Origin of the sequence: Campylobacter sp. CNRCH_2014_2452, assembly GCF_025772865.1 — a bacterium.
GTDB classification, from domain to species: Bacteria; Campylobacterota; Campylobacteria; order Campylobacterales; family Campylobacteraceae; genus Campylobacter_D; species Campylobacter_D lari_D.
Genome location: NZ_JAKMSX010000002.1, coordinates 115,344 through 173,014, shown reverse-complemented (window position 1 = coordinate 173,014; position 57,671 = coordinate 115,344). Strand labels below are relative to the sequence as shown.

Here is a 57,671-nt window from a genome sequence, read left to right as displayed (position 1 = left end):
TGAAACAACAAGATGAAGCAAATTCAAGCGAAAAAAGTGAGATAGGTTGGGGTCATCAAATCCGCTCTTATGTGCTTTTTCCTTATCAACAGGTCAAAGACGCGCGCTCAAATGAAGCTTTTTCACAGGTTGATAATATCTTAGATGGGGATATTAAAAAAATAATAGAAGGTGTTTTAATAGCGCAAAAAGCACAAGATTAATACTACAAAAGGATATTAAATGGAAAAAATTCTAGTTTGTGTAGATGTTTTAGAGCCTTGTAGGGAAAGTTTGCATTATGGGGTGTATTTAGCTAAAAAGCTAGATTTACCTTTAATGTTTTTATATACTATAGAACCAAATTTTACTAATGCTGAATTAGCTTGTAGTTTTGGCATAGGTGCTAGTGGATGTGTGATTGAAGATTTAGTAGAAGAGCAAAGCCAAAAAAATGAAAATCTTTGCAAAAAAGGGCAAAGAATTTTAGAAGAATTTTGTGCTTATGCAAAAGAACAAGGCGTAAAAGAATGCTTTAGTGTGCAAAGAGATGGAGACTTAGAAGAGGTTTTAAAAGAATATAATGATCAAATAAGATTAGCCATAGCAGGTTTAAAAGGCGGGGGTAAGAAAAATAAAATAGGTATTCATACAGAAGAATTAGTAAGAGCTTTAAATGTGCCTATTTTGCTTGTAAATTCTGCTTTTAAAGAGATTAAAAGTGTAATGATGGCTTATGATGGGAGTAATTTAGCTAAAAAGGCCATAGAGCAAGCCATTAAAAGACCTATTTTTAAAGAAGCAAAGCGTTATATAGTAAATGTTTCTAAAGATGAAAAAGCTTCTTGTGAGTTATTAGCTCAAGTAGGTCAAATTTTTAAAGAAGCAAATTTAAATGTACAAACTCAATATTTAAATGGAGAGATTACTCAAGCTTTATTTGATTTTGGTGAGCAAAATGATATAGATTTATTGATCATGGGAGCTTACTCACATCATTGGGTAAAAAGTATTTTATTTGGTAGTTTGACAAATGATATTTTAACTAAGGCTAAAAAACCTTTATTGCTGATTCGCTAACATTAATTTATTTTGATTAAAGATTATAAAATAAATACATGAAGAATTTTCATGTATTTATAAATTTAATAATAAAATAAAACTAATTGATATAAAGATTAACCATATAAAAAGAAAAAATGCCATTAAAAATGGTTTAAAACCCGCATTTTTTAAAACATTTTTATGGATATTTACTCCTAAAGCTACCATAGCCATAGAAAGCAAAAGTGTGTCTATAGTTTGTATGCTTGGTTTTATATAGTTAAGCGCAAAATCTGTATTTAATATTTCAAGTGAGCTAATACCGCATGCAAATAAAAACCACAAAGCAAAATAAGGAATATTTGCTTTAATGGAGATTTTTTCATTATTTTTACTTAGAAATTTCAATGAAAAAAGACTTAAGAAAATCAAAAAAGGCACTAGCATTAAAACACGCATCATTTTTTCTATGACAGCACCATCTCCTGCTTTTACAGCTTCACCTGCTGCAACAGCATGTGCAACTTCATGCAAGCTTGCTCCCATGAAATACCCTATTTGCTTTAAATTAAAAAAATCAAACCAACCTAAATTCCAAGCCAAAGGATATAAAAACATCCCTAAAGTTCCAAACACAACCACAGTGCAAACTGCTACGCCAACTTTAGCAGAGCCACCTTTAACAATGCTTTCGCTAGCCATCACAGCAGCTGCTCCACAAATGCTTGAGCCACTACTTATAAGTATGCTTTCTTTAAGATCAAGTTTGAATAATTTTCCTAACAAAAGCCCTATAAAAAAGGTAGAAAATACCACTAAAAATGCTAGCAAAATCCCATTTAATCCAACTTTTTCTAAATCATTAAAAGTAATTCTAAAACCATAAAGTATAATTCCAAGTCTTAAAATTTCTTTTGTTGCTATGCTTAAAACTCCTGATTTTTTAAGTAAATTTGCATTTTGATGTGCTAAATTTCCTATTAAAGCTCCCAAAATCACGGCTATGATTAAAGCTGAAATTCCAAGATTTTTAAAAAAATTAAGCTCAGAAATAGCAAAAGCACAAAAAGCAAGAGTAAAAAGTAGTAAAAAAGCTTCAAATTTTCTATTTTTATATATATTTTTATGCATGAATTTTTCCTTTTTTTTGTTTTTTGTAATCTTAATGATTTTTTTATGATAAGTAAAATTAATTTTATTTGATATAATGATTAAAAATATTTATCAAAAGAGTGCTTATGACTTTTAAACAAATAAAATATTTTCAAGCCTTGTGTAGAAATTTAAATTTAAGAGTTTGTGCTAAAGAATTAAATATAACTCAATCTGCTTTGTCTTTAGCTATATTTGAACTTGAAAAAAGTTTAAACACCAAGCTTTTTGATAGAAATGCTAAATTTTTAAGCTTAAATGAAAAAGGAAAGGTTTTTTTAAAACAAATTACTCCTTTGATTTTAGAATTTGAACGCATAGAAAAAGCAATGCAAGATGATCAAAGCTATGAAATAAGTATGAAAGTTAGTCAAAATGTAGGCACTTATTTACTAGGAACTTTTTTAGATCAAAAGGCGGAAAATATCAAGTTAAATTTGTCTTTGGATAATAGTCAAAATATCATCAAAGATATTTTAGATAAAGAAATCGATATAGGTTTAATTGAAGGTATTTGCAAAGATAAGGATATAAAAAAGATTAAAATTTGTGATGATGAGCTTATTGTGGTGAGTAAAAATGACTTCAAAAAAGAATTTTTCATAGATGAATTAAAGGATTTTAAATGGCTAAGTCGTGAGCAAGGTTCAGGTGCAAAAGAAGTGTTTTTAAATGCTTTGCCTAAAGATGTAAAGCTTAATTTAGCTTATGAGCTAAACTCAACTGCTATGATAAAAGAGTTGGCTAAAAAAGGTAAATTTTTAGCAGTTTTACCTAAATTTAGTGTTAAAGAAGAGCTTGAAGCTAAAAGTTTATTTGAAGTAAGATTAAAAAATTTTAAAATTTCAAGAGAGCTTTGCTTGATTTATCATAAAAATAAAGAACCAAGCAATAAATTTATAAATTTATGTGAGTTTTTAAAATTTTGCATTCAAAAAGATTTAGCTTAATTCTTGAATACATTTTTTAAAAAGCTCTCCTCTTTCTTCATAAGACTTAAACTGATCTAAGCTTGCACAAGCAGGGCTTAGTAGGGCTACTTCATCATTAGTTAAGTTTTGATTGATTTTTTCTATCGCTTTAGGTAAAAACTCACAAAAATGTGCTTTTAAATTAGCATTTTTAGCATAATCAAGTATTTTATTGGTGCTTTTTCCTATGGCATAAAGCTCTATATCAAGCTCTTTCATAAAAGCAAATAAAGCACTTAAATTCACTCCCTTATCATCCCCACCTATGATAAGATGAATTTTTTTATCCTTATAGCGTTTAAGAGCAGCTAAACTTGCATCCAGATTAGTCGCTTTAGTATCATTTACCCAAAGTCTATTTTTATGATCAAATATTTCTTCAAGTTTATTTTTTTCTATTTTAAACTCATTTAAAAGCTCATAAGAGCAACGATCTAGTATGATTTTTTCTATACTTAAGGCAATAAGAGCATCAAGCAAAAAAGGGGTTTTAAAATGAATTTTTTCTAAATCAATTTGCATTTTTTTAGCTAAATCTTGCTCATCTTCATAGCTTATAACATAAGCATGGGTTGGATAAGCCTCATACTTTTTAGGTAAAATTACCACATCATTTTCATTCATTCTTTCAAGCACGCTAAGCTTTGCTTGCTCGTAGTTTTCAAAGCTTTTATGCCAAGAAAGATGATCAGGTGTGATAGGTAAAAGTGCATAAATTTCAGGTTTAGCTACTTTGGTGTAAAAAAGCGAAAAAGATGAACTTTCCAAAATCCATAATTTAGCACTAATATCCATTTGTGCTAAAGGAGTTCCTATGTTTGCTCCCATTTGTGCATTGATATGTTTTAAAAGATGATGTGTCATTTGGGTGGTGGTGGTTTTGCCATTTGTTCCGCTTATCCAAACACTTTTTGGCATGCCATCATAAAAAAAATCATACTCACTGCTTAAATTTTTTGCTTGCCGTATGAGAGAATGATCATTTGGAAAGCCAGGACTTGGAATTTCTAAGTCACTTTTTAAAGGATCAAATTCACAAGGCGGTAAAAGTGTATTGTTAAATTCATCTTTACTTATACTTGCAAAATGATCATCATAAATATCGCAATTTCCAAAACGCTGTGCAAAAGCTTTAGTTGTTTTTCCGTATCCAAAAAGTGAAATTTTCATTATCTTAACTTTATACTAATTAATGCAATAATATTTGCAAGTAAGGCTATCATCCAAAAACGCACAATGATTTTATTTTCCACCCAACCTATTTTTTCAAAATGATGATGAATAGGTGCCATTTTAAATACTCTTTTGTTAAAGATTTTAAAACTTCCTACTTGTAAAATTACTGAAATAGTTTCTAAAACAAATACAAAACCTATAAGCAAAAGCAAAATTTCATTTTTACTTACTATACCAAGATAGCCTAAAAACGCCCCTATACTTAAACTCCCACTATCTCCCATAAAAACTTGTGCAGGATAGCAGTTATACCACAAAAATCCCATAAGCGCACCAACTAAAGCCGCACTTATTACCACAAGTTCTCCTAGACCTTGAATTTTAGGTAAGAATAAATAAGAACTATAAATAGCATTTCCACTTAAATACAAAAAAGCTCCAAGGCTTAAAAGAGAAAATATAGAAGGCACGGTTGCAAGACCATCAAGTCCATCGGTTAAATTTACAGCATTAGAGCTTGATACAATAACTAAAATCCATAAAAACAACATAAACATACCGCCATCAAAAATAGCATGTTTGTAAAAAGGTAAATAAAATTCAGTATTTATATCAAATAAATATAATAATCCAACACAAATAAAAGCAGCGCTAAATTGCCCTAGTAGTTTCATTTTTGGGCTTAATCCTGCGTGATTGTCTTTTTTTAAAATTTTCCCCAAATCATCAACTAAGCCTATAGTACAAAATAGTACTAAACATAATAATCCAACGATTACAAAACTATTATTTAAATCAGCGCTTAAAACACTTGCTATGATAGTAGCAAAGATAAAAACAAGGCCACCCATAGTAGGGGTATGAGATTTAGCTTGGTGTGATTGTGGAGCGTATTCATAAATAGGTTGATTTGCTTTTTTATTTTGAGCCCATTTAATAAATTTTGGCATTAAATACAAACTCAAAAACAAAGCGATAAAAAATGCAAAACCAGCACGCACGCTAATATAAGAAAAAAACATATAATTTGTATATTCTGTAAGATAAAGCAAAATTTTAACCTTGTATTTGTTTTTTAAAAGCATAATTTTAGTAAAATCACATAAATAAATTATAAAAAAGAGTAAAAAATGAGTCAAAAATGTATTTTGATAATCACAGATGGTATAGGACATAATACAAATTCAAACTATAATGCTTTTTTTCATGCTAAAAAGCCAACTTATGATAAGCTTTTTGAAAATACCCCTAATGTTTTGATAAAAACAAGTGGTTTGGCAGTTGGCCTACCTGAAGGTCAAATGGGTAATAGCGAAGTAGGGCATATGTGTATAGGTAGCGGACGCATAATCTATCAAAATTTAGTCAAGATAAATAAAGCCATAGAAAATGACACTTTAAAAGACAATAAGGCTTTAAAAGATTTATTGCAAAAATGCAAAAGAGTGCATATTATAGGGCTTTATAGTGATGGCGGGGTGCATTCTATGCATACACATTTTAATGCACTTTTAAAAATTTGTAGGCAAGAAAATAAAGAAGTTTTTGCGCATGCAATTAGTGATGGTAGGGATTGTCCTCCAAATTCAGGTTTAGAATTTATAAAATCTTTACAGGAATTTTGCGAAAAAGAAGGGGTTAATTTTGCTTCTTTATCGGGAAGATTTTATGCTATGGATAGAGATAAGCGCTATGATAGGGTTAAGTCTTATTATGATGCTTTATTTGCTAAGGCACCAAAGTGTGATGATTTTATGCAATTTATACAAAAAAACTATGATGAAAATATCACAGATGAGTTTTTAAGCCCAGTTATTAGTCAAAACTTTGATGGAATTAAGGCTGAAGATGGTGTGATTTTTATCAATTTTAGAAATGATAGAATGCGTCAATTAGTCGCTTCTTTAACCCAAGAAAGTTTTAATGAATTTCCAAAAGAAGTGCTTATAAAAAATGCCATTACTATGAGTTTGTATGATGAGAGTTTTAAACTACCTGTGATGTTTGAAAAAGAAGAGTTAAATAATACTTTAGCTTCTGTGATAGCTAATGCAAATTTAAGCCAACTTCACACAGCTGAAACAGAAAAATACGCTCATGTAACCTTTTTCTTTAATGGGGGAAAAGAAGAATTAGAATGCAATGAAACAAGAATTTTAATTCCAAGTCCTAAAGTAAAAACATACGATGAAAAACCTCAAATGAGTGCTAAAGAAGTCACAGATGAGGTGCTTAAGGGTATAGAAAGTGGTATGGATTTTATCGTAGTAAATTTTGCAAATGGTGATATGGTAGGACATACGGGTGATTTTGAAGCTGCGATTAGTGCGGTTGAATGTGTAGATGAGTGTTTAGGTAGGGTTATTGCTAAAGCAAGAGAGCATGATTATGCTTTTATTATTACTTCAGATCATGGAAACTGTGAAGCGATGAGGGATGAAAAAGAAAATATGCTCACTAATCACACAACCTTTGATGTTTTTGCTTTTGTCGAAGCTAAAGGAGTAGATAAGCTTAAAGAAGGCATGGGGCTTAGTAATATAGCACCAAGCGTGCTTAAAATTTTAAACTTACCTATCCCAAAAGAAATGGATGAGGCTTTATTTTAATTTAAAGGAGAACAATGAAATTTAGTGGAAAAAATGTTTTAATAACAGGTGCAAGTAAAGGTATAGGTGCAGCAATAGCCAAAGAATTAGCAAGTTATGGCTTAAAAGTTTGGATTAATTATAGAAGTAAGCCTGAACTTGCTGATGCACTAAAAGAAGAGATAGAAAAAAGTGGTGGTTGTGCGGCTGTGATTAAATTTGATGCAAGTGTTGAAGAAGAATTTACAAGCGCTATTGCAACTATAGTAGAAAGTGATGGTAAGCTTAGTTATTTAGTTAATAATGCAGGTATTACTAATGATAAATTAGCACTTAGAATGAGTATGGATGATTTTTCTTCAGTGATTAATGCTAATTTAAATTCAAGCTTTTTAGGTTGTAGAGAGGCATTAAAAACTATGAGTAAAAAGCGTTTTGGCGCGGTTGTAAATATCGCTTCTATAGTTGGAGAAATGGGAAATGCAGGCCAAACTAATTATAGTGCTAGTAAAGGCGGTATGATAGCTCTAACAAAATCTTTTGCTAAAGAAGGTGCAGCAAGAAATATAAGATATAACTGCATTACCCCGGGTTTTATAAAAAGTGATATGACTGAAGTTTTAAGTGATGAAATAAAACAAAATTATATTAATAATATCCCTTTGAAGCGTTTTGCAGATACAAGTGAGGTAGCTCAAGCTGTGGCGTTTTTATTAAGTGATCATTCTTCTTATATCACAGGAGAAATTTTAAAAGTCAATGGCGGGCTTTATATGTAAGCAAGGTTTTAACCTTGCTTAGTTTCTATAGCTACTACTGCTATAGCAAAACCCCCATCATGCGCTACGCTTACACTTGCTGATTTAATTTTGAATTCTTGCATGACTTTTTGAGAAAAACTAATGTGTGGAGCATTTTTGTCATCTTTAGAGATGGTGATGTCAAAAAAAGAACATTCTTTAGAAATTCCAACCCCCAAAGCCTTAGAGGCAGCTTCTTTAATAGCCCAAAATCCGGCTAGAGTGTTGGTATTTTTTATATAACTTTGCTCTTTCTTGGACAAAAATTTATCCAAGAAAAGTGTTTTATGTCTTTCATAAATTTTTTCTATGCGAGAGCATACGACTATGTCACAGCCTATCATTAAGATACTACAAAGTCGGTAAAATAAATATTTTTGATAAAACCATCAGTTAAAACTTCATTGATCTTACCGGTTAATTCATCTTTTAATCTTTCTTTACCCTTTGTAGTGCTTACTTCTTCAAAGGTTTTTGATGTTAAAGTTCTAATGATAATATCTCTAATAATAGCAACTTTTTTATCAAGTTCAGGAGTTAAGGTTTCAACATTTTGTTCAAGTTGAATGGTGCATTTTACATATCTTGATCCACCATCACTTAATAAATTTAGCGTAAAAGGTGCTAAAGGATACATCACGCCAATATTTGCATAATCACTCCCTCTAGCTGCTACTGCATTTGTTTTTTTAGGAGCTTGTGCAACTTGTGCGCTTTCTTCAGTTTGCGGGGTAGGATTTTCTTCAGAGCCGCCACTAAACATTAGATAAGCAATTGCTCCTACAATAACAAGTAAAAATACAAATAAAAATACAACGATAATGATTACTAAAGTATTCCCGCCTTTTTTCTTTGATTCGCCTTGTTCATCCATCATATCATCAGCCATATTTTTCCTTTTATAAAATTTTAAAATGTTATTGTATCAAAAATTATATTTTTTTTAAATTATGATTATTTAATCTTTTGTAAATGTCTATAAACACTAGGTTCTGAAATATTTAAAAGCTCCGCAACTTTAGGAATAACACCTTTTACATTAAATACGCCTTTTTCATATAAACTAGCTATCATTTTTTGTTTTTCCTTCGGTTTTAAACTTTTATTTTTAAAACTTTCAATATCTATCCCCGTAATATCTTCAACGATTTCTTCTAAATCAAGTTTTATGTATTCTTTATTTTCTTGTTCAGGACTTTCATAAGAATTATCATAAATATTTCCAAGATTTAAAATTTCATCAGAGATTTTTTTAAATGCTGAAGTATCATGATTAATACAAAGCAAACCTTCAAGTTTTTCATCTTTTTTAATAAAAAAAGTAGAGCCTGACATTACTTGTGAGCTTTTAGCTGAAGTTTTATAATGTGTTATATAATCACGCTCTAAATAGATTTTGTTTTTAATCATTTCAATAGCAAAGCCTGTTAGAGGTGAATTTATAGTTCTTTTGCTAATATGATTATTAGCTATTTCTGCTATATTAGTACCATCTTCACTTACATCATGCAAAACTATTTCATAATTTCTTCCCAAAGCATCAGCAAGAAATTTCACTAATTTAATATAGTAAGTTCTTGTTTCTTTATCCATTAAACTCTCCTTGTTTTATTAATTTTGTAGTAAAAATATTTAAAATAAGAGCACTTATTCTTATTTTTCAACAATTTTAATACAAAATAAAAATAATTATGCTTAAAAAAAGATTATTTTTTCAAAAATAATAATTTTTATTGTTTAATTTTATTTTAATAATATAGGGATATAATTTATCAAATAATAAAAATTATTATTTATAAAAAGGAGAAAAGATGAAAAAACTAACCAATGATTTCGGAAATATCATAGCCGATAATCAAAATTCATTAAGCGCAGGTGCTAAGGGTCCACTTTTAATGCAAGATTATATTTTGTTAGAAAAACTTGCCCATCAAAATAGAGAAAGAATTCCAGAAAGAACTGTTCATGCAAAAGGGAGCGGTGCTTATGGGGAGCTTAAAATCACTAAAGATATTTCTCAATACACCAAGGCAAAAGTTTTACAGCTTGGAGAAAATACACCTTTATTTATAAGATTTTCAACCGTTGCAGGCGAAGCAGGTGCAGCTGATGCAGAAAGAGATGTAAGAGGTTTTGCTATTAAATTTTATACTAAAGAAGGAAATTGGGATTTAGTAGGTAATAATACTCCGACATTTTTTATCAGAGATGCATATAAATTTCCTGATTTTATCCACACTCAAAAAAGAGATCCAAGAAATCATTTAAGAAGCAATAATGCTGCATGGGATTTTTGGAGCCTTTGTCCTGAAAGCTTACATCAAGTTACTATTTTAATGAGTGATAGAGGTATTCCTGCAAGCTATCGTCATATGCATGGTTTTGGAAGTCACACTTATAGTTTGATTAATGATAAAAACGAAAGATTTTGGGTGAAATTTCATTTTAAAACAAAGCAGGGTATTAAAAATTTAACCAACGAAGAAGCAGCAAATTTAATAGCAAATGATAGAGAAAGTCATCAAAGAGATTTATATGAAGCTATTGAAAAAGGAGATTTTCCAAAATGGACTTTCCAAATTCAAGTTTTAAAAGAAGATGAAGCAGAAAAATTAGGTTTTAATCCTTTTGATTTAACTAAAGTTTGGCCACATAGTATTGTGCCTTTAATTGAAGTAGGCGAATTAGTACTTAATAAAAATGTACAAAATTACTTTAATGAAGTAGAACAAGCTGCATTTAGTCCAAGCAATATTGTTCCTGGTATTAGTTTTAGTCCTGATAAAATGCTGCAAGCTAGAATTTTTTCTTATCCTGACGCACACAGATACCGCATAGGGACAAATTATCATTTATTACCAGTTAATCGTGCAAAAAGTGAAGTAAATACTTATAATGTAGCAGGTGCTATGAATTTTGACACTTATAAAAATGGTCTTGCTTATTATGAACCAAATAGTTATGATGATAGTCCAAAAGAAGATAAAAATTACCTAGAGCCTGACTTAGCACTTGAAGGTAATGCGCAAAGATATGCTCCACTTGATAATGATTTTTACACCCAACCAAGAGCCTTGTTTGATATAATGAATCAAGATCAAAAAGAGCAATTATTTAAAAATATCGCTGCTTCTATGAGTGGTGTTGATGAAAAAATTATTGCTAGAGCATTAAGTCATTTTGAAAAAATTTCAAGTGAATATGCAAATGGCGTTAAAAAAGCTTTGAAGATGTAATTTTTACTTGCCACTTTAAAAGTGGCAAACTAAAGATTATAAAGGAAAAAATATGTTTAGTAATGAAGAAGAAAAAAGAATTCAAGAGCTTTGCACTATGGCTTTTGATTACGCAAGGAAAAATGATTTACAAAATTTAAAGACTATGATAGAAGCGGGTTTGAGTGTGAATTTAAAAAATCATAAAGGCGATAGTCTTTTAATGCTTGCAAGTTATCATAATGCTTATGAATGTGCTAAGTTTTTACTAGAAAATAATGCTAGGGTAGATGAGAAAAATGATAGAGGACAAACTCCATTAGCAGGGGTGTGTTTTAAAGGATATTTACCTATGTGTAAGCTTTTGGTAGAACATGGAGCAAATATTGATGAAAACAATGGTCTTGGTATGACACCTTTTACTTTTGCATTGATGTTTGGGCATAGAGATATAGTAGAGTTTTTAACAAAGTATTCTAAAAAAAGTTTTCTTAAAAAAATAGCTTTTAGTGTATTAAAAATTTTCAAAAAATAGTTAAAAATTTATAATATATTAAAAATATATTTTATTTATTTAAAATTATTAAAAAATTCTATTATTAAATTATAAATTTTTAAAATTTTTTATTATAGAAATAAAAAATTTAAGCTAAATTAAAATAAATTCAAATAAAATTACCCCTAATTTTTTAATGAAAGGATAACAAATGTCTAACAAAACAGAAAAATTATGGGGTGGGCGTTTTGATTTACCTACAAATAAATTAGTTGAAGAATATACTGCTTCACTACCAGTTGAGCCAAGACTTGCTCCTTTTGATATACAAGGTAGTATAATTCACTGCACTATGCTTGCAAAACAAGGTATTATAAAAGAAGATGAAGCAAAAACTATCATTAAGGGCTTAGAACAAGTTAGAGAAGAAATTCAAAATGGAACCTTTGTTTTTGATATAGCTGATGAGGATATTCATATGGCTGTAGAAAAAAGAATGACACAAATCGTAGGTCCAGTAGGTGGAAAACTTCACACCGCAAGAAGTAGAAATGACCAAACTACTCTTGATTCAAAAATTCATATGAGAGCAGTTATTAAAGAAGTATTAACTCAAATTACTACTTTGCAAGAAGAAATCGTCCATCAAGCTCAAAAAAATATCAAAGCTATTATGCCAGGTTATACGCATTTGCAAACGGGCCAGCCAGTGCTTTTTTCACATTGGATTATGGCGTATTTTTGGATGTTAAGTAGGGATTATTCTCGTTTTGAGGATTTATATAAAAGAATGAATGAGTGTCCTTTGGGAGCAGCTGCACTTGGCGGAACTACATTTAATATAGACAGACATTTTTGTGCCAAAGAACTAGGCTTTACTAAACCAACAGAAAATAGCATTGATAGTGTAAGTGATAGAGATCACATGGTTGAATTTACTGCTATTGCTGCAATGTGTTTCATGCACCTTAGTCGTTTTTGTGAAGAGCTTATACTTTTTTCAAGTCAAGATTTTAAATTTATAGAATTAAGTGATGATTTTTGTACAGGTTCAAGCATAATGCCTCAAAAGAAAAATCCTGATGTAGCCGAAAAAATGCGTGGTAAGACAGGTAGAATGTATGGTAATGTTATGGCAATGCTAACTATTATGAAAGGTATTCCATTAGCTTATAATACTGATATGAGTGAAGATAAGGCTCAAGTTTATGATTCTATGGACACTTTAATGGCAAGTTTAAAAATTATAACTCCTATGATAGAAAAAATGCAAGTAAATGCTAATAATACAAGAGCAGCAGCTGCAAAAGGATTTTCAAATGCTACAGATATGGCTGATTATTTAGTAAGAAAAAATATACCATTTAGAGAAGCTCATAGTATAGTTGGTGGTGCTGTGAATTATTGTATTAAACACGGAAAAATGCTTGAAGAGCTTAGCATGGAAGAATTCCATCAATTTAATGAAAATATCCAAGAAGATATTTATGAAGCAATTGCTTTAGAAACTTGTATAGACGCAAGACTTTCTTATGGTGGTACAGGAACAAAAGTGGTATTAGAGCAAATTGAACATGCAAAAGAATTGTTGGATAAATGTAAAAAATAAACAATAAGGGCGAAGATTAGATGGATATTATTTTTATACTTCAACTTTTTATTATTTTTTCTATGATAGCCATAGGTGGTAGATATGGTGGTATAGGACTTGGGGTTGCAGGTGGGCTTGGTATGTGTATTTTGGTGTTAGTTTTTGGTATGCAACCAGCTTCACTTCCTGTAAGTGTTGTGTTTATTATACTTGCTGTGATTACTTGCGTGAGTGTTTTGCAAAGCGCAGGCGGGCTTGATTTGCTAGTAAAAATAGCTGAAAAAGCATTAAAGAAAAAACCTCAAGCTATTGTTTTTATGGGTCCATTAATCACATCCACATTTACAATATTTTGTGGTACTACTTATGTAGCTTTTTCTATTTATCCAGTGATTGCTGAAGTAGCTGCTCAAGCTAAAATTCGTCCTGAAAGACCACTTTCGGTTTCAGTTATAGCAGCAGGTATTGCAGTGGTGGCTTCTCCTATGAGTGCAGCCACTGCAGGTATGGTAGCCATTTTAGCCATTAGTGGTGTAGGGCTTGTTCAAATATTAGCTGTGGTAATGCCAGCATTTTTAATTGGTGTTATATGTGCTTGTTTGAGCGTTTTTAAAAGAGGAAAAGAGCTTGAGCAAGATGAGGAATTTCAAAGAAGAGTAAGAGCAGGGGAATATCAGTTTTTAACTCAAGATAAACAAGAAGATAAACAAGAAACAGATCCTAAAGTAAAAAGAGCTTTATTAATATTTGCTTTGGGGATTTTAACCATTATTTTCTTTGGGACTTTTACAAATTTGTTACCTCACTATGAGCTTGCAAATGGTAAAATAGAAAGACTTTCTACCCCAAATTTAATTCAAATGATCATGCTTGCAACAGCTTGTTTAATTATGCTTTTTGCTAAAGTTCCTGCTAATAAACTTGGTGAAGCTTCTGTATTTAAATCAGGACTTATAGGCGTTGTAGGGGTTTTTGGTATAGCTTGGATGACAGGGACATTTTTTGAAGCTTACAAGCCTTTATTTAGTGATTCTTTATCACATATTGTAGAAGATTATCCGTATTTATTTGGTGTAGCTTTATTTGCCTTTTCTATGGTGATTTTTTCTCCAGCTGCAACAGTAGCTGCTTTGATGCCCTTGGGCGTGAGTTTGGGAATTCCTCCTCAAATTCTTATCGTGCTTTATCCTTGCGTGAGTGGAGATTTTATAGTACCAGGAGCTAATCAAATAGCTTGTGTGGCTTTTGATAGAACAGGCACAACAAAAATAGGAAAATTTGTGATCAATCACTCTTATTTAAGACCAGGTTTTGCTTTAATTATTGGTGCTGTTGTGAGTGCTTATTTTATATCGCAAATAGTCTTTTAGCTATTAAAGGCTATTTTTAAATTTTTGCAAATATCTATAGACGCTAGGTTCTGATATATTAAGTGACTTAGCAACTATAGGTATACTTCCTTTTATATTAAAAATTCCCTTTGAATGAAGCTTTTTAATAATCTCATCTTTTTGTTCAGTGCTTAAGCTATATCCTGAATTTAAATATTTTAAGTCTATGTTTTCAGCTAGAATATCTTCTATAGAATGACTAAGTGTTTCTATATTACTCACATTGTGTAAATTTACGTTGTTTTGATTGTGAATATCTAATAAATCACTAAAATCATTAATTTTTTCTAGTTCTATGATTTTACTAATAGCATTTCTAAGTTCTGTGGTGTCGTGATTTATACATAAAATTCCTACAATTTTATTTTGGTTTTTTATAAAAAAGGTTGATCCGGTAACGATCTTAGACTTTCCAACCTTTGCTTTGTAATCACATAAAAAATCTTTATTTAAATACTCTTTTTCTTGTACAAGCTCACTCGCAAAAGAGGTTAATGGAGAATTGATTGTCCTTCCGCTAATATGATTATTTGCAATGGCTGCTATGTATGAACCCTCAGGTGAAATCACATGAAAAACTATTTCATACTGATCTCCAAGAACTTGCCCTAAAAATTGAGTGAGTTTGATAAATAATTCTTTTTGTTGTTCATCCATGATCTAGACCTTTTTGTTGTTTTTTGTTATTTTACAAAATATTTTCATCAAAGTTGTTAATATTTACAACAATAAAAAAAATTATTATTATGATAAAAAAATATTGACAATTTATTATTATGATGATAATATTATATTATGATTTCATTTAAACACAAGGAGTATACATGGCAAATTATCCAAAGGCTATAGGACCATATTCAGCTTATAGAGAAGCTAATGGTTTGTTATTTATTTCAGGACAACTTCCTATTAATCCACAAAGTGGAAACATAGAAAGTGAAGATGTAAAAGAACAAACAAGACAATCATTGTTAAATATCAAGGCTATATTAGAAGAAAATAATCTTTATTTTAATAATGTAGTTAAAACGACTTGCTTTTTAGCAAATATTGATGATTTTTTGGCTTTCAATGAGGTTTATTCTGAATTTTTCGCAGCTCCATATCCTGCAAGAAGTGCTTTTGCGGTAAAAGATCTTCCTAAAGGAGCAAAAGTGGAGATAGAGGTTATTGCTCATAAAGGATAGAGCATGTTGGGTTTATTTTTTGCAGGATGTTCTGTATTTTTACTTGTTTTTATGCTCTATAAAAAAATCAACGCCCACATGGCGTTGCTTTTAAGTGGTTTATTCTTGTTAGCTTTAGCAGGAATTTTTGGACTTTCTCCAATTATTAATGAAAAACAATCTTTACATTTAGGTCTTTTTGATATTTTCCAAGTAGTAAACACTAAAATGTCAAGTACTCTAGCAGGTCTTGGACTTACTTTAATGTGTATAGCAGGATTTTCTGCTTATATGGATCATGTAGGTGCAAGTTATGCTTTATTTAAAGTATTTGAAAGACCTTTAAAAGCTGTGAAATCACCTTATGTTTTATTGTTGGTTTCATATTTTGTGATCCAGTTTTTAGTGCTTTTTATACCTTCACATGCAGGTTTAGCACTTTTGCTTATGGTTACAATGTACCCTATTTTAGTGCGCTCAGGTGTTTCTAAGCTTTCTGCACTTTCGATTATTGCTATTTGTCAATACATTGACCATGGCCCAGGAAGTGGTAATGTAATTTTAGCTGCAAAAACAGCTGAAATTGATCCTGCGGTATATTTTGTGCATTATCAGCTTCCTACAACTGTGCCTATTATCATAGCAGTGGGTATTGCGATTTATTTTTGCTCAAAATATTTTGATAAAAAAGAAAATTTCACATTTAACCGTGATGATGTTGAAAAAGAATTAGCAGAACATGATGGCAAAAGTGAAGAGCTTAAAAAACCACCTAGAATTTATGCGATTTTACCTATTATACCTTTAGTGTTAATTTTGGGCTTTAGTAGTGTTTTAGATAGCATTATGGTGTTAATGGGATTTATTACCATGGAAGAAGTTAAAGCAGCTTCATCTACTGCAATTAGGATGAATGTGCCAGTTGCTATGATGATTTCAACTTTTATAGCAATTATTTTTGAAATCATTCGTTATAAAAGTTTGATTGATACTTTAAATTCTATCATGGTATTTTTCAAAGGTATGGGGCATTTGTTTGTAATCACAGTTTCTTTGATCGTTTGTGGCCAAGTTTTTGCAAGTGGCCTTTTATCGGTTGGTTTTGTAGATACTTTAATAGACTTTGCAAAAGATGCAGGTTTTGGAGTGCTTGCTATTATTATAGCAGTTTCTATTTTACTTGCTGTGTGCGCATTTTTAATGGGTTCAGGAAATGCAGCATTTTTTTCTTTTGCACCACTCATTCCAAATATAGCAAAATCTTTTGGAGTTGAAACTATAACTATGATAGCACCTATCCAAATCATGACAGGTTTTGGTAGATGTGTTTCACCTATTGCACCAGCTATTTTGGCAATTTCAGCTATGGCTAAAGTAAATCCATTACAAGTTGTAAAAAGAACAGCTATTCCTATGCTTGTAGCTGCTATTGTTAATGTGATTATGACTTATGTTTATTTGTAAAAAAGGACTTAAAATGAATAATAAAACTAAATTAATCCACCTAGGAAGAGGCGATCAAAACGCCGAAGTAAGATCAGTTAATCCAACCTTAATGCGTGCATCAACCATACTTTTTAAAGATCATGCTACTTGGCAAAAATACCGCGAGCTAAGAAAAAATGAGCGTGTTTTGAGTTATGGTGCTAGAGGAACAGCTACAAATTTTGAACTTGAAAAACTTATTTGTGAGCTTGAGGGTGGTTATAGGGCGCAACTTTTCCCAACAGGGCTTGCAGCATTAGCTATGGTGCTTTTAAATTATGCTAGTAAAGATGCTCATTTTTTAATCACTGATGCTATTTATGGACCTGTTAGAACAATTTGTGATTTATTTTTAACTAAAATGGGTGTAGAAATTGACTTTTTAAAAGCTGATGCTTCTGATGTAGAGGAAAAAATCAAACCAAACACAAAATTAATCCTTTGTGAAAGTCCAGGTTCTATACTTTATGAAATCATAGACTTACCAAAACTTTGTGAAATTGCACACAAACATAACATACCAGTAGCGATTGATAATACTTATTCAAGTGGGTATTTTTTAAACCCGCTTGAGCTTGGAGCAGATATTTCAGTAATTGCAGCGACTAAGTACTTAAGTGGGCATTCAGATGTTACTATGGGTATAGTAGTGATTAATGAAAAAGAATGGAAAAATTTTGATAAATTACCAGAAGCTTTAGGATTTACTACAAGTCCTGATGATGCTTATTTAGTGCTTCGTGGTATGAGAACTTTAGATGTAAGAATGAGGGCTCATGAAAAAAGTGCAGATGAGGTAGTAGAGTTTTTACAAAGTAGAAAAGAAGTTAAAACAATTTTTTATCCAAAATTAAAAACTCATCCAAACTATGAAGTTTTTATGCGCGATCATAAAGGTGCTAATGGTATGGTAACGATTGAATTTGCAGATGGCATTTCTAAAGAACAAGCTATTTTGTTTGTAGATAATTTAGAGTATTTTTCAATCGGTGCAAGTTGGGGTGGATATGAGAGTTTAGCTACTGTTACTACTCCGCCAAGAACGGCAACAGATTGGAGCGCTAGAGGTCCTTTTGTGAGATTTCATATAGGTCTTGAAGATAGTAAGGATTTGATTGCTGATTTAAAACAAGCATTTGAAAAAATAAATTTTAAAGGATAAAACATGGGTGTGAGTGTATTTGATATGAGGTTGCTTCAAGATTCTTGGAGTACTCCTGCAATGAGAGCTATTTTTAGTGAAGAAAATAGAATTCAAAAATGGCTTGATGTAGAAGCTGCCCTGGCAAAAGCTCAAGCAAAACTTGGCATTATCCCTAATGAGGCAGCTACAGAAATAGCTAAAAAAGCGCATTATAAATTTATGGATATGGATTTTATTTTTGCTGAGTTTAAAAAGACTAAACACCCTTTAGTGCCTACTGTTAGAGGCTTGGAAAAAGCTTGCGAAAATGGTCTTGGTGAATATGTGCATTTTGGTGTAACAACACAAGATATCATTGACACAGGCATAGTTTTACAATTTAAAGAAGCTATGGCTTTAATCAAACAAGATTTAAAAGATATAGCTAAAAATTTAGCAAAAATCGCAAAAGAGCATAAGAACACTGCAATGATGGGAAGAACCTTAGCTTTACAAGCTTTGCCTATAACTTTTGGACACAAAGTTGCAATTTGGCTAAGTGAGCTTAATCGTCACTATGAAAGAATTATCGAACTTGAAAAAAGATTATATGTAGGATTAATCGTAGGTGCAGTGGGAACTAAAGCAAGCTTAAATGACAAGGCTAATGAAGTAGAAAAACTTACTTTAGAAAGCTTAGGTTTAGAAGTTCCTGACATCTCATGGCAACCAGCAAGAGATCGTTTTATTGAGCTTGGTTATGTTTTAGGTAATATCAATGCAACCTTTAACAAAATCGCACATCAACTTTTAATCTTAGCTCATAATGAAATCGATGAAATTGCTGAGCCTTTTGGAAAAGGTCAAGTAGGAAGTTCTACTATGCCTCATAAAAGAAATCCCGCAGTAAGTGAAAACGCAGTGACTGTAAGTAATGCCCTAAGAGCTAATATTGCAATTTTAAGCGATATAGAAAGACATGAGCATGAAAGAGATGGTCAAGTTTGGAAAATGGAATGGAAGCTTTTACCAGAAGCATTTTTAATGCTTTCAGTGGTATTAGCAAATATGAAATTTGTCTTTGATGATTTAGAAGTTAAAAAAGACAAAATGTTAAAAAATCTTGATACGCTTAATGGCTTTGTATTGGCAGAACGCGTGATGTTTGCTTTGAGTGATCATTATGGTAAGCAACATGCACATGAAATTGTTTATGAAAATGCTATGAGAGGTATAGAAAATCATAAAACTTTTAAAGTTGTTTTGCTTGAAGATGAGCGTGTAAGTAAGGTTTTAAGTGAAAAAGACATTGATGTTTTAATGGATGCTACAACTTATGTAGGTTATGCACCAAAATTAGTTGATGAGTTCTTAGAAAAAATCGCTAATGCACCAATTCTAAAGTAGGAAAAAATGTATTTAAGTGAAAAACTAGCCGAATTTATCGTAAATTTAGATTATGAAGCTATTCCTAGTGAAGTAAAACAAAGAGCAAAAGAGCTTATGCTTGATGCACTAGGAACAGCCCTAGCTGCTAAAAATGAAGCTTGTGTTTTAAATGCAACTAAGGCTTTTGAAGCTTTAAGCGTAAATCCTAGTGAAAAAATTTGGAGCGGGGATAAAAAGCTTGATGTAATTTATGCTGCGATGGTAAATGCTATTGCAGCGCATGCCCTTGATTTTGATGATACTCATACTGAAGCTATTTTGCACGCTAGTGCTATTTTAACTCCACTTTGTTTAACTTATGGATTTAGCGTAAGTAAGGATGGAAAAAAAGTTTTAAAAGCCTTTATTGTTGGTTGGGAAATTGCTGCTAGAGTGGGTATAGCAAGCAAAGGAAGTTTTCATAAGCGTGGCTTTCATACTACAGCTATAGCAGGAATTTTTGGTAGTGTGGCTGCAAGTTGTGTTTTACTTGGTTTAAACAAAGAACAAATCATCAATGCATTAGGTTTAGCAGGAAGTTTTGCAAGTGGGGTAAATGAGTTTTTATCTAATGGATCTAATTCTAAAGTTTTACACATAGCTAATGCTTTGAAAAATGGAATTTTAGTAGCAAATTGCGCAAAAGCTAATATGAGCGGTCCTTTGAGTATATTTGAAGGAAGGGATAATGTCTTTAGAACTTTTGGCTTAGAAGATGAATGTGATAAAAATGAACTTTGTAAGGGGTTGAATGAAATTTGGCAAGTAATGCAAGTTTCGTTAAAACCTTATCCAAGTTGTCATTTTGCACATGGGCTTATTGATTGTGCTATGAGTTTAAGAAATGATGGCTTAAAAGCACAAGATATCAAAAGTTTGCATTGCTTTGTAGATGAAGTGCCAATTTCATTTATCTGTGATCCAATAGAAGCAAAATACACTCCACAAAGTGCTTATGCGGCCAAATTTTCCATGCCTTTTTTAATGGCTTTAGCGTTTTTTGATGGCAAAATTACTTTAAAATCTTATGAAAATTTAAATAGAGCTGAACTAATAGAATTTGCTAAAAAAATTAGCTATGAGAAGAAAAAATCTAGCGGTTTCCCTAAATACTTTCCAGGACATTTAGAAGCTGTTTTAAATGATGGAAGAGTAATTAAAAAAGATGTGTTTATAAATAAAGGAAATTTTGATAATCCTTTAAGTTTTGATGAATTAAAAGATAAATTTCTTTCTAATGCTAGCATAGCACTTTCTTTAGAAAAGGCTGAGGAATTAGTCAAAAAGCTTCAAAATTTAGAAAATCTAAATGATTTTGATTTCTAGCAATCTCATTTTTTGAGATTGCTTATTATTTTAAAAAATAAATAATTGAATTTTTTATATAATGTCTTATCTTGGTTTTTGTAAGGAAAAACATGACTTTAGATACATTAAAAGACAATGAAGAAGCCTTTATAGTAGGCTTTGAAGCAGATAAACAACTCCAAGCAAGACTTTTTAGTTTTGGTTTTGCAAAAAACAAAAAAGTTAAAAAAATTCGTTCTTCTATAGCAAATTCTACTATTATGGTAGAACTTGATACAACTTGCGTGATTTTACGCTCAAGTGAAGCAAAAATAATACAAATTTCAAAAGAGTTTTAATGAAAGAAATCATCGTTGCTTTAGTAGGTCAGCCAAATGTTGGTAAAAGTTTATTAATTAACGCACTATGCAAAGCTAATATGAAAGTTGGAAATTTTAGCGGTGTTACGGTTGAAAAGGCTGAGGCTAGATTAATTTATAAAAATTATGAGTTTAAATTTATAGATTTACCAGGAACTTATGCATTAGATGGTTATAGCGAAGAAGAAAAAATTACAAAAGATTTTTTAAAAAAGGGTAATTTTGATCTTGTAGTAAATGTGCTTGATTCTACAAATTTAGAGCGTAATTTGATTTTAAGCGCATCTTTAATAGAAGCTAAAATCAAAATGATTATGGCTTTAAATATGCAAGATGAAGCTAAAAATGAAGGTTTTAGTATAGATTTTAAAATTTTATCTCAACTTCTAAATACACCTTGTCTTGGCGTGTGCGCTAAAACTAAAGAAAATCTAAATGCACTTTTGGATTTAATCATTTCAACCCATGAAGCTAAATTTGAAGCTAAAGAGCGTGTTTATAGTGATATTATAGAAGAAGAACTTGCAAAAATAAGTGAATTTTTAAATCAAAATGAAATTACTTATTTAGATTTTTCTACAAAAGATTTGGCACTTGCTTTACTTAAAAATGAAGCCAATATAGTCATTTCACACGCTTTGAGAAAAATACTTGATGAAGCTTTAAAAAAAATTTATATGGCATATCATAGCAAAGATATGGAAAATATTTTTAAAGAAGAGCTGATTGCTTTTGCAAATGGTATATGTGTTAAGGTTTTAAGCAAGAGTGTTAAGTATAAAAATCATACCAAAGAAATAGATTCTATTTTAATTAATAAATTTTTAGGAATTCCTATATTTTTGTTTTTTATGTGGGCTTTATTTCAACTAACCTTTACTTTAGGTCAAATCCCTATGGATTATATAGAAATGTTTTTTGCTAATTTAGGTGATATGGTAAAAAATAATATTAGCAATGAATTTATCGCTTCAGCCTTAGCTGATGGTGTTTTAGGTGGGGTTGGTGCGGTTATAACTTTTTTACCAAATATTATGATTTTATTTTTTGGTATAGCCTTGCTTGAAACAACTGGATATATGGCTAGGGTTGCATTTTTATTAGATGGAATTTTATACAAATTTGGCTTACATGGTAAAAGTTTTATCCCTTTAATCACGGGTTTTGGCTGTTCAGTACCTGCATTTATGGCTACAAGAACTTTAAAAAATAAAAAAGATAGATTATTAACTCTTTTTATTATTAATTTTATGAGTTGTGGCGCAAGACTTCCTGTATATGTGCTTTTTGTTGGAGTGTTTTTTCCTGCTGATGTGGCGGGAAATTATCTTTTTGGGATTTATCTTTTGGGTGCGTTTTTGGGTTTGATTGCAGCTAAGATTTTAAGAATGAGTGCTTTTAGAGGACAAGATGAACCTTTTGTAATGGAAATGCCAAAATATAGAATGCCAAATTGGAATTTGGTATGGTTTATGGTGTTTAACAAAGCCAAAATGTATTTAAAAAAAGCAGGAACATTTATTTTGATAGCTTCTTTGCTTGTTTGGTTTGCGAGTAATTTTCCTGCACAAGAAAATAATACTCAAGATGCTTTAACTCAAGAGCTTCAGATAGAAAATAGTTATCTTGGACAATTTGGCAAAGTAATAGAGCCTATTTTTACACCACTTGGCTTTGATTGGAAACTTAGTGTATCTTTGGTAAGTGGTTTGGCTGCTAAAGAAGTGATGATTTCTACTATGGGTGTGCTTTATTCTTTAGGTGATGAAGTTGATGAGACAAGTTTAAATTTACAAGAAGCCATAAAAGAAAACATCCCTTTTAGCACAGCAGTAGCTTTTATACTTTTTGTTATGATTTATAATCCTTGCTTTGCAGCAACTATAGTTTTTGCTAAAGAAGCGGGAAATAAAAAATATGCATGGTATCTTTTTATATTTACGTCTTTATGTGCGTATTTGATCGCTTTTGTAGGGATTAATATTACTAAATTGATAATTTAATCATCTTTATGATGATTAAATTTCCATTTTTTGCTCTAAAGAGTGTTGCCAAAAGGCCGTTTCAAGTCTTATAGTAGTATAAAAAATTTCGTTTAATTTTTTAAATTTTTCTTCACTAATGCTATTTGTATAAGAATTAAAAAAGTCTTTAAATTCTTTAATTTCATCTTGAAATTCTTTACCTGCATAGGTTAAAATCCACTCTTTGTAAGGATGATTTTCTAAGCTTTTTTCATTAAGTCCTTTATAAATTTCTTCCCCTATATATGCATATCCTATAGCACAAGCACTCAAAGCACACAGCATATCCAAATAATCTCCATTTTGTCCCACACTTAGTAAGTATCTTGTATAAGCAATATTAGTTAAACTTTCATCTTTATAGTCAAGTTTTTCTACATTAATGCCTAGTTTTAAAATACTTCTGTGAAGTTCCAATTCTCCTTCTAAAGTGTAGTTTTGATTTTTAATGGCAAATTGAATTTCTTTAGCGTTATTTGCATTTAAAGCAAGCAAAGCATAGCATTTTGCATAATTATTTAAAAAAATATAATCTTGTTTAAGATAAAACAAAAATGTATCTTTTTCTAAAGTACCATTTTGAAGTTTTTTTACAAATTCATGATAGATGTATTGCACCCAAGTTTTTTTATTTTCTTTTATAAGTTTATCTAAAAGCATAAATTTCCTTTGCTAAAATTTAAGCTTTTATTTAAACACAGATAATTAAATTTTTCGTAATAATCTTTAATTTTTAACTTTTTAAACAAGAAATTTATTTTTTTATTGTAAAATGTTGTTTAATTTTTTAAACTAGGAGATAAAAATGGCAATTTTTGATGATGTAAAAAAAGTAGTTGTTGAGCAACTTAGTGTTGATGAAGATGCAGTTAAAATGGAATCTAAAATCATTGAAGATTTAGGTGCAGATTCTTTAGATGTTGTTGAATTAGTTATGGCTTTAGAAGAAAAATTTGATGTAGAAATTCCAGACAGTGATGCTGAAAAACTAGTAAAAATCGAAGATGTTGTTAATTATATAGAAAATCTTCAAAAATAATTTTAATTTTTAATAAGGAGTGCGGTTTGAAACGCGTTGTAGTAACAGGTATAGGAATGATCAATGCCCTTGGTTTAGACAAAGATAGCTCATTTAAAGCAATTTGTGATGGTAAAAGTGGCGTTGATAAAATCACTCTTTTTGATACCACTGATTTTCCAGTGCAAATTGCTGCTGAAGTAAAAAATTTTGATCCTTTAAGTGTCTGTGATGCTAAAGAGGTTAAAAAAATAGATCGTTTTATACAACTTGGTATTAAAGCAGCAAGAGAAGCTATGGAAGATGCTAAATTTGATGAAACTTTAAACAAAGAAGAATTTGGTGTAGTTTCAGCAGCTGGTATAGGTGGTTTACCAAATATAGAAAAAAATTCCGTTACTTGCGCACAGCGTGGACCACGCAAAATAACTCCTTTTTTCATACCATCAGCTTTGGTTAATATGCTTGGTGGGATTGTATCAATCGAGCATGGATTACAAGGACCAAATATCTCATGCGTGACTGCTTGTGCAGCAGGAACTCATGCTATAGGCGAAGCATATAAAAGCATAGCTTTAGGCAATGCAGATAAAATGCTTGTAGTAGGTGCTGAAGCAGCTATTTGTGCTGTAGGTATAGGTGGCTTTGCTGCTATGAAAGCTCTTTCTACTAGAAATGATGATCCAGCTAAAGCTTCAAGGCCATTTGATAAAGAAAGAGATGGTTTTGTGATGGGTGAAGGTGCTGGTGCTTTGGTTTTTGAAGAGTATGAGGCTGCTAAAAAGCGTGGAGCTAAAATTTATGCTGAGTTGGTAGGTTTTGGCGAAAGTGCAGATGCACATCATATCACTTCACCTACTTTAGAAGGGCCATTGCGTGCTATGAAAAAAGCCTTAAAAATGGCAGGAAATCCAAAAGTAGATTATATTAATGCACACGGAACTTCTACTCCAGTAAATGATAAAAATGAAACAGTAGCTATTAAAGAACTTTTCAAAGATCAAATTCCTTTAGTTAGTTCTACAAAAGGTCAAACAGGCCATTGTTTGGGTGCTGCTGGTGCTATTGAAGCTGTTATTTCTTTAATGGCGCTTGATCAAGGTGTATTACCGCCAACTATCAATCAAATCGTAGCAGATGAAAATTGTGATCTTGACTATATACCAAATACTGCAAGAAAAAACGAAGTTAATGTAGTAATGAGCAATTCTTTTGGTTTTGGTGGAACAAATGGTTGTGTGATCTTCAAAAAAGTAGATTAATATGGCTTCTTATTTAGATTTTGAAAAAAATATTCAGCAAATTGATGAGGATTTAGCAAATGCTAAAATCAAAGGCGATGATGAAGCAGTAAAAATTTTAGAAAAAAACCTTGAAAAAGAAACTCAAAAAGTTTATAAAAATTTAAGCGATTACCAACGCTTACAGCTTGCAAGACATCCTGATCGTCCTTATGCGCTTGATTATATTCAAGCTATACTAAGTGACGCTTATGAAATTCATGGCGATCGTGCTTTTAGAGATGATCCTGCTATTGTGTGTTATGCAGGTTATATAGGTGGGAAAAAAATTATTGTTATAGGTGAGCAAAAAGGTAGAGGTACTAAAGATAAGCTTCATAGAAATTTTGGTATGCCTCATCCTGAAGGTTATAGAAAAGCTCTAAGAGTGGCAAAAATGGCTGAAAAATTTGACATACCGGTATTGTTTTTAGTAGATACTCCAGGTGCTTACCCAGGAGTGGGTGCTGAAGAGCGTGGTCAAAGTGAGGCTATAGCTAGAAATTTATATGAGTTAAGCGCTCTTAAAACAATCACTATAGCAGTAGTTATAGGCGAAGGTGGAAGTGGTGGTGCTTTAGCTATAGGAGTAGCTGATAAACTTGCTATGATGAAAAATTCAGTTTTTTCTGTGATTTCACCTGAGGGTTGTGCTGCTATTTTATGGAATGATCCATCAAAAAGTGAAGCTGCTACTAAGGTGATGAAAGTAACTGCTGATGATTTAAAAACCCAAGGTTTAATAGATGATGTTATCGAAGAACCAATGAGTGGAGCTCATAGAGATAAAGAAAATGTGATTAAAAATTTGAGTGATTATGTCTTAAAAGCTATAGAAGAGTTAGAACAATACGATAAACGCGAATTAGCTGCATTAAGAATGCAAAAAATCTTTAAATTTGGAGCTTTTGCTGAATGATTTGCATTTTTATGCAAATTTCAACTTTTTTTAAAAAAACTATTGTATAATTACAACTTCAATTCAGTGGTTGGATAGCTCAGTCGGTAGAGCAGCAGACTGAAAATCTGCGTGTCGGCAGTTCGATTCTGCCTCTAACCACCATCTTCATTTTCTATTATAAAAATCGTCTAATTTTTGAAGTTCATTTTCACTAAATCCAGCTTGTATTCTAGCTGTTTTGTTATATACTTTTCCTAAAAGATTAAATTCTTTATATTTGGCACAAAGATCCATATAATCGTCATTTTCATTTTTTGCATAATTCCACCAAAAATCCCCTTTATTTACATGTTTAATCTCATCATTTAATATAATGGTAAAAATTTCACCAAATAAACTTTTTATAGGATGATTAGTTGTGTTTAATTTTTCTAAGACAAAAGGATTGGCATCAAGTCCTTTTGCTTCAAGACCTCTATGCACTATGCCCATTCTATGAGCAAGATTATCTTTGGTTAAAAATAAGGCTTTTTCAAGATTATCATGGGCATGGAAATCTCCATATTTAAAATCAAGTTCATTTAAAGTTTTTTCTAAAAGTAAAAAATGCTTAATTTCCTCATCAGCTACCTCAAGCCAATCTTGATAAAATTTCAATGGCAAATTTTTAAATCTATAACTAGCATCTAAGGCCAAATTTATAGCACTATATTCTATATGTGCAACTGAATGTAATATTTTAGCTAAAGATGAAGTACTATTTGCCTCTTTTGGACGCCTTATTTTCATAGGATGAAGGATTTTAACTTGTGAGTTTTCACAAATGATCGCTTCATGGGAATGATTAAAATCATATAAATTAGCTTTAAAATTTTCATAAAACTCATTAAATAATTCAATCTTCTTGAAAATATCTTTATGATATAAAATTTTTTCTAATTCCTCAAAAAAATTTCTTTTCATTTTTAAACCTTGTTAAATATTATATAAGATAAAAAAGTATAATATAAAAATTTTAAAAATTTAAAAAGGTTTGCTAAAAATATGTTTAATGTCATACATGCTCTTTTTTTTAGAGAGTTAAAGACAAGATTTGGTATTAATAAATATTTGGGCTATTTTTGGGTAATCGGAGAGCCTATGATGGTAGTTTTGGTAATCACTTCTATTATAACAGCTATTAGAGAATTTCATCATCAAATCATGCCTGAAGGTGTTTCTATCTTTTTGTTTTTAGCAGTAGGAATTATACCTTTTTTTATGTTTAGAAGTATTATTACTCAGCTTTTAAATGGTATAGGATCAAATTTAACTCTTTTTGCTTATAAGCCTATTCGTCCCATACATGTTTTTATCGCAAGAGCACTGCTTGAGTTTTGTATTTATTTTACTATTTTTATTTGTGTGATATTTTTGGCAGGTTGGTTTTTACATATGCAAGTTATACCTAAGCATTTTTTAGAAGTGATGTTTTCGCTTTTTTTGCTTGTGGTGTTTGGTTTTGCTATGGGAATGTGTTTTGCTATAGCAGGACATTTTGCAGAGCCTTTAAAAATGGCTTTAAATTATTTAAATATAGTTTTATATTGGACGGCTTTGGTGGTATTTCCTATATGGATAGTTCCAAAACCTATTTTAGACATTTTATATTACAATCCACTTTTACATATTATGGAGCTTTTAAAATATAATTTTTTTCAAAATTATCCATTGCTTGATGATTATAATTACTATTATCCTATTGCATGTTTAAGTGTGATTTTGTTTTTGGGATTGTTTTTTTATTATTTTACTAGAGAAAAGTTGATAGCAGTGCGATGATAAAATTAGTTAATTTAACCAAATCTTTTCCTTTACGTAATGGTGGAAGGCATTATGTTTTTAAAAACTTAAGTTTTGAATTCCCTGAAAATTGCAGTATAGGTTTAATGGGGCGCAATGGTGCTGGAAAATCAACCTTAATGAAACTTTTAAGTGGCTCCTTACTTCCTGATAGAGGTAAGATTATTACTAATAAAAAATTATCTTGGCCTCTAGGTTTGGCAGGTGCATTTCAACATAGACTTTCAGCAAGAGATAATGCACGCTTTGTAGCTAGAGTATATGGTTACAAAGGAAAGGCTTTAGAGGAAAAGATTAAATTTGTGGAAGATTTTGCTGAGCTTGGTAAATTTTTTGATGAGCCTATGAATACTTATTCAGCAGGTATGAGTGCTAGAATATCTTTTGGCTTAAGTATGGCTTTTGATTTTGATTATTATTTAATTGACGAAGCAGGTGCTGTGGGAGATCCTAAATTTAGAGAAAAAAGCTCTAAAATCTATAAAGAAAAGCTAAGCCAGTCAAAAGTTATCATGGTTTCGCATAATGTAGCTGAAATTAAACAATGGTGTGATAAAATTATATTCATGCAAGATGGACAAGCTACTATATATGATGATGTAGATGAGGGTATAGCGGTGTATCAAGGAAAAATAAATGCAAAATGAATTATTAAAAAAACTTAAAAATTTAGAAATATTTAATTCTTTTAAAATAGTATTAATTTTGACAGCATTTGTTGTATTTTATTATATTTTTATAGCAGCAAATCGCTATGTGAGTGAAAGTGTTTTAAGTGTGAAATCAACCACAGGAGATAGCGGAGCTATTACTGGAATTGCCGCATTTTTGACTAATAATTCTTTTTCAAGCGAGGATATTAATTATTTAAAATCTTATATTCATTCTTTAGATATGTTAAATATCTTAGAAGAAAAAGTTCAAATTCGTGAGTTATATCAAAAACAAAAACTTGATTTTTTTTATAGTATTTCCTCATCAGCCAATCAGGAAGAGTTTTTAAAGTATTATCAAAACCGTGTTAAAATTACTCAAGAAAACTCAGCTAATGGGCTTTTGCGTGTAGAAGTTGAAGGTTTTGATCCACAAAGTGCACATTTGATAGCTTCAACTATAGTTAAAGAAAGTGAAAAATTTATCAATGAAATTTCACACAAAGCCGCAAGAGATCAAATGCAATTTGCCGAAGAAGAACTTTTGCAGTTTAAAAAAAGATATCAAAAGGCTAAAGATGAGCTTTTAGCTTTTCAAAACAAATATGGAGTATTTGATCCACTCAAACAAGCAGAAGGCACTCTAAAACTCATAGCTGAACTTGAATCAAAAATAGCAGCCAAAGAAGCTGAGTTTTTAATGATGCAAAGTTATATAAACGATAATGCACCACAAATTGTTACTATAAAAAGTGAAATCACAGCCTTAAAAAAACAACTTCAAAAAGAAAAATCCAAAGTTTCATCGCCAAAATCCTCTCAAAAACTCAACGATCTTGCAGCTAAATTTCAAGATCTAACCATAGAAGCAGGTTTTGCAGAAAGTGCTTACACAGCTGCATTAAAAGCTTATGAGAGTGCTAGGATAGAAGCTTTAAGAAAGATAAAACAAGTGGTTATAGTGCAAAGCCCAAGTTTACCTCAAAGTGCTAAATACCCAGAAGCTTTGTATAATATACTCACAGCTTTTATGATTTTATCTTTGATTTATGGAATTGTTAAATTTATTAAAATGATTGTAGAGGAGCATAGATACTAATGAAAAAGATATTCTTATTTTTACTTTTACCTTTGTTTTTATTTTCTGCGGTAGATGTTTCTCAAATTGCAAAAATTCAAAATCAACCATTAGCACCATCTTTAGAGCCACAAATTATAAATTACGATAGTAATCAAAGTGATTTTAATCAAATTCAAGCTCCGATAACTAAAGTTTTTGGTGCACATTTATTTAATGGTAATTTTACTAAATTTACTCAACATGTTTATAACCCTGATTATAAACTAGCAGTAGGCGATAGGATTAATGTAAAAATTTGGGGTGCGGTAGAGTTTATACAAACCTTAACAGTAGATTCTCAAGGAAATATTTTCATACCAAAAGTAGGTGCTATTAATCTTTTGGGTGTGAAAAATAGTGCTTTAGTGCAAGTCATTACAAAAGCTATTAATAAAATTTATAAAAGCAATGTCTATGTATATGCGGATATGGATATTTATCAAAATGTATCGGTATTTGTTACAGGAAATGTGAATCAACCAGGCCTTTATCAAGGATTAAGTTCAGATTCTATTATACAGTATTTAGATAAAGCAAGTGGAATTAATTTAGAATATGGTAGTTTTAGAGATATTCAAATTTTAAGAGATAATAAAGTTATTAAAAAAGTAGACTTGTATGATTTTTTACTTAAGGGTCAGCTTGATCTTTTTCCTTTTAGAATGGGTGATGTGATTTTAGTGGGTAGTGTGCAAAAGTATGTTTTTATTGAAGGAGATGTGCAAAAGCCCTTTAGATTTGAGTTAAGTAATGATATTTTAAATTTAGAAGATATAGCCAAAGTTGCAGGAGCTAAACCTATAGTAACTAATGCTGTGGTAAAAAGCTATAGGGATGATCATAAATTACATGTGGATGCTTACAGCAAAAAACAGTTTTTAGGTGTGAAATTATACAATGGCGATGAGATAGAGTTTAGACCTGATTATACTGCGCAAAATATTAGCATTAGCATAGAAGGTGAGCATAGCGGGTTGCATTCTATGGTAATAAAAAAAGGCACAACTTTAGCTGAACTTGCTAAAATGATTACAGTTAATGATCAATCAAACATCAATGCCTTACAAGTTTTTAGAAAAAGTGTAGCAGCTACCCAAAAACAACTTATCGAAGCCCAGCTTAAAGAGCTTGAAACACTAGCTCTGACAAGCTCTTCGGTTAATGCTGAGCAAGCTAGTATTAGAGCTACTCAAGCTAAAACAATTTTAGAATTTATTGCGCGTGCAAAACAAGCTCAACCAAAAGGACAAATCGTTATAGACAATGTCAAAGCGTATAATTCTATAGTATTAGAAGAAGGTGATGTAGTAAATGTACCTAGTAAAAATAATCTTGTTTTAGTTCAAGGTGAAGTTTCTATACCGGGTGCGTTTGTGTATATGGATAAAGAAAAATTAAGATATTATATCAACCTAGCAGGTGGTTTTAGTGATAGAGCAGATGTATCAAGAGTTTTGGTAATCAATGCTAATGGTAAAGCAACTAAATACAGTGGTAGAAGTTCAGCAGATATCAAAGCGGGAGATTCTATTTTAGTTTTACCAAAAGTAGATAGTCAAAATCTCCAAATTTTTAGCATGCTAACACAAATTTTATATCAAATAGCTATTGCGACTAATGTAGTATTGAAAATGTAGGAATTTAGATGAGCCAAATAGATGCGATTAAAATAGCCAAAGAAGTTTTTGAGATAGAATCAAAAACGATTTTAGATTTATGCGATAATTTAGATGAAGATTTTAATAAAGCGGTTGAGTTGATTTTATCTAGTAAAGGTAGATGTGTAATAAGTGGTATGGGTAAATCAGGCCATATAGGGGCTAAGATAGCTGCGACCTTGGCTAGCACAGGTACTCCAAGTTTTTTTATGCATCCGGGCGAAGCATTACATGGAGATCTTGGTATGCTTACAAGCGAGGATGTGCTTTTAGCTATTTCAAATTCAGGAGAAACTGAAGAGGTTTTAAAACTCATACCAGTGATTAAAAAAAGAAAAATTCCTTTAATTGTCATGGTGGGAAATCAAAATTCTACTTTAGCTAAACAAGCAGATATTTTTATAAATATAGCAGTAAAAAAAGAAGCTTGTCCGCTTCAGCTTGCTCCAACTTCTTCTACTACGGCTACCTTAGCGATGGGTGATGCTATAGCAGTAGCTTTGATGAGAGCGAGGAATTTTAGACCTGATGATTTTGCTTTATTTCATCCAGGAGGAAGTTTAGGTAGAAAGCTTTTAACTAGGGTGGGTGATTTGATGGTGTCAAATAATTTGCCTATAGTCAGTCCTGAGAGTGAATTTAATGAGTTAGTTGATGTGATGACTAGTGGCAAGTTAGGACTTTGTGTAGTGCTTGAAAATGAGAAGTTAGTAGGGATCATCACAGATGGGGACTTAAGAAGAGCTTTAAGGGCAAACGGTAAGCCAAGATTTGATTTTAGAGCTAAAGAAATCATGAGTGAAAAACCTAAAACTATAGAAGCAAGTGCTATGACAAGCGAAGCAGAAGAGCTTATGTTAAAACATAAAATCAAAGAAATAGTTGTCACTCAAGATGAAAAAATAGTAGGTATTATACAACTTTATGCGATAGGTAATGTGTGAAGCTTTCCATTGTTATACCTTTTGGTTTAAGTAAGGAAAGAATTTATATCAAAGATCGTGTTATTCAAAAAGCATGTGAGTTTAAAAGTGATGATAGGGTTGAATATATATTTGTTGAAGGATATTCTTCTTTAGAAAATGATTTAAAGCGTGTTATCGAAGAAAATGGGCATATTTATCTTAAAGATGAAAGTCAAAAAGATTTTTTCTCGCAAGGCAAATGTCGCAACTTGGGTGCATCTTTTGCAAATTCAGATGTAGTGATGTTTTTAGATGTGGATTATTATTTATCACAACAATTTTTAGAGTATATTTTAGATCTTATTGATATCAAAGAAATAGCCTTAAAGCCAAATCATATTTTATCTTTACCAGTTGTATTTTTAAATCAAAATGGTAGTGAGTTTATTTATACTCAAGATAAAAAATTATGGGATGGTTTGATAAAAAATGATTTAATTAGTGGGAAAAAAGAGTGGATCAAATTTTTTGCCCCAAGTTCTACCTCTAGTATAGTGATTAATAAGCATAAATTTTTAACGCTTGGTGGAAATGATGAGCAATTTATAGGCCACGGATATGAGGATTTTGATCTTTTGGCAAGAATTTTATACTCTTGTATTGATTTAGAACAAATACCAGTTAATTTAAACTATGATGCAAGAAATTGGAATTTTAAAAGTTTTGAAGGCTTTAGAGCTTGGTTTGCTTTACTTGGATATGAAGCAAGTTTTCATGGGATATATTTATATCATTTTCATCATGATGAACCAAATCAAAATGGTTACATGGATAATAAACATAAAAATCATCAAAGATTTTATAATCATATATCAAATATCAAAGCGCATTCTATAAAGCATTTATGTGATAAAAGTGTTTACCGAGATAATGTTTTATTTATTCATTCCAAGGAAATATTATATTCCATAAAAGAAATACTACCTTATATAGGCAATATTATATATATAAATGAAGATAATTTAATTTACAAAAGCCAAAAAGAACTCGAAAGTATAATCACGGAAAAACAAATTCATAAAGTTTTGCTTTTAAATGAGTGCATTAAAAATAAAAATCTATTGGATTTTTTTCAAAAGCTAGATTTGGATATTGTTTATTTTGAAAAAGGAATTTTACCTGAGTCATATTTGATAACTAGTAACAAAAATAAAATGTTAGAATTTGATAAAACTTTATATCAAGATGAAATAACACAAGCAAGATTGTATTTAAAAAGTTTATCAAAAGAAGACAATGATAAAATTTTAAATTTTATGGTAGAAAAAAATATAGATAAAAATGATTTAGATTTTTTTGTAAATTTTTTAATTAATGATTTATACTGTTTTGGTAAAAAAGAACAAGAAATTATAAAATTTTATAAGATAAATCTAGAAAATAAAAAAATATTTTTTAAAGATATTCAAAAAAGCAAATATAGTTTAAATTCTTTGATTTATAAGCCTTTTATATACGAAATTTCATCATTTTCATTTATAAAAATGTTTAATAAATATATAGGTTTAAAGCTTGTGCAAACTAAAATTTCTCATACGAAATTTTATCGTTTATTTCAAAAATTTTTTTATAACCCAAAAGCGTTTTTTAATGATTCTAAATTTTTTAAAAAGTTTAAAAATGCAAACTAAAACCATCGGCGTAGTAATCCCCATATATAATGTAGAAAAATACTTAAAAGAATGTTTAGATAGTGTAATCAATCAAACTTATACTAACTTAGAAATCATACTAGTAAATGATGGTAGCACAGATGAAAACTCACTCAATATTGCAAAAGAATATACTCTAAAAGATAAAAGAATCACTCTTTTTGATAAAAAAAATGGTGGACAAAGTACAGCAAGAAATGTAGGTATAGAATATTTTAGTGGAGAATATAAACTCAAAAACAAAGCTCAAACTATAAAAGAAAATTCTTTAATAGAATTTAATATAGAAGGTAATAATCCTTATGAAATATACACTGTATATAAAAGCCATAAAGCTTTTAATAATGAACAAGATCTAACAAGCTTTACTTATCCTATTATAGATTATATTATCTTTTTAGATTCTGATGATTATTGGGAATTAAACTGTATAGAAGAATGTGTACCTAGAATGGATGGGGTGGAAGTGGTTTGGTTTGATTATAGACCTTTGTATGATAAAGTTAAAAGAAAACACATCAGTCAAATGACTTATTTTGATTATAAAAATGAGATTATCATCACACCTAAAGAATGGCTAGAGAAAGCTAGAGAAAGAAAACTTTTTTATTTTTGGTTTGCTTGGCAAGGTATGATTAATTTTAATTTTTTAAAAAATATAAATTTAAAATTTATTGATGGAATTTTTGCAGAAGATTGTCATTTTGGAGTGTTATTATTTACATTAAGTAAAAATATTTATATATTTCCAAAGCAAATATATGTTTATCGTTTAAGAGAGTCAAGCTCTATGAATTTTACTAATAAAAAATGGGTAATACATCCTAATTCACATCTTAAAAAAATAGATGTTTTTGAGAATTCAAATATGACTAGGCTATATTATGAAAGTACAAGTTGGATGCAAATTGCATTAGATTTTATCAAATTTATTGATTCTAATCACTATTTAAGTGAAGATATAAAAACACATTTTTTACCAGTGGTTTGTAACAAGGCTTTAACTTTACAAAGGTTCGATAAAGATCCATTATGTTTAAAAAAATACACTAAAAATTTAAAAATATATATACAAAATCAACCCTTAGGAGCAGTTGATAGAGTGAAAGAATATCTTTCGTATAAACTTACAAAAGAACTTTCTAGAAAAAAAGGTATATTAAGATTAACTTTGCCCTTTAGCGTTATTAGAGTATCTTTACAACATCAAAAAGACACCATAGAATATAAAAAAAGTATTAAAAGAAATGTTTTAAATAAAAGATTACCATTAGAATTTTACAGAGATTACCAGCAGGCTTTGAGCTTAAAAAATCAAAAATTAATTCAATCGTTGCATGGTATTGGACTAAAAATCATGTCGCTTAAAGGTTAAATATGATTTTAAATTCTAAAAAATTAAGAAAGCTTAGAACTAACCCAAAGTTATTCTTTAAAGATGCTATAGAAAAAAAAGTTTTTTGGTTGAGTGGTGTATATAACAAATACCTTCCTAAAAAATACAAAGGTTTTACTCAATATACAATAATCTCATCTGTATATAATGTAGAAAAATATTTAGATGATTATTTTAATTCTATTATTAATCAAAGAATTGATTTTAAAAAAAATATTTTTATGATATTAGTAGATGATGGTTCTACTGATAATTCTGCAAATATTATTAGAAAATATCAAAAAAAATACCCAAAAAACATCGTTTATCTTTATAAGGAAAATGGCGGATTATCTAGTGCTAGAAATTTAGGTTTAAAATATATACAAGAAAATAATTATAAAACTCCTTGGGTTACCTTTACTGATCCGGATGATTTTTTAGATAGAAACTATTTTTATGAAGTAGATAAATTTTTATCGACTCATCAAGATGATGATATTTGTATGATAGGGTGTAATTTAATTTTTTATTATGAAAAACAAAAACAATATAAAGACGAACACCCATTAAATTTCAAATTTAAAAAAAAATATCTTATAAAAGAGGTTTGTAATCTTAATGATTTTATACAACTAGGTGTCCAATCTGCTTTTTTTTCTGTAAAAAAAATTTTAACATCTGGTCTGTATTTTGATGAAAAACTCAGACAATTTAATGAAGATTTAAAATTTACCAATCAATTTTTTATTCGTCATGAAAATGAAAAAGTTGCATATATATCTAGTGCAAAATATTTTTATAGAAAAAGATCAAGTGGCAATTCTATAATCGATCAAGCTTCAAAAAATATTAACTTATATTTACAAGCTTCAAAATTGGGGACGCTAGATTTGCTAATTGATGCGAAGCTTAATTTAAATAGAGTTCCTTTATATGTGCAATATTCTGTATTGTATCATTTTGCATGGCAAGTTAGATCTATCGTAAATAATTCCGAAAAACTTTATTTTATGAATGAACAAGAAAAGCGTGAATATTTAGATTTATTAGATAAGAATTTTTCATATATAGATTCTGCTACTATTTTAAATTGCAGTTATAAAGGATTTTACAATTTCGAAAAGAAAGGAATTTTAAATTGCTTTAAAAATGAGAAATTGGATGTTTCTGAAGTTTATATAGAAGATTATGATCCTTACAAAGAGCAAATTTTAATTACTTATTATACTAGAGATGATAAAAATATAGAAAGTATTAGAATAGATAATGAAGTAATATATGCAGATTATGAAAAGATTGTTAAATACGATTTTTTAGATAGAGTATTTTGTTACCAAAAAAGATTATGGGTTCATGTGTCAAAAGATGCTAAAGATAAACTAGAGGTATTTATTAATAATAAACAAATTATGATTGGTAAATATGGTGAATATTTCTTAGATATTAAAAATATTAGAAAAGAATTTCAGAAAAGATTACCAAAGAGTAATATTTGGCTTTTAATGGATAGAGACTATGAGGCAGATGATAACGCAGAACATTTATATAGATATATTATGCAAAATCATCCTGAGCAAGAAATAGTTTTTGCATTAAGAAAAGAAAGTTCAGACTGGGAAAGATTGGAAAAAGAAGGATTTAATTTAATAGAATTTGGGAGTTTTGAATTTGAAAGGATTATAAAAAAAGCCTCCAAAGTCATTAGTTCTCATTCTGATGAGTATTTGATGAGATATATCACACCTAGGCAGCAGTTTATTTTTTTACAACATGGCGTTACACAAAATGATGTTTCAAAATGGCTAAACAGCAAAAAAATAAATTTATTTTTTGTTGCTACACAGATGGAATTTGATTCTATTATAAAGAATTATACTCGTTATAAGTTCGGACAGAAAGAGGTGATTTTAACTGGATTTGCGAGACATGATGCTTTGTTAAGGAATAAACAATCAGATATTAAACAAATTATTATAATGCCAACATGGAGAGCGAGTGCAATCAATAATGTTTTTAATTCTAATGAAAGGAATATGAAAGAAAAATTTAAACGAAGCGAGTATTTTCAAAAATGGAATTCCTTATTGAATAATAACAACTTAAAAAAACTATGTGAGCAATATTCTTATACCGTAGTCTTTAAACCACATCCTAATATTATGCCATATTTAAAAGATTTTAACCTTCCATTTTATACAAAAATAGCTAATCAGGATGAAAGCTTACAGATGTTATTTTGCAATTCTTCTTTAATGATTACAGATTATTCTAGTGTAGCTTTTGAGATGGCATATTTAAAAAAACCAGTTATTTATTATCAGTTTGATAAAGATGTTTTTTTTATTTCTCACACATTACAAAAAGGTTATTTTGATTATCAGAAAGATGGTTTTGGTCCCGTAGTGCAAGATGAAGATAGCTTATTAATAAAACTTGAAAGTTTATTTCGAAATAATTGCAAGGTTTTTAATAATTATAAATCTAATATGGAATCGACTTTTGCTTTTAAAGATGGTAAATGTTGCCAAAGAATTTATGCGACATTAATTCAGCTTAATATTAAGTATTTAATGTAATAATAGAAATAAATATAAAAGGTTAAATATGATTTTAAATTCTAAAAAATTAAGAAAGCTTAGAACTAACCCAAAGTTATTCTTTAAAGATGCTATAGAAAAAAAAGTTTTTTGGTTGAGTGGTGTATATAACAAATACCTTCCTAAAAAATACAAAGGTTTTACTCAATATACAATAATCTCATCTGTATATAATGTAGAAAAATATTTAGATGATTATTTTAATTCTATTATTAATCAAAGAATTGATTTTAAAAAAAATATTTTTATGATATTAGTAGATGATGGTTCTACTGATAATTCTGCAAATATTATTAGAAAATATCAAAAAAAATACCCAAAAAACATCGTTTATCTTTATAAGGAAAATGGCGGATTATCTAGTGCTAGAAATTTAGGTTTAAAATATATACAAGAAAATAATTATAAAACTCCTTGGGTTACCTTTACTGATCCGGATGATTTTTTAGATAGAAACTATTTTTATGAAGTAGATAAATTTTTATCGACTCATCAAGATGATGATATTTGTATGATAGGGTGTAATTTAATTTTTTATTATGAAAAACAAAAACAATATAAAGACGAACACCCATTAAATTTCAAATTTAAAAAAAAATATCTTATAAAAGAGGTTTGTAATCTTAATGATTTTATACAACTAGGTGTCCAATCTGCTTTTTTTTCTGTAAAAAAAATTTTAACATCTGGTCTGTATTTTGATGAAAAACTCAGACAATTTAATGAAGATTTAAAATTTACCAATCAATTTTTTATTCGTCATGAAAATGAAAAAGTTGCATATATATCTAGTGCAAAATATTTTTATAGAAAAAGATCAAGTGGCAATTCTATAATCGATCAAGCTTCAAAAAATATTAACTTATATTTACAAGCTTCAAAATTGGGGACGCTAGATTTGCTAATTGATGCGAAGCTTAATTTAAATAGAGTTCCTTTATATGTGCAATATTCTGTATTGTATCATTTTGCATGGCAAGTTAGATCTATCGTAAATAATTCCGAAAAACTTTATTTTATGAATGAACAAGAAAAGCGTGAATATTTAGATTTATTAGATAAGAATTTTTCATATATAGATTCTGCTACTATTTTAAATTGCAGTTATAAAGGATTTTACAATTTCGAAAAGAAAGGAATTTTAAATTGCTTTAAAAATGAGAAATTGGATGTTTCTGAAGTTTATATAGAAAGAGTGGATTATAAAAACAAGGAAATTCTTTTAAGGTATTATATAGATACTTTAGATAAGAATGTTAAGGTTGAAATTGATGAAAAGAATATCGTTCCATATTATAAAAAAGACAAAATACATAAATTTCTTAACCGTTTTTTTTTAATAGAGAGGAAAATGTGGATTAAGATTTCGAAAAGTGATATTTGGATGAGATGTTTTTTTGAAAACAATTGTCGGAGTATAGTTTATAATAATAAAAAATATACCACATTTCCAATTACTACAATAGATGGTTTGTTTCAATGTAATTTTGGTTTTAACAATAGATGGGTTTTTATCGATAGACCTACGAATGCAAATGATAACGCAGAGCATTTATACAGATATATTATGCAAAATCATCCTGAACAAAAGATTGTTTTTGCATTAAAAAGAGACTCCGCCGATTGGAGTAGATTGGAAAAAGAAGGGTTTAATTTAATAGATTTTGACACGGATTTTCATGATATATTTTTAAAATCAGGAGTGTTGATTGCATCGCATAATTATAAATATTATGGTCTAAAGTTTGATTTTTTCAAAAATAGGAAATTTATTTTTCTTCAACATGGTGTTACACAAAATGGGTTATATGGTCCATTTAATGAAATGAAAGCTGATATAATCATAACCGCAACAAATCAAGAATATCATGCTATAGCACATGATCCTAAGTTGCTTTTTAATTATACAGAAAAAGATACTTTTTTAACAGGATTTGCAAGACATGATTATTTATATAATAATGCAAGTAAAGAAAATCCTAAATCTATTCTGATTTTTTTTACTTGGAGGAGTTATTTAAATAATAATGTCTTTAGATATATTCCAGAAAATACACTTGGAGAAGAATTTTTACAAACAAATTATTTTTTAAAAATACAGTCATTATTATTGAATAGCGAAATTAAAAAAATCACTTCTAAATTAAATTATAGAATTAAGATTTATTTTCATCATGAAGTTCGGCCTTATCTACATTATTTTGAAATACCAAATTATATAGAGATTGTTCAAAATGAAAATATTCAAGATTTATTTTGCAATTCTTCTTTAATGATTACAGATTATTCTAGTGTAGCTTTTGAGATGGCATATTTAAAAAAACCAGTTATTTATTATCAGTTTGATAAAAAAGATTTTTTTTGCAACCATTATAAACACGGTTATTTTAATTATAAAGACAATGGTTTTGGTCCAATTGTTGAAGAAGAAGAAAAACTGTTAGTTTTTTTAAAAGTATTTTTAAAAAATGGTTGTAAATTATCACATAAATACTTAAATAGAATTTCTAATACTTTTCCTTATTTTGATAACTATAATTGTCATAGGATATATAATGTTATTTTAAGTAGTGAGAAAGTTTGAGGGTAATATATGAATAAAATAGCAAAATTGATTCAGGAATATTGGAATTTTGAGTTAATTGCAAATGCTAGTTTGCTAGACGAGGAAGATTGTACTGATTTGTTGTATCAGACAGGTAGTGTTGAGCAACTAATTAATAGAACAGACTATACATTGCAAGATAAATTGGTTTTAACAGAGCTTGTAAATACTAAAATAGAAAGAATACATATAAATAATTATAAAGATAAATATCAAATTATTGCTGCTATAATTTACTTAAAAAGAAAAATCCTAAATGATACACTTGAGATTGAAGAGTCCTTGGATATATTTAAGCAGTTTTTTTGGAATTCTGCTTATAGAATTTCTAAAATTTATGTTGTAAAATTATTGATAGATTATTATGATAGAGCGGACTTTGAAAAAAAGAAACAATTTTTTGTTCCAATGAAGCATGGTATTTCAATTCATTATCTTTTATTTTTTTTGCATTCCGTAACAGATACTATTGGAGGAAAAAGATATTGGGATATTTACAGTGGAAATATGAGATATTTTTTAAATTTTAGAAATTTACAATATAATTATAAAATAGCAATATGCTTTTATGGTGTTTTAAGAGGAAATTGGAAAGAAAACTTATGCAGATTATTGTCCCAAGTTCAAAATTTGAATGCAGATTGTTTTTTGTCTACTTGGGATGAATATCAAGAGTGGCCTGGCTTTATGGGTGGGTTAAATTGGGGAGACAGGTGCTTTACTGAAGAGATAAATTCTAAAATACCTAAAAATATAAAAAGCAAAGATGACTTTAAAAAATATTTACCGAATACTGCTAGATTATTTGAAAGTGAATTTTTTTCTAAAGTTAAAAGTAGTGATATTGAAAATATTCAGAAAGAATTTATTTCTTTTAAAAAGTATTGCATGCAACCTCAACCTGATTTTCGCACCACAAGTAGGGGCAGAATTATGTATTATGGAATGTATAATGCTTGTAAACTTATAGAAGAATATGAAAACAAAGAAAATAAAAGATATGATTTTATTATACTGCTGAGAACAGATATTGAATTGAGGGATATTATAGACCCTGATAATGTTTACAACTTACAGGGTGATGAAATTGCAGATTATTATACTTTGTGGGGTGGTAGCGGTAGTGGAAATTTTGCAGGAAGACGTAATACTATAATGAGATATGCCTCATTATACAAGCAATTTGATATTTTAGAAAAAAATGAGTATATTAAAAATATGTATGATAATCACGAGGTCAGCTATAAATTTTTAGCATTAAATAAAATTAGATTAGTAAAACAGATTATTCCATTTAACTTTCAGAATGATTTGATTAAAATAGGTTATAAAATTCCTGATTTTAGAAATGCTTTATTGTGTGATTTTAAGCAGTGTTTTTTAAAGGATAAAGATATATTATCCGAGTGGAATAATTTCTTTTTGAATATTATAAATGAATATCCAACTGTATCTTGTTCTTCTAGAAGATTTAATAGATTTGAACAATTTTGTCGTACTCAAGAAATGCTTTGTTATAAATTAGGAATTACATTTTTAGAAGGTAAAGGAAAATTGATAAATTTTTTTTATATGCCGTTTAAATTATGGAGCATATGGAAAAAAAATAAAATATATCACAATAAAAATATTGATGAATTGGATAGTTATACTATTGATTTGGCTTGTAAAATAGGAAAAAAAATAATTAGAGCTCATAAAAATTGGTATAAAGGTGGTTATATTCGATTATCCATTGAATTATTTCTAATACTTATTAAAAATAGATGATGTATTTGAGTGTAGTATGATTGTTATTTCTCACCGTGGGTTTTGGTTTAAAGAGATTGAAAAAAATACCTTAAAAGCGTTTGAACGAAGTTTTTGTAATGATTTTGGTATTGAGACTGATTTACGAGATATGTTAGAGCAAATTGTTATATCACATGATATGTCAAATAGTAGTTGTTTGACTCTAGATGATTTTTTTGCTTTATATAAAAGATTCTCTAATAATTTTCCATTGGCATTAAATATAAAAGCCGATGGACTTCAAAGTATTTTAAAAGAGTTTTTAGAGAAATATAATGTTAACAACTATTTTGTGTTTGATATGTCAGTTCCAGATGCTTTGCTTTATATAAAAGCAGGCTTTAATGTTTTTACAAGACAAAGTGAATATGAAAAACAACCTAGTTTTTATAATGAAGCGTGCGGAGTATGGATGGATGAATTTTATGAACATTGGATTGATGAGAAGATTATTCAGGGGCATTTAGAAAATAATAAAAAAATATGTATTGTTTCTCCTGAATTACATAAAAGGGGTTTTAAAAAAGAGTGGCAAGAATATAAAGAAATATTTAAAAAATTAGATAACGATGATAATTTGATGCTTTGTACAGATTATCCTATTCAAGCAAGGGAGTTTTTTAATGTGTAAGATTAAAGCAATACTTTTTGATATGGATGGGGTTTTAATTGAGGCTAAAGATTGGCATTATGATGCGTTAAATAAAGCACTAAGGCTTTTCGGAATGGAAATTTCTCGTATAGAACATCTTACAACCTTTGATGGTTTGCCAACAAAAGATAAACTAAAAATGCTTTCTTTGGAAAGAGGTTTACCTATGGGCTTACATGGATTTATTAATGAGCTAAAGCAACAATACACCATGGATTTAGTTTACAGTCTATGTAAACCAAGATTTCACCATGAATATGCTCTTTCTAAACTTAAAGAGAATGGTTATAAGATGGCTGTATGTTCTAATTCTATTAGAAATACTATAGAAATAATGATGCAAAAAGCTTCTCTTGATGTATATTTGGATTTTTATATTTCTAATGAAGATGTTGAAAAAGGGAAACCTGATCCTGAGATGTATAATAAGGCTATAGAAAAAATGAATTTACACCCAAAAGAATGTATGATTATAGAGGATAATGAAAACGGCATAAAAGCAGCTAGGGCTAGTGGAGCTAATGTAATGATAGTAGAAGAAATCACTGAAGTTAATTATGAAAATATATTAAGGCATATTAATAACTTCCAAAAGGAGAATAGATGATTGATATAGTCGTTCCTTTGGCGGGTAAAAGCTATTTTTTTAGCGAAGATAAAGATGGCTTTCCAAAGCCATTTGTTGAAATTTGTGGCAAAACTATGTTAGAACATTTCATAAGAAACTATGATAGTGTGAAAGAAAAACGTTTTGTTTTTATTTTAAAACAAGATGATGTTAGAAGGTATCATTTGGATGATGCTGTTAATGTTTTAACTGATGGTAAATGTAAAATAATAGTTCTAAAAAATGAGACAGAAGGAATGCTTTGCTCGGTTATGATGGCTGTAGATGACATACAAAAGGAAAATCCTGTCTTGGTGGTTAATATGGATCAAATTTTTGAGTATGATTTAAGAGAGATTCTTTTTAAATTTGAGCAATACGATGCTGGCGTGTTGAGTTTTGAGAATATTCATCCAAGATGGGCTTATGTAAAATGTAACGAAAATAATAATTTTGTTTTAGAGTCTTTTGAAAAAAAACCTATAAGTAAAAATGCTATTGCTGGATTTTATTATTTTAAGAATTTAGATTTGTTATTTAATGCTGCTAAAAATGTTATAAAAAAAGATGTGAATTATATGGGAAAATATTACATAGCCTCAACTTTAAATGAGTTAATTTTAAAAAATAAAAAAGTAATTAATATAACTATTGATTCGAATCGTTATTTTACTTTTTATAGTCATGCTAAAATTAGTGAATATGAAAGGATAAGAAATGCTAAAAGAGTTAACTAGACAATATATAAAAGTTTTTGGCGAGAAAGATTTAAATGGTGTATCTTTACTTCTTGACGATGATTTTGTACTTGAGGATCCTATTGTTAAAAGAGTGGAAGGAAAAAGTAAATCTTTGAAAATTGTAAAGAATATATTTAATAGTTGTGATAAATTGAGTTTTAGCGCTAAGAATATTTATATGGAAGGTGATGTTACGATTATTGAGTTTGAGCTAATGCTGGATAAACAAAGATTGGAAGGTGTAGATATTATTAAGTGGGAAAATGAAAAGATGAAAGAATTGAAAGCTTATTTAGATATTCCTAAGGATTGAAAATGGAAATATTTAACTTACAAGATATGATTCGCGGTTGGTTTCTTGGAGACTTTAACCCAAGTGTTTTAAAAACTAAATCGGTTGAAGTTGGTGTGAAACATTATAAAAAAGATGATTATGAAGATAAACATTATCACAAAATAGCTACCGAAATTACTGTAATTATTGAGGGTAAGGTGCAAATGGGTAGTAAAATATATGCAAAAAATGATATTATAGCTATATATCCAAAAGAATCTACAGATTTTAAAGCTTTGGAAGATACTATTACAGTAGTGGTAAAAATTCCAGGAGCTAATGAAGATAAATATATGGGAGAAATAAATGATTAATGTTGTCATACCTATGGCTGGCCTTGGTAGTCGTTTTGCTAAAGCCGGATTTTTAAAACCAAAACCATTTATAGATGTTTTAGGTAAACCAATGATTATTAGAGTGCTTGAGAATTTATATATTCCAAATGCTAATTATATTCTAATAGCTAGAAAGGAACACCTCGAAAACGAACAGGCGCTAGTTGAATATATAAGATCAAAATTTAATGTGCATTTTATAGGTATTGATAAATTAACAGAAGGCACCGCTTGTACGGTTCTTTATGCTAAAAGTAAGATTGATAATGAAATACCATTGCTTATAGCAAATTCTGATCAAATAATTGATATGGATATTAATGAATATATTAAAGATTGTACCAAGCGCAGATTAGATGGATCGATTTTAACTTTTATAGATAATGAGAAAAATCCAAAATGGTCTTTTGTTAAAATAGATTCACATAATACTGTAGAATACGTAAAAGAAAAAGAAGCTATTTCTGATATCGCTACAGTTGGAATTTATTATTTTAATAGAGGAAATATATTTGTAAATTCTGCGATAAATATGATTATAGAAAATGACCGTGTAAATGGTGAATTTTACACTTGTCCTGTATATAATTATGCGATAAAAGATAAAGCAAAAATAGGTGTATATAACATTGATTATAAACAAATGCATGGTATTGGAACTCCTGAAGATTTACAGAAATATATAGAAAGGAAAACAAAATGAAGCAAATCAAGAGGAGTAAATGTCCAATAACCAATAGCGAAAACATAGAAATTTTAAGTAATAGAAGGTTTCCTTTATTTTGTGGTTGTACTACAGAAAATATCGAAAGCGATTTGATTTATGAAGAAGAATTTGCAATTTGCAAGGATAGTGGAGTTTTGTTTTTAAATAAATTAATACCTTTGGATATTTTATATAAAAATGGTCATTACGCAGGAAGCGTAGGTAAAATTTGGGAAGAGCATCATGAGACTTTTGCGAATTTTATTTCTCAAGTAAAACCTAAAAATGTTTTGGAAATTGGTGGCGGACATGGCAAACTAGCGCAAAATTTTTTAAAATTACAAAAAGTTAATTGGACGATAGTTGAGCCTGATACTAAAAATAAATTTAATAATGTAAACTATATTGATGGTTTTTTTGATAAAAGTATTTGTAAAGATAAGCAATACGATGTTATAGTGCATTCACATACTTTTGAGCATATTTATGATCCTAATGAATTTTTAAATGATATTTCAGATTCATTAAATGGGGGGGGGTGTATGATATTTTCCCTTCCTAATATGCAAAAGTGGTTAGAATGTAAATTTGGTAATTGTATAAATTTTGAACATACCATATTTTTAAATGAAAATTTAATAGAATATCTGTTATATAAAAATAAATTTCAAATAATTGTTAAAAAATATTTTAAAGATCATAGTATATTTTATCTTACTAAAAAAAGCGAAAGTCAAAAAAATATTGAATTGAAAAATGATTATGAAGAAAACAAAAAATTATTTCTAGATATGAAAGAATATTATAAAAATGAAGTTAAAAAATTAAATCAGCTTATAAAAGAAACTGCTAAAGAAGTATATTTATTTGGTGCTCATTTATTTAGTCAAAATTTAATTTATGATGGTTTGGATGTATCAAAAATTAAATATATATTAGATAACGATAGTAATAAACAAGATAAAAGATTATATGGAACTAACCTATATGTAAAATCACCTAAAATTTTAAAGAACAGCGATAATGCATTGGTTATATTGAATGCTGGCGTTTATAATGAGGAGATAAAAAAAGATATTTTAGAAAATATTAATATCGCTATAGAAGTTATTTGTTTCTAGTTGTATAAATTAATAACTCACAAATCAAAAGGAAATATGTGTATATTGGAACTGTTAAACTTGGTCAAGCTCTTATGTAAGCTAACAAAACTTGGTATGGGGGGGGGTATATCAAACTGCTATTTGAAATTAGGAAGTTGAAAAGAAAATTTAAAGAAAAGGTTAATCATGTTTAGTCAGATTAACTTAAAAGATATAACCTCCATAGCCATAAAAGCAGGTAAAAGTGTCTTAGAAATTTATAATAAAGATTTTAAAATTTCTTATAAAGATGATAATTCTCCTTTAAGTGAAGCAGATATCATCTCAAATAAGATTATTTGCAAAGAGCTTGTTAGATTTAACATCCCTATACTTTCAGAAGAAAATAAAACTATACCTTATAAACAAAGAAAAAATTGGGAATATTTTTGGTGTATAGATCCAATTGATGGTACTAAAGAGTTTATTAATAAAAATGGAGAATTTACTATAAATATAGCTTTGATTTATAAAGATACTCCGGTTTTGGGTGTAGTTTATGCTCCAGCATTGGATCTGCTATATAGTGCTAAAAAAGGCGAAGGTGCTTTTAGAAATGGTGTAAAGCTACCTTTACAAAGAAATGATGATTTTTATAAAATTGTAGCTAGTAAATCACACTTAAATGAGCAAACAAAAGATTTTGTAGATAGTATTCAAACAACCAAACAAAAAGAATTTATCTCCATGGGAAGTTCTTTAAAGCTATGCTTGGTAGCTAGTAATGAAGCAGATATTTACCCAAGGTTAGCTCCTACTATGGAGTGGGATGTAGCTGCTGCTGATGCTATAGTTAGAGAGGTTGGGAAAATGACTTATGATTTTTACGCCAAAAAACCTTTAGTGTATAATAAAGAAAATTTATTAAATCCATATTTTATAGTAGAGTAAAAATGACCCATTTAGAATATTTAGAATCACAATCCATCCATATCATCCGCGAGGTAATAGCTGAGTTTGAAAAACCAGCTATGCTTTATAGTATAGGTAAAGATAGCTCGGTTATGCTTCATCTTTTACAAAAAGCATTTTACCCAAGCTTACCTCCACTTCCTTTAGTGCATGTAGATACTACATGGAAATTTAAAGAGATGATAGAATTTAGAGACAAACGTGCCAAAGAGCTTGGTATGGAGCTTATTATCTATCAAAACCCTAAAATCAAAGAATTAAATCTTTCTCCATTTATACATGGTTCATCCATGCATACAGATATTGCTAAAACACAAGGTTTAAAACAAATGCTTGATTTATATCAGTTTGATGCAGTATTTGGTGGTGCAAGAAGAGATGAAGAGAAATCGCGCGCAAAAGAAAGAATTTATTCTTTTCGTGATGAAAATCATTCATGGGATCCAAAAAATCAACGCCCGGAATTATGGGATATTTACAACGGTCGTCATAAAAAAGGTGAATCCATAAGAGTTTTTCCATTGAGTAATTGGACTGAGCTTGATATATGGCAGTATATTTACAAAGAAAATATTCCTTTGCCAAGTCTTTATTTTGCTAAAAAGCGACTGGTAGTAGAATACATGGGGGCTAAAATTTTGGTTGATGATGAGCGTATGCCAAAAGAACTTGCTAAAAATGCTAAAGAAGAATTAGTTCGTTTTAGAACCCTAGGTTGCTATCCGCTAACAGGAGCTATAAATTCAAGCGCTAGCAATGTCTTAGAAATCATCGAAGAGCTTTTGCTTTCTAAAACAAGTGAAAGACAAGGTAGACTTATAGACACTGATGAAGAAGCAAGTATGGAAAAAAAGAAAAAAGAGGGGTATTTTTAATGAAAACAAATGTAGAAAAATACCTAAAAGAACATGAAAATAAAGAGCTTTGTAGATTTATCACTTGTGGTAGTGTAGATGATGGTAAATCTACCCTTATAGGTAGAATGCTTTATGATGCAAAAATGCTTTTTGAAGATCAAATTTTATCTTTAGAAAAAGATAGCAAAAAGCTTGGTAATGCAGGAGAAAAGCTTGATTTTGCACTTTTAGTAGATGGTCTTGCAAGCGAGAGAGAGCAAGGTATAACCATAGATGTAGCATATAGATTTTTCACAAGTGAAAAAAGAAAATTCATCATAGCAGATACTCCAGGCCATGAGCAATACACTAGAAACATGGCAACAGGTGCTAGTACAGCTGATATTGCTATCATACTTGTAGATGCAAGAAAAGGGGTTTTAGCTCAAACCAAAAGACATTCTTATATAGCGAGTTTGCTTGGTATAAAACAATTTATTATTGCTGTAAATAAAATGGATTTGATTGATTATAATCAAGAAATTTTTAATACAATCTGTAAAAATTATCAAGAAATTTTACCATGCTTAAAAAATCATGAGCATATTAAAACCCACTTTGTTCCTATATGTGCATTAGATGGAGACAACATAGCTTCTAAAAGTATTAATATGCCTTGGTATAGTGGAAAAACCTTATCTGAGCTTTTAGATACTTTGCCTATTGCTACTAGTTTAAGTGATGAGTTTATCATGAGTGTGCAATATGTCAATCGCCCTCATTTAAATTTTAGAGGTTTTTGTGGAAATATTGCTAGTGGTAGTATAAATATCAAAGATGAAGTTGTGATTTTATCTTCTTTAAAAACAAGTAAAGTAAAACAAATTATCACACCTAGTATTAAAAACTTGAATGTACCCGATAAAAATGAAAAAATTCAAAGTGCTAAAAATGTTAGCTTTCCAAGTGCTATAACTTTAACTTTAGAAGATGAGATAGACATTTCAAGAGGCGATGTAATAGCTTCTAAAAATCATAGTATAGAAATTTCAAATTCTTTTAAAGCTATGGTGATATGGATGAGTGAGGTTAAATTTAATTTAAATGAAAACTATCTTATCAAAATAGCAAATTTAACTACTAATGCAGTATTTGAAAAAATTGATTTTAAAAAAGACATTAATACTTTCAAAGAATTTCAAAGCGATGAATTAAAACTCAATGATATTGCTAAATGCACCTTAAAGCTTAATAAAAAAACAGCCCTTAAAGCTTATAAGGACAATAGGACTTTAGGAAGCTTTATCATCATAGATAAATACTCTAATGAAACCTTAGCAGCGGGTATGGTAGAAGAAATTTTAGCAAGCGAAGAAAAGAGTAGAATTTATACTCAAGCAGAAATAGAACTTAATGCTTATATTAGAAAAAACTATCCTGAGTGGGGATGTAAAAAAATATGAAAATTATTGTTGCATTAAGTATTTTAATTTTGCTTCTTTTGCTAATTAGTAATAAAATCAAACCTTTTATTTTATTTGGTAGTGTAGCTGTGCTTTATTATCTTTTGGGGTATTTAAATTTAAGTACTTGGCTTAGCTCTTACACGAGTGAATCTTTGATAGTGCTTGTTTTGCTTTTGTTAGTTTCACTAGCTATAGAAAAAAGCGTTGTGATAAGTTGGTGTTCTAAATTTATCATAGGTAAAAATTATCATCTATCACTTTTAAAGCTTGGAGTTGTTACAGCTAGTATTTCAGCTTTTTTAAATAATACTGCAGTAGTGGCAAGTTTTATGAGTATTATAAAAAATAACAAATTTCAAGCTCCTTCTAAACTACTCATCCCTCTTTCATATTTTTCCATAGTTGGTGGAACTATGACTTTGATAGGCACTTCAACTAATTTGATAGTCAATTCTTTTGTAGTGCAAAATGGTTTGGAAAGTTTAAAGATTTTTGATTTTTTTGCGGTAGGTTTTTGTATAAGTGTTGGAGTGCTTATAGTGCTTTTGATTTTTAGCTTTTTATTGCCTGAGTATAAAGAAAGAGAAAATGTCATTAATGAGTATTTAATTAATGCTAAGGTTTTAAACAATAGCTCATTAGTGGGAAAAACTATACAAGAAAATGGCTTAAGAAATTTAGAGTTTTTGTTTTTACTTGAAATTCAAAGAAAAGATGAGCTTATCGCCCCTGTTAGTCACAATGAGCTTATTAAAGAAGGAGATGAGTTAATTTTTAGTGGAGATATTACACATTTAGAGGCTTTGAAAAAATTTGATGGCTTGCAAATTGGCTCACAAGATTTAAAACTAGAAACATTAAATTTAATAGATGTTGTTATAAATTCTGAGTCAAATTTGATAGGAAAAAGCGTTAAAGAAGCAAATTTTAGAGCTAAATTTGATGCAGGGATTGTAGCCTTAAAAAGAGGCTCAAAAAATATTTCAAAAATTGGCCAAAGTTTATTACAAGCTGGAGATAGGCTTATTTTAAGTGTAGGTAAGGACTTTCACTCAAGAGATAATATCAATAAAAACTTTTACATTATCTCAAATATTATGCAAAATCAAAAGTTAAGTAATATCCAAAGTTTTATAGTGATTTTTGCGTTTTTAGTCATCATTGCTTTATCTGCTTTGGAGTTAGTGTCTTTGCTTAAAGCGTTGCTAGTGTTTCTAGCTTGCTTGTTTATATTCAAAATCATAAGTTTTGATGAAGTAAAAAGACGCTTTCCTTTGGAAATTTTTATCATAGTAGGATCTTCTTTAGCCATTACTAAAGTTTTAGTTGATAGTGGTTTAGCTAAAGATTTGGCTGAATTTGTTATAGGAACTTTTGGAGTGTATGGATTATATGGTAGTTTTGTGGGAATTTATCTTCTAACTTTGCTTTTAACTGAAATCATTACTAATAACGCTGCCGCAGCTTTGGCTTTTCCTATCGCTTATAGTACTGCTTTAGCGCTTGAAGTTAATCCAACTCCGTTTATATTAGCGGTTGCTTACGGGGCAAGTTGTGCTTTTTTAATGCCACATGGTTATCAAACTCACTTGATGGTAGGTTCAATTTGTGGGTATAAAACTACTGATTTTATAAAAATAGGATGGATAGTTTCTTTGACTTATTCAGCTATTGTTTTAACTATAATTCCGGTATTTTTTAGTTTTTAAGGAAAAAAATGAGCAAAAATTTAACTTGGCATACAAGTAGCATTACAAAAACTCAAAGAGCTAAACTTAAAAATCAAAAACCATATGTTTTATGGTTTAGTGGGCTTAGTGGTAGTGGCAAATCTACTTTGGCTAATGCGGTTGAAAAAAAACTTTTTGAGCAAGGTTTTCATACTTATCTTTTAGATGGAGATAATGTGCGTCATGGACTTAATAAAGATTTGGGCTTTGATGAGGCTTCAAGAGTAGAAAACATAAGACGCATAGGAGAAGTATGTAAGCTTTTTATAGATGCTGGTATGATAGTACTTTGCGCTTTTATATCGCCTTTTGAAAAAGATAGAAAGCTTATAAAAGATCTTTTAGATAATGAATATATAGAAATATTTGTTGATACACCTTTGGAAATTTGTGAAAAAAGAGATCCAAAAGGACTTTATAAAAAAGCAAGAAACGGAGAGATTAAAAATTTCACAGGTATAGACAGTCCTTATGAAAAACCTAAAAACCCACATATACACATAACAAAAGAAGATCTTAATGAGAATGTGGATATGATTTTGAGATTTTTAAATGGGAAGTATAAATGACTGCTTATGTACATATAGGGACTATGAAAACAGGGACTTCAAGTATACAAAATTTCTTATATTTAAATCGTAGTTTATTGCAAAAACAGAATTATTATTATCCCATTAGTATAAAAAACATTGGTAGATTGAATGATCATAATCCTTTTGCGCACAAATTTAATACTTTATTAAATAAGACAGATGATTTGAAAATATTTTCTAGGGAATTTAAGAATTTAAATAATGAAATTAAGATGTGTAATTGTGATAAAATTATTATTTCTATGGAAAATGTACAATGGTTATTGAATTCTCAACAAAAAATAAAATATTTTTATAATTTTCTAATATATATTTTCGATAATATAAAAATTATTGTATATTTAAGAGATGTTGCTGAGTTGTTTATATCTATGTGTTCGCAGGCTATCAAGGATAATAGTCATTTGGACTATCATTTTTTATATCCTTACCAAAACGAAAAATCAAAAATTTTAAGCGATTATAAGCAAACACTACAGTGGTGGGGAGAAATTTTTGGTAAAGAAAATTTAATTGTAAGACTGTTTAATAAAAATGAATTTTATCGAGGAGATTTATTAAAAGACTTTATATATAGTGTAGATTTGAAATGGGATGAGAAATTTCAAATTCCAATAAAAGAGAATGAAACTTTGGATTTAATAGGATTTGAGCTTTTAAGTAGGGTTAATAGATTAAACCCTTTTATGTTTAAAAGTAGATATTTTGATATAGTTGAGTATTTTGATAGAAATTGTACAAATGTAAAACAATATCCTCATCTTAAATTTCAGCCTTCAAAAGAGGTGGTGCAATCTTATATAGATTATTTCGAAGAGTCAAACGAATGGGTAAGAAAAGAATTCTTTCCTCATAAAGAAAGATTATTTCCTAAAAAAGATTTAATCAATTATAAAGAAAATTATGAACTCAAAGAAATGAAACCAGAGTATTGGGATAAAATAGCTGAATTTATAGCTGATATTGTTAAAACAAAAAATCAAAATATCGCAGATAAAATTAATATTATTCAGAATAAAGATAAAATTATTACCGATCAAACTGCTCAAATAAAATCCTTACAAGTAAATATAAAAGAAAAAGATAATATTATAAAATCTAATATAGTTCATATTAATCAATTACAAAGCAACATGCAAGAAAATTTAACTCAGCTCAATCAATCCCAATCTAAATTATCTTTTCAAACTAAATATGGTACAGTCAAATCTCGCATCCAAAATCAACTCTCTTATAAGCTAGGTCAAGCTATGATAGTAAATTCAAAATCTATATTAGGTTGCTTAATAATGCCTATGGTATTATTAAGTGTAATAATTTCACACAAACAAGAACAAAAAATCTATCAAGAAAAAATAAAAAAAGATCCTTCTTTAAAATTACCTCCATTAGAAAACTATCCTGATTATCAAGAAGTCTTAAAACTTAAAAATCATCTTTCTTATAAACTTGGACAAGCTCTCATACAAGCTAATAAAACTTGGTATAAGGGAGGGTATGTTAAGATGTGGTTTGAAGTAAGGAAGTTGAAAAGAAAATTCAGAAATAAAATTTGATATAATCTTTCTTTTAATTAAAGAGAAATTATGAAATTTTATACCACGTCTAAAAGATTAAAGGAAAATGTTAAAAATTTTTATAAAATAACTTTATATTGTATTTATAAAAATATCACAAAAGAAGATGTTTTTGTAGGTTGGGGTAGAAAAAAATCAGGTTTAAAAGCTGTAGAACTAGCTAAAAAATATAATATAAAATTTTTACTTTTGGAAGATGGTTTTTTGCGCTCATTAAATTTAGGTGTAGAAAATAGTCCAAGTTTTTCTATTGTCAAAGATGATGTGGGAATTTATTACGATGCAACTGCACCATCTAAACTTGAAAATATTTTAAATACTTACGAATTTAGTTCTGAAGAGCTAGAGCAAGCAAAAAAAGCCATAGAACTCATAAAAAAAGAAAAACTTAGCAAGTATAATAATAATCTTTGTTTACCAAAAGAGCTTTTTAACGCTAATGAAGAACGCGTATTAATCATCACTCAAGTAGCAAACGATACTTCTCTTAAATTTGGCCTAGCTGATAATTTTTCAACTCAAGATATTATAAATGAAGCTATCAAAGAAAACCCAAATGCTAAAATATACATTAAAATTCATCCTGATGTATTAAGTGGTAAAAAGCAAAGTGATTTTAACGCACAAGATTTACCAAGCAAATGTGTAGTTATAAAAGAAAACTATAATCCTATAGAATTGTTAAGTCATTTTAAAAAAGTTTACACTAAGACTTCTGGCATGGGTTTTGAAGCTTTGATGTTAAAACGAGAATGTGTGTGTTATGGCATGCCTTTTTATGCAGGTTGGGGTTTAACTCAAGATAAGCAAGCGTGTAAAAGAAGGTTAAAAAAAAGAAGTTTAGAAGAGGTTTTTTGTGCTGCTTATATTTTATATAGTGAGTATTTTAATCCTTACTTAAATCAAAAAAGTGATATTTTTGATACTATTTATACTTTAGCAAAGTATAAAAAGATAGAACAAGCTAATTCAAATACTTTGTATTTTTTAGGTTTTACTTTGTGGAAGCGTTGGTTTATGAGACCATTTTTTAAAGCCAAGAATAATAAAATCATTTTTTTAAACTCACTAGCTGCACTTTATAAAGCGAATTTAAATCCTGAAGATAAAATTTTTATTTGGGGTAAAAAGTATGATAAAACTTTATTGGCTAAAGATTTTAATAATGAGATTTTCTTAGTGGAAGATGGTTTTTTACGCTCTGTTTTTTTAGGTTCAGATCTTACACGCCCTTTTTCTTTGATAATAGATTCTAAAGGTTTGTATGTTGATCCAAGTAAGTCAAGCGATTTAGAAGATATTTTACAAAATCATATTTTTGATGAGAGTTTAAAACAAAGAGCTAAAAAACTCATCGCTATCATCACGCAAAATAAATTTTCAAAGTATAATGGCTTAAAGCATGAAAAAATAAATTTTAATACCAACAAAAAAATCATCTTAATCCCAGCTCAAGTAGAAGACGATGCTTCTATGATCTTAGGTGGTGCAGGTTTTGATACCTTAAAACTTCTACAAAGCGTAAGAAAGGCTAATGAAAATGCCTTCATAGTTTTTAAACCTCACCCTGATGTATTAAGTGGTAACCGCAAAGGTTTAAAAGATAAAAGTATTATTTTAAAATATTGCGATGAGATTATAGAAAATGTCAGTATAGATAGTGCTATCAATGCGAGTGATGAAGTCCACACTATAACCTCTACAAGCGGTTTTGATGCTCTTTTGCGTGGCAAAAAAGTAGTGGTGTATGGTAAGCCTTTTTATGCAGGTTGGGGTTTGACAAGCGATTTACATAAAATTCCAAGACGCACAAGAGTGCTTAGCTTAGAAGAGCTTGTTGTTGGGGTTTTGATCCTTTATCCAAGATACATCCATCCAAAAAGTAAAAATTTATGTGAAGTTGAGCTTGCATTAGATATAATGTTAAAAATGCAAAAAGATTATTTTTCTAAATTTTATTTGCGTTGGTTTATGGATATAAGAATTTATATATTAAGAAAAATAAGAAGATTAGTAGAATTTGTTTTGATTAGATGAATTTAAGTAAAAAGTTAAAAAAATTTTCTGGTAAAAATGTTTTATTGCTCCAAGGACCTGTGGGAGGATTTTTTCGTAAAATTGCTACAAAAATTCCAAAAGCTAAGGTTTATAAAGTAAATTTTAATGGTGGAGATTTTTTCTTTTATCCTTTTAAAAGCATTAACTATACTAAAAGCTTAGCCGAGCTTGAAGACTTTTATAAAAAGCTTTTTGAAGAAAAACAAATTCAAGTTATCATTATGTATAATGATTGTAGAAAAGTGCATGAGATAGCCATTAATGTTGCTAAGCAAATGGGTATTGAAGTATGGATTTTTGAAGAAGGTTATATAAGACCAAACTTCATTACTTTTGAAAAAGATGGAGTGAATGCAAACTCCACTTTACCAAGAGAAAAAGAATTTTATCTAAGTCAGAAAAAATTTGATAAAGATTTTAAATTTAAAACTTTCTCAAGCACTTTTAGAAATATGGCCTTTGCTTCATTTTTATACTGGCTTTTTGCTTTTTTATTTTCTTGGTATTTTAATAATTCTTTACATCATAGAAGTTTAAAACTATTTGACTTTTTACCTTGGCTTTGCTCAATATATAGAAAAAACAAATACAAAATCACAGAAAAAAGTTTAAACGAAAAAATTCTTTCTCTAAAACAAAAGTATTTTTTAGCTATTTTACAAGTGCATAATGATACTCAACTCTCCCATCATTATAAAAAAACTACAGAAAAATTTATAGAAGAGGTGATTATCTCTTTTGCTAATCATGCCAAAGCAAAGTCATACCTAGTTTTTAAACACCATCCTATGGATCGTGGCTATAGGGACTATACTAAGCTTATAGAAGATTTGAGTTTAAAATACAATGTCGAGGGTAGAATTTTATATATACATGACTTACACTTACCTACACTCTTAATCAATGCAAGAGGCACTATAGTGATAAATAGCACAGTAGGGCTTTCTGCTTTATATCATAATAGCCCTTTAAAAGTTATGGGAAAAGCCTTTTATGATATAGAAGGTTTGACTTATCAAAAAAGCTTGCATGCTTTTTGGAAAGAGTGTAGGGCATATAAACCCGATGCTGTTTTGCATGCTAAATTTAGAAATTATGTGATATATAAAACCCAAGTCAATGGGAATTTTTTCAAAAATACTAGTTTAGATTAAATTTTCTTTTTATAGTTTTTTGCAATTTTTTTCAGTTTAAAAGGTAAGCTTAAATAGCCTATTTTAAAAGGGG

The 57,671-nt window shown here is 29.3% G+C and carries 54 protein-coding genes and 1 tRNA gene (2 of these 55 cut by a window edge); 45 read left to right on the top strand and 10 right to left on the bottom strand.

All coding sequences use genetic code 11. From position 1 onward, the window contains the following. Positions 1 to 203 carry the 3' end of a peptide chain release factor 2 gene (prfB, locus tag L8X38_RS01955; RefSeq protein ID WP_263661136.1) on the top strand. It extends 898 nt beyond the left edge of the window, so the window shows 203 of its 1,101 coding nt (coding positions 899-1,101); its start codon lies beyond the left edge, outside the window; the stop codon is at positions 201 to 203. Between the two features lie 19 nt (positions 204 to 222). Continuing rightward, positions 223 to 1,059, top strand: a complete 837-nt coding sequence (locus L8X38_RS01950) for a universal stress protein (RefSeq protein WP_263661135.1) — start codon at positions 223 to 225, stop codon at positions 1,057 to 1,059. A 57-nt stretch (positions 1,060 to 1,116) separates the two neighbouring features. Here the strand turns inward: L8X38_RS01950 and L8X38_RS01945 are convergent, their stop codons facing one another. Next, positions 1,117 to 2,154 (bottom strand): YeiH family protein, encoded by a 1,038-nt coding sequence (locus L8X38_RS01945; RefSeq protein ID WP_263661134.1) that lies wholly within the window; start codon positions 2,152 to 2,154, stop codon positions 1,117 to 1,119. A gap of 107 nt (positions 2,155 to 2,261) precedes the next feature. On the opposite strand from L8X38_RS01945, the gene L8X38_RS01940 reads away from it, so the two are divergent. Then, the gene (locus L8X38_RS01940) at positions 2,262 to 3,125 is read left to right on the top strand and encodes a LysR family transcriptional regulator (RefSeq protein ID WP_263661133.1); all 864 of its coding nucleotides are present in this window, start codon (positions 2,262 to 2,264) and stop codon (positions 3,123 to 3,125) included. On the opposite strand, the gene murD is transcribed toward L8X38_RS01940, so the two are convergent. Both murD and mraY read right to left on the bottom strand, forming a co-directional pair. Next, a complete protein-coding gene (murD, locus tag L8X38_RS01935; RefSeq protein ID WP_263661132.1) occupies positions 3,117 to 4,316 on the bottom strand; it encodes a UDP-N-acetylmuramoyl-L-alanine--D-glutamate ligase in 1,200 nt (399 codons plus the stop codon). The two genes, L8X38_RS01940 and murD, sit on opposite strands and share 9 nt — an antisense overlap. Continuing rightward, positions 4,316 to 5,374 carry a phospho-N-acetylmuramoyl-pentapeptide-transferase gene (mraY, locus tag L8X38_RS01930; RefSeq protein WP_133319598.1) on the bottom strand — a complete coding sequence of 353 codons (1,059 nt, stop codon included), beginning with the start codon at positions 5,372 to 5,374 and terminating at the stop codon, positions 4,316 to 4,318. Before mraY ends, murD begins: the two co-directional genes overlap by 1 nt. 78 nt (positions 5,375 to 5,452) lie before the next feature. On the opposite strand from mraY, the gene gpmI reads away from it, so the two are divergent. Both gpmI and fabG read left to right on the top strand, forming a co-directional pair. After that, positions 5,453 to 6,931 carry a 2,3-bisphosphoglycerate-independent phosphoglycerate mutase gene (gene gpmI, locus L8X38_RS01925; protein WP_263661131.1) on the top strand — a complete coding sequence of 493 codons (1,479 nt, stop codon included), beginning with the start codon at positions 5,453 to 5,455 and terminating at the stop codon, positions 6,929 to 6,931. 14 nt (positions 6,932 to 6,945) lie between these two features. Next, positions 6,946 to 7,689, top strand: coding sequence for a 3-oxoacyl-ACP reductase FabG (gene fabG / locus L8X38_RS01920; RefSeq protein WP_263661130.1), 744 nt, complete (start codon positions 6,946 to 6,948; stop codon positions 7,687 to 7,689). 8 nt (positions 7,690 to 7,697) lie between these two features. On the opposite strand, the gene acpS is transcribed toward fabG, so the two are convergent. The 3 genes from acpS to L8X38_RS01905 form a co-directional block, all read right to left on the bottom strand. After that, positions 7,698 to 8,054, bottom strand: a complete 357-nt coding sequence (acpS, locus tag L8X38_RS01915; protein ID WP_263661129.1) for a holo-ACP synthase — start codon at positions 8,052 to 8,054, stop codon at positions 7,698 to 7,700. Further along, complete coding sequence (fliL, locus tag L8X38_RS01910; RefSeq protein WP_133319594.1) at positions 8,054 to 8,599, bottom strand: flagellar basal body-associated protein FliL; 546 nt, start codon at positions 8,597 to 8,599, stop codon at positions 8,054 to 8,056. The genes acpS and fliL overlap by 1 nt, the downstream gene beginning before the upstream one ends. Positions 8,600 to 8,664: 65 nt before the next feature. Next, positions 8,665 to 9,303 carry a transcriptional regulator gene (locus tag L8X38_RS01905; RefSeq protein ID WP_220566805.1) on the bottom strand — a complete coding sequence of 213 codons (639 nt, stop codon included), beginning with the start codon at positions 9,301 to 9,303 and terminating at the stop codon, positions 8,665 to 8,667. Between the two features lie 218 nt (positions 9,304 to 9,521). Here L8X38_RS01905 and L8X38_RS01900 point away from each other — a divergent pair, with 218 nt between their 5' ends. The 4 genes from L8X38_RS01900 to L8X38_RS01885 all read left to right on the top strand — a co-directional run bounded on the left by L8X38_RS01900 (position 9,522) and on the right by L8X38_RS01885 (position 14,382). Further along, the gene (locus tag L8X38_RS01900; protein ID WP_263661128.1) at positions 9,522 to 10,946 is read left to right on the top strand and encodes a catalase; all 1,425 of its coding nucleotides are present in this window, start codon (positions 9,522 to 9,524) and stop codon (positions 10,944 to 10,946) included. A gap of 52 nt (positions 10,947 to 10,998) precedes the next feature. Then, the gene (locus tag L8X38_RS01895) at positions 10,999 to 11,460 is read left to right on the top strand and encodes an ankyrin repeat domain-containing protein (RefSeq protein ID WP_263661127.1); all 462 of its coding nucleotides are present in this window, start codon (positions 10,999 to 11,001) and stop codon (positions 11,458 to 11,460) included. Between the two features lie 172 nt (positions 11,461 to 11,632). Next, entirely contained in the window at positions 11,633 to 13,030 is a 1,398-nt protein-coding gene (gene argH, locus L8X38_RS01890; RefSeq protein ID WP_263661126.1) for an argininosuccinate lyase, read from the top strand. A 20-nt stretch (positions 13,031 to 13,050) separates the two neighbouring features. Further along, positions 13,051 to 14,382 (top strand): anaerobic C4-dicarboxylate transporter family protein, encoded by a 1,332-nt coding sequence (locus tag L8X38_RS01885; RefSeq protein WP_220566809.1) that lies wholly within the window; start codon positions 13,051 to 13,053, stop codon positions 14,380 to 14,382. Positions 14,383 to 14,385: 3 nt separating this feature from the next. On the opposite strand, the gene L8X38_RS01880 is transcribed toward L8X38_RS01885, so the two are convergent. Continuing rightward, the gene (locus tag L8X38_RS01880; RefSeq protein ID WP_133319588.1) at positions 14,386 to 15,060 is read right to left on the bottom strand and encodes a transcriptional regulator; all 675 of its coding nucleotides are present in this window, start codon (positions 15,058 to 15,060) and stop codon (positions 14,386 to 14,388) included. Positions 15,061 to 15,227: 167 nt separating this feature from the next. On the opposite strand from L8X38_RS01880, the gene L8X38_RS01875 reads away from it, so the two are divergent. The 7 genes from L8X38_RS01875 (at position 15,228) to feoB (ending at position 23,275) form a co-directional block, all read left to right on the top strand. Continuing rightward, the gene (locus tag L8X38_RS01875; protein WP_044598311.1) at positions 15,228 to 15,590 is read left to right on the top strand and encodes a Rid family detoxifying hydrolase; all 363 of its coding nucleotides are present in this window, start codon (positions 15,228 to 15,230) and stop codon (positions 15,588 to 15,590) included. Between the two features lie 3 nt (positions 15,591 to 15,593). Then, on the top strand, positions 15,594 to 17,033 hold the full coding sequence (dcuC, locus tag L8X38_RS01870; protein ID WP_263661125.1) for a C4-dicarboxylate transporter DcuC: 1,440 nt from the start codon (positions 15,594 to 15,596) through the stop codon (positions 17,031 to 17,033). Between the two features lie 13 nt (positions 17,034 to 17,046). Continuing rightward, positions 17,047 to 18,216, top strand: a complete 1,170-nt coding sequence (locus tag L8X38_RS01865; protein ID WP_263661124.1) for a trans-sulfuration enzyme family protein — start codon at positions 17,047 to 17,049, stop codon at positions 18,214 to 18,216. A 3-nt stretch (positions 18,217 to 18,219) separates the two neighbouring features. Then, positions 18,220 to 19,584, top strand: a complete 1,365-nt coding sequence (purB, locus tag L8X38_RS01860) for an adenylosuccinate lyase (RefSeq protein ID WP_263661123.1) — start codon at positions 18,220 to 18,222, stop codon at positions 19,582 to 19,584. Between the two features lie 6 nt (positions 19,585 to 19,590). Then, entirely contained in the window at positions 19,591 to 20,931 is a 1,341-nt protein-coding gene (locus L8X38_RS01855; RefSeq protein ID WP_263661122.1) for an MmgE/PrpD family protein, read from the top strand. A gap of 92 nt (positions 20,932 to 21,023) precedes the next feature. Continuing rightward, a complete protein-coding gene (locus L8X38_RS01850) occupies positions 21,024 to 21,251 on the top strand; it encodes a FeoA family protein (RefSeq protein ID WP_039627920.1) in 228 nt (75 codons plus the stop codon). Then, the gene (feoB, locus tag L8X38_RS01845; protein WP_263661120.1) at positions 21,251 to 23,275 is read left to right on the top strand and encodes a ferrous iron transport protein B; all 2,025 of its coding nucleotides are present in this window, start codon (positions 21,251 to 21,253) and stop codon (positions 23,273 to 23,275) included. The genes L8X38_RS01850 and feoB overlap by 1 nt, the downstream gene beginning before the upstream one ends. A gap of 15 nt (positions 23,276 to 23,290) precedes the next feature. Here feoB and tenA read toward each other — a convergent pair whose 3' ends face one another. Continuing rightward, positions 23,291 to 23,956 (bottom strand): thiaminase II, encoded by a 666-nt coding sequence (gene tenA / locus L8X38_RS01840; RefSeq protein WP_263661119.1) that lies wholly within the window; start codon positions 23,954 to 23,956, stop codon positions 23,291 to 23,293. Positions 23,957 to 24,101: 145 nt separating this feature from the next. Here tenA and acpP point away from each other — a divergent pair, with 145 nt between their 5' ends. The 4 genes from acpP to L8X38_RS01820 all read left to right on the top strand — a co-directional run bounded on the left by acpP (position 24,102) and on the right by L8X38_RS01820 (position 26,657). Further along, positions 24,102 to 24,335, top strand: coding sequence for an acyl carrier protein (acpP, locus tag L8X38_RS01835; protein WP_039617517.1), 234 nt, complete (start codon positions 24,102 to 24,104; stop codon positions 24,333 to 24,335). Between the two features lie 26 nt (positions 24,336 to 24,361). Next, a complete protein-coding gene (locus L8X38_RS01830; RefSeq protein ID WP_263661118.1) occupies positions 24,362 to 25,576 on the top strand; it encodes a beta-ketoacyl-ACP synthase II in 1,215 nt (404 codons plus the stop codon). A gap of 1 nt (position 25,577) precedes the next feature. Continuing rightward, a complete protein-coding gene (locus L8X38_RS01825) occupies positions 25,578 to 26,513 on the top strand; it encodes an acetyl-CoA carboxylase carboxyltransferase subunit alpha (protein WP_263661117.1) in 936 nt (311 codons plus the stop codon). A 68-nt stretch (positions 26,514 to 26,581) separates the two neighbouring features. Continuing rightward, positions 26,582 to 26,657: transfer RNA gene (locus tag L8X38_RS01820), tRNA-Phe, on the top strand. Positions 26,658 to 26,660: 3 nt separating this feature from the next. On the opposite strand, the gene L8X38_RS01815 is transcribed toward L8X38_RS01820, so the two are convergent. Next, entirely contained in the window at positions 26,661 to 27,458 is a 798-nt protein-coding gene (locus L8X38_RS01815; RefSeq protein WP_263661115.1) for a ferritin-like domain-containing protein, read from the bottom strand. A gap of 81 nt (positions 27,459 to 27,539) precedes the next feature. On the opposite strand from L8X38_RS01815, the gene L8X38_RS01810 reads away from it, so the two are divergent. The 25 genes from L8X38_RS01810 to L8X38_RS01690 all read left to right on the top strand — a co-directional run bounded on the left by L8X38_RS01810 (position 27,540) and on the right by L8X38_RS01690 (position 57,598). Continuing rightward, the gene (locus L8X38_RS01810) at positions 27,540 to 28,316 is read left to right on the top strand and encodes an ABC transporter permease (protein WP_263661114.1); all 777 of its coding nucleotides are present in this window, start codon (positions 27,540 to 27,542) and stop codon (positions 28,314 to 28,316) included. Continuing rightward, the gene (locus L8X38_RS01805; RefSeq protein WP_039617525.1) at positions 28,313 to 28,984 is read left to right on the top strand and encodes a capsular polysaccharide export system, ATP-binding protein; all 672 of its coding nucleotides are present in this window, start codon (positions 28,313 to 28,315) and stop codon (positions 28,982 to 28,984) included. The genes L8X38_RS01810 and L8X38_RS01805 overlap by 4 nt, the downstream gene beginning before the upstream one ends. Continuing rightward, on the top strand, positions 28,974 to 30,089 hold the full coding sequence (locus L8X38_RS01800; protein WP_263661113.1) for a capsule biosynthesis protein: 1,116 nt from the start codon (positions 28,974 to 28,976) through the stop codon (positions 30,087 to 30,089). The genes L8X38_RS01805 and L8X38_RS01800 overlap by 11 nt, the downstream gene beginning before the upstream one ends. After that, positions 30,089 to 31,747 carry a polysaccharide biosynthesis/export family protein gene (locus L8X38_RS01795; protein WP_263661112.1) on the top strand — a complete coding sequence of 553 codons (1,659 nt, stop codon included), beginning with the start codon at positions 30,089 to 30,091 and terminating at the stop codon, positions 31,745 to 31,747. Before L8X38_RS01800 ends, L8X38_RS01795 begins: the two co-directional genes overlap by 1 nt. 8 nt (positions 31,748 to 31,755) lie before the next feature. Further along, on the top strand, positions 31,756 to 32,712 hold the full coding sequence (locus L8X38_RS01790; protein ID WP_412175439.1) for a KpsF/GutQ family sugar-phosphate isomerase: 957 nt from the start codon (positions 31,756 to 31,758) through the stop codon (positions 32,710 to 32,712). Then, a complete protein-coding gene (locus L8X38_RS01785; protein ID WP_263658650.1) occupies positions 32,709 to 34,364 on the top strand; it encodes a galactosyltransferase-related protein in 1,656 nt (551 codons plus the stop codon). Before L8X38_RS01790 ends, L8X38_RS01785 begins: the two co-directional genes overlap by 4 nt. Beyond that, complete coding sequence (locus L8X38_RS01780) at positions 34,354 to 35,760, top strand: glycosyltransferase family 2 protein (RefSeq protein WP_263661111.1); 1,407 nt, start codon at positions 34,354 to 34,356, stop codon at positions 35,758 to 35,760. Before L8X38_RS01785 ends, L8X38_RS01780 begins: the two co-directional genes overlap by 11 nt. Before the next feature lie 2 nt (positions 35,761 to 35,762). Continuing rightward, positions 35,763 to 38,339, top strand: a complete 2,577-nt coding sequence (locus L8X38_RS01775) for a CDP-glycerol:glycerophosphate glycerophosphotransferase (RefSeq protein ID WP_263661110.1) — start codon at positions 35,763 to 35,765, stop codon at positions 38,337 to 38,339. 28 nt (positions 38,340 to 38,367) lie between these two features. Next, positions 38,368 to 40,944 (top strand): CDP-glycerol:glycerophosphate glycerophosphotransferase, encoded by a 2,577-nt coding sequence (locus L8X38_RS01770; RefSeq protein WP_263661108.1) that lies wholly within the window; start codon positions 38,368 to 38,370, stop codon positions 40,942 to 40,944. 9 nt (positions 40,945 to 40,953) lie between these two features. Beyond that, entirely contained in the window at positions 40,954 to 42,735 is a 1,782-nt protein-coding gene (locus tag L8X38_RS01765; protein WP_263661107.1) for a hypothetical protein, read from the top strand. 16 nt (positions 42,736 to 42,751) lie between these two features. After that, positions 42,752 to 43,387: a hypothetical protein gene (locus L8X38_RS01760; protein WP_263661106.1), complete on the top strand. Its 636-nt coding sequence runs from the start codon at positions 42,752 to 42,754 to the stop codon at positions 43,385 to 43,387. Further along, a complete protein-coding gene (locus L8X38_RS01755; RefSeq protein ID WP_263661105.1) occupies positions 43,380 to 44,015 on the top strand; it encodes an HAD family hydrolase in 636 nt (211 codons plus the stop codon). The genes L8X38_RS01760 and L8X38_RS01755 overlap by 8 nt, the downstream gene beginning before the upstream one ends. Beyond that, positions 44,012 to 44,752 (top strand): glycosyltransferase family 2 protein, encoded by a 741-nt coding sequence (locus L8X38_RS01750; RefSeq protein WP_263661104.1) that lies wholly within the window; start codon positions 44,012 to 44,014, stop codon positions 44,750 to 44,752. The genes L8X38_RS01755 and L8X38_RS01750 overlap by 4 nt, the downstream gene beginning before the upstream one ends. After that, the gene (locus tag L8X38_RS01745; RefSeq protein ID WP_263661103.1) at positions 44,733 to 45,068 is read left to right on the top strand and encodes a nuclear transport factor 2 family protein; all 336 of its coding nucleotides are present in this window, start codon (positions 44,733 to 44,735) and stop codon (positions 45,066 to 45,068) included. Before L8X38_RS01750 ends, L8X38_RS01745 begins: the two co-directional genes overlap by 20 nt. 2 nt (positions 45,069 to 45,070) lie before the next feature. Next, on the top strand, positions 45,071 to 45,403 hold the full coding sequence (locus L8X38_RS01740) for a hypothetical protein (RefSeq protein ID WP_263661102.1): 333 nt from the start codon (positions 45,071 to 45,073) through the stop codon (positions 45,401 to 45,403). After that, positions 45,399 to 46,127 (top strand): glycosyltransferase family 2 protein, encoded by a 729-nt coding sequence (locus tag L8X38_RS01735; RefSeq protein WP_263661160.1) that lies wholly within the window; start codon positions 45,399 to 45,401, stop codon positions 46,125 to 46,127. Before L8X38_RS01740 ends, L8X38_RS01735 begins: the two co-directional genes overlap by 5 nt. After that, entirely contained in the window at positions 46,124 to 47,251 is a 1,128-nt protein-coding gene (locus L8X38_RS01730) for a class I SAM-dependent methyltransferase (RefSeq protein WP_263661101.1), read from the top strand. The genes L8X38_RS01735 and L8X38_RS01730 overlap by 4 nt, the downstream gene beginning before the upstream one ends. A 168-nt stretch (positions 47,252 to 47,419) precedes the next feature. After that, positions 47,420 to 48,163 carry a 3'(2'),5'-bisphosphate nucleotidase CysQ gene (gene cysQ / locus L8X38_RS01725; protein ID WP_258108320.1) on the top strand — a complete coding sequence of 248 codons (744 nt, stop codon included), beginning with the start codon at positions 47,420 to 47,422 and terminating at the stop codon, positions 48,161 to 48,163. 2 nt (positions 48,164 to 48,165) lie between these two features. Next, positions 48,166 to 49,059 (top strand): sulfate adenylyltransferase subunit CysD, encoded by an 894-nt coding sequence (gene cysD / locus L8X38_RS01720; protein ID WP_263661100.1) that lies wholly within the window; start codon positions 48,166 to 48,168, stop codon positions 49,057 to 49,059. Then, on the top strand, positions 49,059 to 50,483 hold the full coding sequence (cysN, locus tag L8X38_RS01715; RefSeq protein ID WP_263661099.1) for a sulfate adenylyltransferase subunit CysN: 1,425 nt from the start codon (positions 49,059 to 49,061) through the stop codon (positions 50,481 to 50,483). The genes cysD and cysN overlap by 1 nt, the downstream gene beginning before the upstream one ends. Further along, positions 50,480 to 52,195: an SLC13 family permease gene (locus L8X38_RS01710; protein ID WP_263661098.1), complete on the top strand. Its 1,716-nt coding sequence runs from the start codon at positions 50,480 to 50,482 to the stop codon at positions 52,193 to 52,195. Before cysN ends, L8X38_RS01710 begins: the two co-directional genes overlap by 4 nt. A gap of 8 nt (positions 52,196 to 52,203) precedes the next feature. Continuing rightward, positions 52,204 to 52,785 carry an adenylyl-sulfate kinase gene (cysC, locus tag L8X38_RS01705; protein ID WP_263661097.1) on the top strand — a complete coding sequence of 194 codons (582 nt, stop codon included), beginning with the start codon at positions 52,204 to 52,206 and terminating at the stop codon, positions 52,783 to 52,785. Beyond that, positions 52,782 to 54,365, top strand: coding sequence for a hypothetical protein (locus L8X38_RS01700; RefSeq protein ID WP_263661096.1), 1,584 nt, complete (start codon positions 52,782 to 52,784; stop codon positions 54,363 to 54,365). Before cysC ends, L8X38_RS01700 begins: the two co-directional genes overlap by 4 nt. Before the next feature lie 30 nt (positions 54,366 to 54,395). Continuing rightward, positions 54,396 to 56,423 carry a capsular polysaccharide biosynthesis protein gene (locus L8X38_RS01695; protein WP_263661095.1) on the top strand — a complete coding sequence of 676 codons (2,028 nt, stop codon included), beginning with the start codon at positions 54,396 to 54,398 and terminating at the stop codon, positions 56,421 to 56,423. Beyond that, on the top strand, positions 56,420 to 57,598 hold the full coding sequence (locus tag L8X38_RS01690) for a capsule biosynthesis protein (RefSeq protein ID WP_263661094.1): 1,179 nt from the start codon (positions 56,420 to 56,422) through the stop codon (positions 57,596 to 57,598). The genes L8X38_RS01695 and L8X38_RS01690 overlap by 4 nt, the downstream gene beginning before the upstream one ends. Here L8X38_RS01690 and L8X38_RS01685 read toward each other — a convergent pair. Continuing rightward, positions 57,595 to 57,671 carry the end of an SGNH/GDSL hydrolase family protein gene (locus L8X38_RS01685; RefSeq protein WP_263661093.1) on the bottom strand. The gene runs 1,432 nt beyond the window's last position, so only the last 77 of its 1,509 coding nucleotides appear in the window; its start codon lies beyond the right edge, outside the window — the gene reads right to left on this strand; it ends in the stop codon at positions 57,595 to 57,597. The two genes, L8X38_RS01690 and L8X38_RS01685, sit on opposite strands and share 4 nt — an antisense overlap.

Excerpts from the sequence above, each read along its gene's own strand:
- L8X38_RS01950 (WP_263661135.1), top strand. The coding sequence starts at position 223 with ATGGAAAAAATTCTAGTTTGTGTAGATGTTTTAGAGCCTTGTAGGGAA.
- L8X38_RS01945 (WP_263661134.1), bottom strand. The coding sequence starts at position 2,154 with ATGCATAAAAATATATATAAAAATAGAAAATTTGAAGCTTTTTTACTA.
- L8X38_RS01940 (WP_263661133.1), top strand. The coding sequence starts at position 2,262 with ATGACTTTTAAACAAATAAAATATTTTCAAGCCTTGTGTAGAAATTTA.
- murD (WP_263661132.1), bottom strand. The coding sequence starts at position 4,316 with ATGAAAATTTCACTTTTTGGATACGGAAAAACAACTAAAGCTTTTGCA.
- gpmI (WP_263661131.1), top strand. The coding sequence starts at position 5,453 with ATGAGTCAAAAATGTATTTTGATAATCACAGATGGTATAGGACATAAT.
- fabG (WP_263661130.1), top strand. The coding sequence starts at position 6,946 with ATGAAATTTAGTGGAAAAAATGTTTTAATAACAGGTGCAAGTAAAGGT.
- acpS (WP_263661129.1), bottom strand. The coding sequence starts at position 8,054 with ATGATAGGCTGTGACATAGTCGTATGCTCTCGCATAGAAAAAATTTAT.
- fliL (WP_133319594.1), bottom strand. The coding sequence starts at position 8,599 with ATGGCTGATGATATGATGGATGAACAAGGCGAATCAAAGAAAAAAGGC.
- L8X38_RS01905 (WP_220566805.1), bottom strand. The coding sequence starts at position 9,303 with ATGGATAAAGAAACAAGAACTTACTATATTAAATTAGTGAAATTTCTT.
- L8X38_RS01900 (WP_263661128.1), top strand. The coding sequence starts at position 9,522 with ATGAAAAAACTAACCAATGATTTCGGAAATATCATAGCCGATAATCAA.
- L8X38_RS01895 (WP_263661127.1), top strand. The coding sequence starts at position 10,999 with ATGTTTAGTAATGAAGAAGAAAAAAGAATTCAAGAGCTTTGCACTATG.
- argH (WP_263661126.1), top strand. The coding sequence starts at position 11,633 with ATGTCTAACAAAACAGAAAAATTATGGGGTGGGCGTTTTGATTTACCT.
- L8X38_RS01885 (WP_220566809.1), top strand. The coding sequence starts at position 13,051 with ATGGATATTATTTTTATACTTCAACTTTTTATTATTTTTTCTATGATA.
- L8X38_RS01880 (WP_133319588.1), bottom strand. The coding sequence starts at position 15,060 with ATGGATGAACAACAAAAAGAATTATTTATCAAACTCACTCAATTTTTA.
- L8X38_RS01875 (WP_044598311.1), top strand. The coding sequence starts at position 15,228 with ATGGCAAATTATCCAAAGGCTATAGGACCATATTCAGCTTATAGAGAA.
- dcuC (WP_263661125.1), top strand. The coding sequence starts at position 15,594 with ATGTTGGGTTTATTTTTTGCAGGATGTTCTGTATTTTTACTTGTTTTT.
- L8X38_RS01865 (WP_263661124.1), top strand. The coding sequence starts at position 17,047 with ATGAATAATAAAACTAAATTAATCCACCTAGGAAGAGGCGATCAAAAC.
- purB (WP_263661123.1), top strand. The coding sequence starts at position 18,220 with ATGGGTGTGAGTGTATTTGATATGAGGTTGCTTCAAGATTCTTGGAGT.
- L8X38_RS01855 (WP_263661122.1), top strand. The coding sequence starts at position 19,591 with ATGTATTTAAGTGAAAAACTAGCCGAATTTATCGTAAATTTAGATTAT.
- L8X38_RS01850 (WP_039627920.1), top strand. The coding sequence starts at position 21,024 with ATGACTTTAGATACATTAAAAGACAATGAAGAAGCCTTTATAGTAGGC.
- feoB (WP_263661120.1), top strand. The coding sequence starts at position 21,251 with ATGAAAGAAATCATCGTTGCTTTAGTAGGTCAGCCAAATGTTGGTAAA.
- tenA (WP_263661119.1), bottom strand. The coding sequence starts at position 23,956 with ATGCTTTTAGATAAACTTATAAAAGAAAATAAAAAAACTTGGGTGCAA.
- acpP (WP_039617517.1), top strand. The coding sequence starts at position 24,102 with ATGGCAATTTTTGATGATGTAAAAAAAGTAGTTGTTGAGCAACTTAGT.
- L8X38_RS01825 (WP_263661117.1), top strand. The coding sequence starts at position 25,578 with ATGGCTTCTTATTTAGATTTTGAAAAAAATATTCAGCAAATTGATGAG.
- L8X38_RS01815 (WP_263661115.1), bottom strand. The coding sequence starts at position 27,458 with ATGAAAAGAAATTTTTTTGAGGAATTAGAAAAAATTTTATATCATAAA.
- L8X38_RS01810 (WP_263661114.1), top strand. The coding sequence starts at position 27,540 with ATGTTTAATGTCATACATGCTCTTTTTTTTAGAGAGTTAAAGACAAGA.
- L8X38_RS01805 (WP_039617525.1), top strand. The coding sequence starts at position 28,313 with ATGATAAAATTAGTTAATTTAACCAAATCTTTTCCTTTACGTAATGGT.
- L8X38_RS01800 (WP_263661113.1), top strand. The coding sequence starts at position 28,974 with ATGCAAAATGAATTATTAAAAAAACTTAAAAATTTAGAAATATTTAAT.
- L8X38_RS01795 (WP_263661112.1), top strand. The coding sequence starts at position 30,089 with ATGAAAAAGATATTCTTATTTTTACTTTTACCTTTGTTTTTATTTTCT.
- L8X38_RS01790 (WP_412175439.1), top strand. The coding sequence starts at position 31,756 with ATGAGCCAAATAGATGCGATTAAAATAGCCAAAGAAGTTTTTGAGATA.
- L8X38_RS01780 (WP_263661111.1), top strand. The coding sequence starts at position 34,354 with ATGCAAACTAAAACCATCGGCGTAGTAATCCCCATATATAATGTAGAA.
- L8X38_RS01775 (WP_263661110.1), top strand. The coding sequence starts at position 35,763 with ATGATTTTAAATTCTAAAAAATTAAGAAAGCTTAGAACTAACCCAAAG.
- L8X38_RS01770 (WP_263661108.1), top strand. The coding sequence starts at position 38,368 with ATGATTTTAAATTCTAAAAAATTAAGAAAGCTTAGAACTAACCCAAAG.
- L8X38_RS01765 (WP_263661107.1), top strand. The coding sequence starts at position 40,954 with ATGAATAAAATAGCAAAATTGATTCAGGAATATTGGAATTTTGAGTTA.
- L8X38_RS01760 (WP_263661106.1), top strand. The coding sequence starts at position 42,752 with ATGATTGTTATTTCTCACCGTGGGTTTTGGTTTAAAGAGATTGAAAAA.
- L8X38_RS01755 (WP_263661105.1), top strand. The coding sequence starts at position 43,380 with ATGTGTAAGATTAAAGCAATACTTTTTGATATGGATGGGGTTTTAATT.
- L8X38_RS01750 (WP_263661104.1), top strand. The coding sequence starts at position 44,012 with ATGATTGATATAGTCGTTCCTTTGGCGGGTAAAAGCTATTTTTTTAGC.
- L8X38_RS01745 (WP_263661103.1), top strand. The coding sequence starts at position 44,733 with ATGCTAAAAGAGTTAACTAGACAATATATAAAAGTTTTTGGCGAGAAA.
- L8X38_RS01740 (WP_263661102.1), top strand. The coding sequence starts at position 45,071 with ATGGAAATATTTAACTTACAAGATATGATTCGCGGTTGGTTTCTTGGA.
- L8X38_RS01730 (WP_263661101.1), top strand. The coding sequence starts at position 46,124 with ATGAAGCAAATCAAGAGGAGTAAATGTCCAATAACCAATAGCGAAAAC.
- cysQ (WP_258108320.1), top strand. The coding sequence starts at position 47,420 with ATGTTTAGTCAGATTAACTTAAAAGATATAACCTCCATAGCCATAAAA.
- cysD (WP_263661100.1), top strand. The coding sequence starts at position 48,166 with ATGACCCATTTAGAATATTTAGAATCACAATCCATCCATATCATCCGC.
- cysN (WP_263661099.1), top strand. The coding sequence starts at position 49,059 with ATGAAAACAAATGTAGAAAAATACCTAAAAGAACATGAAAATAAAGAG.
- L8X38_RS01710 (WP_263661098.1), top strand. The coding sequence starts at position 50,480 with ATGAAAATTATTGTTGCATTAAGTATTTTAATTTTGCTTCTTTTGCTA.
- cysC (WP_263661097.1), top strand. The coding sequence starts at position 52,204 with ATGAGCAAAAATTTAACTTGGCATACAAGTAGCATTACAAAAACTCAA.
- L8X38_RS01700 (WP_263661096.1), top strand. The coding sequence starts at position 52,782 with ATGACTGCTTATGTACATATAGGGACTATGAAAACAGGGACTTCAAGT.
- L8X38_RS01695 (WP_263661095.1), top strand. The coding sequence starts at position 54,396 with ATGAAATTTTATACCACGTCTAAAAGATTAAAGGAAAATGTTAAAAAT.
- L8X38_RS01690 (WP_263661094.1), top strand. The coding sequence starts at position 56,420 with ATGAATTTAAGTAAAAAGTTAAAAAAATTTTCTGGTAAAAATGTTTTA.